Annotated in this window: 52 protein-coding genes; 19 read left to right on the forward strand and 33 right to left on the reverse strand. The window is 69.0% G+C overall.

Features of this window, described 5'->3' with window-relative positions; all coding sequences use genetic code 11:
* Positions 1–334: 334 nt before the first annotated feature.
* The 5 genes from tyrS to AC3EO7_RS35330 all read right to left on the reverse strand — a co-directional run bounded on the left by tyrS (position 335) and on the right by AC3EO7_RS35330 (position 5,374).
* Positions 335–1,624, reverse strand: a complete 1,290-nt coding sequence (tyrS, locus tag AC3EO7_RS35310) for a tyrosine--tRNA ligase (RefSeq protein WP_431970819.1) — start codon at positions 1,622–1,624, stop codon at positions 335–337.
* A gap of 285 nt (positions 1,625–1,909) precedes the next feature.
* Positions 1,910–2,332 carry a DoxX family protein gene (locus AC3EO7_RS35315; protein WP_435593571.1) on the reverse strand — a complete coding sequence of 141 codons (423 nt, stop codon included), beginning with the start codon at positions 2,330–2,332 and terminating at the stop codon, positions 1,910–1,912.
* A gap of 67 nt (positions 2,333–2,399) precedes the next feature.
* On the reverse strand, positions 2,400–3,077 hold the full coding sequence (locus AC3EO7_RS35320; RefSeq protein WP_435593572.1) for a DNA-3-methyladenine glycosylase: 678 nt from the start codon (positions 3,075–3,077) through the stop codon (positions 2,400–2,402).
* Positions 3,078–3,269: 192 nt separating this feature from the next.
* Complete coding sequence (locus tag AC3EO7_RS35325) at positions 3,270–4,157, reverse strand: RNA polymerase sigma-70 factor (RefSeq protein WP_431970815.1); 888 nt, start codon at positions 4,155–4,157, stop codon at positions 3,270–3,272.
* Positions 4,158–4,198: 41 nt separating this feature from the next.
* Positions 4,199–5,374, reverse strand: coding sequence for an NAD(P)/FAD-dependent oxidoreductase (locus AC3EO7_RS35330; RefSeq protein ID WP_435593573.1), 1,176 nt, complete (start codon positions 5,372–5,374; stop codon positions 4,199–4,201).
* A gap of 200 nt (positions 5,375–5,574) precedes the next feature.
* Here AC3EO7_RS35330 and AC3EO7_RS35335 point away from each other — a divergent pair, with 200 nt between their 5' ends.
* From AC3EO7_RS35335 to AC3EO7_RS35350, 4 genes are all read left to right on the forward strand, one after another.
* The gene (locus tag AC3EO7_RS35335; protein WP_435593574.1) at positions 5,575–7,098 is read left to right on the forward strand and encodes a multicopper oxidase family protein; all 1,524 of its coding nucleotides are present in this window, start codon (positions 5,575–5,577) and stop codon (positions 7,096–7,098) included.
* 82 nt (positions 7,099–7,180) lie between these two features.
* A complete protein-coding gene (locus AC3EO7_RS35340; protein WP_435593575.1) occupies positions 7,181–7,912 on the forward strand; it encodes an ABC transporter ATP-binding protein in 732 nt (243 codons plus the stop codon).
* On the forward strand, positions 7,909–8,703 hold the full coding sequence (locus AC3EO7_RS35345; protein WP_431970811.1) for an ABC transporter permease: 795 nt from the start codon (positions 7,909–7,911) through the stop codon (positions 8,701–8,703). Before AC3EO7_RS35340 ends, AC3EO7_RS35345 begins: the two co-directional genes overlap by 4 nt.
* Positions 8,700–9,374 (forward strand): TetR/AcrR family transcriptional regulator, encoded by a 675-nt coding sequence (locus tag AC3EO7_RS35350; RefSeq protein ID WP_431970810.1) that lies wholly within the window; start codon positions 8,700–8,702, stop codon positions 9,372–9,374. The genes AC3EO7_RS35345 and AC3EO7_RS35350 overlap by 4 nt, the downstream gene beginning before the upstream one ends.
* A gap of 39 nt (positions 9,375–9,413) precedes the next feature.
* On the opposite strand, the gene AC3EO7_RS35355 is transcribed toward AC3EO7_RS35350, so the two are convergent.
* The 3 genes from AC3EO7_RS35355 to AC3EO7_RS35365 all read right to left on the reverse strand — a co-directional run bounded on the left by AC3EO7_RS35355 (position 9,414) and on the right by AC3EO7_RS35365 (position 12,608).
* Positions 9,414–9,632, reverse strand: a complete 219-nt coding sequence (locus tag AC3EO7_RS35355; protein ID WP_357410849.1) for a Trm112 family protein — start codon at positions 9,630–9,632, stop codon at positions 9,414–9,416.
* A gap of 10 nt (positions 9,633–9,642) precedes the next feature.
* The gene (locus tag AC3EO7_RS35360; protein WP_431970809.1) at positions 9,643–10,131 is read right to left on the reverse strand and encodes a GtrA family protein; all 489 of its coding nucleotides are present in this window, start codon (positions 10,129–10,131) and stop codon (positions 9,643–9,645) included.
* Between the two features lie 182 nt (positions 10,132–10,313).
* On the reverse strand, positions 10,314–12,608 hold the full coding sequence (locus AC3EO7_RS35365) for a hypothetical protein (RefSeq protein WP_435593576.1): 2,295 nt from the start codon (positions 12,606–12,608) through the stop codon (positions 10,314–10,316).
* Positions 12,609–12,808: 200 nt separating this feature from the next.
* Between AC3EO7_RS35365 and AC3EO7_RS35370 the strand changes: the two genes are divergently transcribed.
* Positions 12,809–13,933, forward strand: a complete 1,125-nt coding sequence (locus AC3EO7_RS35370) for a glycosyltransferase family 2 protein (protein WP_431970807.1) — start codon at positions 12,809–12,811, stop codon at positions 13,931–13,933.
* Positions 13,923–15,062 carry a dTDP-4-amino-4,6-dideoxygalactose transaminase gene (rffA, locus tag AC3EO7_RS35375; protein ID WP_435593577.1) on the forward strand — a complete coding sequence of 380 codons (1,140 nt, stop codon included), beginning with the start codon at positions 13,923–13,925 and terminating at the stop codon, positions 15,060–15,062. The genes AC3EO7_RS35370 and rffA overlap by 11 nt, the downstream gene beginning before the upstream one ends.
* A gap of 55 nt (positions 15,063–15,117) precedes the next feature.
* On the opposite strand, the gene AC3EO7_RS35380 is transcribed toward rffA, so the two are convergent.
* The 3 genes from AC3EO7_RS35380 to AC3EO7_RS35390 all read right to left on the reverse strand — a co-directional run bounded on the left by AC3EO7_RS35380 (position 15,118) and on the right by AC3EO7_RS35390 (position 19,777).
* Positions 15,118–15,717, reverse strand: coding sequence for a class I SAM-dependent methyltransferase (locus tag AC3EO7_RS35380; protein ID WP_435593578.1), 600 nt, complete (start codon positions 15,715–15,717; stop codon positions 15,118–15,120).
* Between the two features lie 153 nt (positions 15,718–15,870).
* Complete coding sequence (locus AC3EO7_RS35385; protein ID WP_435593579.1) at positions 15,871–18,819, reverse strand: acyl-CoA synthetase; 2,949 nt, start codon at positions 18,817–18,819, stop codon at positions 15,871–15,873.
* 172 nt (positions 18,820–18,991) lie between these two features.
* Entirely contained in the window at positions 18,992–19,777 is a 786-nt protein-coding gene (locus AC3EO7_RS35390; RefSeq protein WP_431970803.1) for a bestrophin-like domain, read from the reverse strand.
* Between the two features lie 311 nt (positions 19,778–20,088).
* On the opposite strand from AC3EO7_RS35390, the gene AC3EO7_RS35395 reads away from it, so the two are divergent.
* The 4 genes from AC3EO7_RS35395 to idi are packed head-to-tail and all read left to right on the forward strand — an operon-like array spanning position 20,089 to position 24,696.
* Entirely contained in the window at positions 20,089–21,495 is a 1,407-nt protein-coding gene (locus tag AC3EO7_RS35395; RefSeq protein ID WP_431970802.1) for a family 2B encapsulin nanocompartment shell protein, read from the forward strand.
* 15 nt (positions 21,496–21,510) lie between these two features.
* A complete protein-coding gene (locus AC3EO7_RS35400) occupies positions 21,511–23,217 on the forward strand; it encodes a family 2 encapsulin nanocompartment cargo protein terpene cyclase (RefSeq protein WP_435593580.1) in 1,707 nt (568 codons plus the stop codon).
* A gap of 31 nt (positions 23,218–23,248) precedes the next feature.
* A complete protein-coding gene (locus AC3EO7_RS35405) occupies positions 23,249–24,121 on the forward strand; it encodes a geranyl diphosphate 2-C-methyltransferase (protein WP_431970800.1) in 873 nt (290 codons plus the stop codon).
* Positions 24,118–24,696 (forward strand): isopentenyl-diphosphate Delta-isomerase, encoded by a 579-nt coding sequence (gene idi / locus AC3EO7_RS35410; RefSeq protein WP_431970799.1) that lies wholly within the window; start codon positions 24,118–24,120, stop codon positions 24,694–24,696. The genes AC3EO7_RS35405 and idi overlap by 4 nt, the downstream gene beginning before the upstream one ends.
* A 56-nt stretch (positions 24,697–24,752) precedes the next feature.
* Here the strand turns inward: idi and AC3EO7_RS35415 are convergent, their stop codons facing one another.
* The 4 genes from AC3EO7_RS35415 to AC3EO7_RS35430 all read right to left on the reverse strand — a co-directional run bounded on the left by AC3EO7_RS35415 (position 24,753) and on the right by AC3EO7_RS35430 (position 26,492).
* Positions 24,753–25,187 carry a DoxX family membrane protein gene (locus tag AC3EO7_RS35415; protein ID WP_435593581.1) on the reverse strand — a complete coding sequence of 145 codons (435 nt, stop codon included), beginning with the start codon at positions 25,185–25,187 and terminating at the stop codon, positions 24,753–24,755.
* Positions 25,188–25,357: 170 nt separating this feature from the next.
* Positions 25,358–25,600 carry an anti-sigma factor gene (locus AC3EO7_RS35420; protein WP_431970796.1) on the reverse strand — a complete coding sequence of 81 codons (243 nt, stop codon included), beginning with the start codon at positions 25,598–25,600 and terminating at the stop codon, positions 25,358–25,360.
* Positions 25,597–26,244 (reverse strand): RNA polymerase sigma factor, encoded by a 648-nt coding sequence (locus AC3EO7_RS35425; protein WP_431970795.1) that lies wholly within the window; start codon positions 26,242–26,244, stop codon positions 25,597–25,599. Before AC3EO7_RS35425 ends, AC3EO7_RS35420 begins: the two co-directional genes overlap by 4 nt.
* A gap of 5 nt (positions 26,245–26,249) precedes the next feature.
* On the reverse strand, positions 26,250–26,492 hold the full coding sequence (locus AC3EO7_RS35430) for a hypothetical protein (RefSeq protein WP_431970794.1): 243 nt from the start codon (positions 26,490–26,492) through the stop codon (positions 26,250–26,252).
* Positions 26,493–26,773: 281 nt separating this feature from the next.
* Between AC3EO7_RS35430 and AC3EO7_RS35435 the strand changes: the two genes are divergently transcribed.
* From AC3EO7_RS35435 to ilvA, 3 genes are all read left to right on the forward strand, one after another.
* Positions 26,774–27,127, forward strand: coding sequence for a hypothetical protein (locus AC3EO7_RS35435; protein WP_431970793.1), 354 nt, complete (start codon positions 26,774–26,776; stop codon positions 27,125–27,127).
* A 94-nt stretch (positions 27,128–27,221) separates the two neighbouring features.
* Positions 27,222–28,400: a serine hydrolase domain-containing protein gene (locus tag AC3EO7_RS35440; RefSeq protein ID WP_431970792.1), complete on the forward strand. Its 1,179-nt coding sequence runs from the start codon at positions 27,222–27,224 to the stop codon at positions 28,398–28,400.
* Positions 28,401–28,469: 69 nt separating this feature from the next.
* Positions 28,470–29,690: a threonine ammonia-lyase gene (ilvA, locus tag AC3EO7_RS35445; RefSeq protein ID WP_435593582.1), complete on the forward strand. Its 1,221-nt coding sequence runs from the start codon at positions 28,470–28,472 to the stop codon at positions 29,688–29,690.
* A gap of 75 nt (positions 29,691–29,765) precedes the next feature.
* On the opposite strand, the gene AC3EO7_RS35450 is transcribed toward ilvA, so the two are convergent.
* Positions 29,766–30,089, reverse strand: coding sequence for a DMT family transporter (locus tag AC3EO7_RS35450; protein ID WP_431970790.1), 324 nt, complete (start codon positions 30,087–30,089; stop codon positions 29,766–29,768).
* A 63-nt stretch (positions 30,090–30,152) separates the two neighbouring features.
* Between AC3EO7_RS35450 and AC3EO7_RS35455 the strand changes: the two genes are divergently transcribed.
* The 3 genes from AC3EO7_RS35455 to AC3EO7_RS35465 all read left to right on the forward strand — a co-directional run bounded on the left by AC3EO7_RS35455 (position 30,153) and on the right by AC3EO7_RS35465 (position 32,909).
* Entirely contained in the window at positions 30,153–30,824 is a 672-nt protein-coding gene (locus tag AC3EO7_RS35455) for a hypothetical protein (RefSeq protein WP_435593583.1), read from the forward strand.
* A 520-nt stretch (positions 30,825–31,344) separates the two neighbouring features.
* Positions 31,345–32,106, forward strand: a complete 762-nt coding sequence (locus AC3EO7_RS35460) for a 2-phosphosulfolactate phosphatase (RefSeq protein ID WP_435593584.1) — start codon at positions 31,345–31,347, stop codon at positions 32,104–32,106.
* 248 nt (positions 32,107–32,354) lie between these two features.
* A complete protein-coding gene (locus AC3EO7_RS35465) occupies positions 32,355–32,909 on the forward strand; it encodes a Uma2 family endonuclease (protein ID WP_435593585.1) in 555 nt (184 codons plus the stop codon).
* A gap of 91 nt (positions 32,910–33,000) precedes the next feature.
* Here the strand turns inward: AC3EO7_RS35465 and argH are convergent, their stop codons facing one another.
* From argH to AC3EO7_RS35480, 3 genes are all read right to left on the reverse strand, one after another.
* Positions 33,001–34,422: an argininosuccinate lyase gene (gene argH / locus AC3EO7_RS35470; protein ID WP_431970786.1), complete on the reverse strand. Its 1,422-nt coding sequence runs from the start codon at positions 34,420–34,422 to the stop codon at positions 33,001–33,003.
* A 201-nt stretch (positions 34,423–34,623) separates the two neighbouring features.
* Complete coding sequence (locus tag AC3EO7_RS35475) at positions 34,624–35,826, reverse strand: argininosuccinate synthase (RefSeq protein ID WP_431970785.1); 1,203 nt, start codon at positions 35,824–35,826, stop codon at positions 34,624–34,626.
* Between the two features lie 277 nt (positions 35,827–36,103).
* Positions 36,104–37,378 carry a cation:proton antiporter gene (locus AC3EO7_RS35480; protein WP_431970784.1) on the reverse strand — a complete coding sequence of 425 codons (1,275 nt, stop codon included), beginning with the start codon at positions 37,376–37,378 and terminating at the stop codon, positions 36,104–36,106.
* 252 nt (positions 37,379–37,630) lie between these two features.
* On the opposite strand from AC3EO7_RS35480, the gene AC3EO7_RS35485 reads away from it, so the two are divergent.
* Positions 37,631–38,599: an HAD family hydrolase gene (locus tag AC3EO7_RS35485; RefSeq protein WP_435593586.1), complete on the forward strand. Its 969-nt coding sequence runs from the start codon at positions 37,631–37,633 to the stop codon at positions 38,597–38,599.
* 168 nt (positions 38,600–38,767) lie between these two features.
* Positions 38,768–41,125, forward strand: coding sequence for an arylsulfatase (locus AC3EO7_RS35490; protein WP_435593587.1), 2,358 nt, complete (start codon positions 38,768–38,770; stop codon positions 41,123–41,125).
* Positions 41,126–41,271: 146 nt separating this feature from the next.
* Here AC3EO7_RS35490 and AC3EO7_RS35495 read toward each other — a convergent pair whose 3' ends face one another.
* From AC3EO7_RS35495 to AC3EO7_RS35530, 8 genes are all read right to left on the reverse strand, one after another.
* The gene (locus AC3EO7_RS35495; RefSeq protein ID WP_435593588.1) at positions 41,272–41,691 is read right to left on the reverse strand and encodes a type II toxin-antitoxin system VapC family toxin; all 420 of its coding nucleotides are present in this window, start codon (positions 41,689–41,691) and stop codon (positions 41,272–41,274) included.
* Positions 41,688–41,930, reverse strand: coding sequence for a type II toxin-antitoxin system prevent-host-death family antitoxin (locus AC3EO7_RS35500; RefSeq protein WP_435593598.1), 243 nt, complete (start codon positions 41,928–41,930; stop codon positions 41,688–41,690). Before AC3EO7_RS35500 ends, AC3EO7_RS35495 begins: the two co-directional genes overlap by 4 nt.
* A 155-nt stretch (positions 41,931–42,085) precedes the next feature.
* On the reverse strand, positions 42,086–42,883 hold the full coding sequence (locus tag AC3EO7_RS35505) for an ESX secretion-associated protein EspG (RefSeq protein WP_435593589.1): 798 nt from the start codon (positions 42,881–42,883) through the stop codon (positions 42,086–42,088).
* A gap of 52 nt (positions 42,884–42,935) precedes the next feature.
* Complete coding sequence (locus tag AC3EO7_RS35510) at positions 42,936–44,228, reverse strand: hypothetical protein (protein WP_435593590.1); 1,293 nt, start codon at positions 44,226–44,228, stop codon at positions 42,936–42,938.
* Between the two features lie 3 nt (positions 44,229–44,231).
* Positions 44,232–44,618 carry a hypothetical protein gene (locus AC3EO7_RS35515; protein ID WP_435593591.1) on the reverse strand — a complete coding sequence of 129 codons (387 nt, stop codon included), beginning with the start codon at positions 44,616–44,618 and terminating at the stop codon, positions 44,232–44,234.
* Between the two features lie 17 nt (positions 44,619–44,635).
* A complete protein-coding gene (locus AC3EO7_RS35520) occupies positions 44,636–45,166 on the reverse strand; it encodes a DUF3558 domain-containing protein (protein ID WP_435593592.1) in 531 nt (176 codons plus the stop codon).
* A gap of 338 nt (positions 45,167–45,504) precedes the next feature.
* Positions 45,505–46,095: a Uma2 family endonuclease gene (locus AC3EO7_RS35525; protein WP_435593593.1), complete on the reverse strand. Its 591-nt coding sequence runs from the start codon at positions 46,093–46,095 to the stop codon at positions 45,505–45,507.
* A gap of 221 nt (positions 46,096–46,316) precedes the next feature.
* Positions 46,317–47,327, reverse strand: coding sequence for an acyl-CoA dehydrogenase family protein (locus AC3EO7_RS35530; protein WP_431970770.1), 1,011 nt, complete (start codon positions 47,325–47,327; stop codon positions 46,317–46,319).
* 254 nt (positions 47,328–47,581) lie between these two features.
* Between AC3EO7_RS35530 and AC3EO7_RS35535 the strand changes: the two genes are divergently transcribed.
* On the forward strand, positions 47,582–48,652 hold the full coding sequence (locus tag AC3EO7_RS35535; protein ID WP_435593594.1) for a YVTN family beta-propeller repeat protein: 1,071 nt from the start codon (positions 47,582–47,584) through the stop codon (positions 48,650–48,652).
* 170 nt (positions 48,653–48,822) lie between these two features.
* Here AC3EO7_RS35535 and AC3EO7_RS35540 read toward each other — a convergent pair whose 3' ends face one another.
* From AC3EO7_RS35540 to argC, 6 genes are all read right to left on the reverse strand, one after another.
* A complete protein-coding gene (locus tag AC3EO7_RS35540; RefSeq protein WP_431970768.1) occupies positions 48,823–49,335 on the reverse strand; it encodes an arginine repressor in 513 nt (170 codons plus the stop codon).
* A 114-nt stretch (positions 49,336–49,449) separates the two neighbouring features.
* Positions 49,450–50,391 carry an ornithine carbamoyltransferase gene (gene argF / locus AC3EO7_RS35545; RefSeq protein ID WP_431970767.1) on the reverse strand — a complete coding sequence of 314 codons (942 nt, stop codon included), beginning with the start codon at positions 50,389–50,391 and terminating at the stop codon, positions 49,450–49,452.
* Between the two features lie 76 nt (positions 50,392–50,467).
* Positions 50,468–51,667 (reverse strand): acetylornithine transaminase, encoded by a 1,200-nt coding sequence (locus AC3EO7_RS35550; protein ID WP_431970766.1) that lies wholly within the window; start codon positions 51,665–51,667, stop codon positions 50,468–50,470.
* A complete protein-coding gene (gene argB, locus AC3EO7_RS35555; protein WP_435593595.1) occupies positions 51,664–52,590 on the reverse strand; it encodes an acetylglutamate kinase in 927 nt (308 codons plus the stop codon). The genes AC3EO7_RS35550 and argB overlap by 4 nt, the downstream gene beginning before the upstream one ends.
* On the reverse strand, positions 52,587–53,819 hold the full coding sequence (argJ, locus tag AC3EO7_RS35560) for a bifunctional glutamate N-acetyltransferase/amino-acid acetyltransferase ArgJ (protein WP_435593596.1): 1,233 nt from the start codon (positions 53,817–53,819) through the stop codon (positions 52,587–52,589). The genes argB and argJ overlap by 4 nt, the downstream gene beginning before the upstream one ends.
* Positions 53,816–54,871, reverse strand: a complete 1,056-nt coding sequence (argC, locus tag AC3EO7_RS35565; protein ID WP_435593597.1) for an N-acetyl-gamma-glutamyl-phosphate reductase — start codon at positions 54,869–54,871, stop codon at positions 53,816–53,818. Before argC ends, argJ begins: the two co-directional genes overlap by 4 nt.
* Between the last annotated feature and the right edge of the window lie 586 nt (positions 54,872–55,457).

Raw genomic sequence — 55,457 nt, forward strand, 5'->3', positions numbered from 1 at the left:
CCGTCCGCGCCGGTCTTACCCGGTGCTTCTGAGAGGCAACTTTCCCAGCCTAACCGGCCTCCCTCGCAGAGTCAAGTCTGCTCGATCGTCCTGGTCCTTGCGGGCCGCCAGGCGCTCCTCGTCCTACCTCGTGTCCCGGTCCTCGCCCAGCCTCTCGGCTTGGCGTCTCGGCTCCGGGTCGGTGTCCGTGTCGCTCTGACGTTGAATAAGTTACGCGGCGGGGAACGCGGCGTCAAATCCGCACTACACGGATGTAATTCCGCAGGTCAGGAGCTTGCGATGGGGCCGAAAACGGGCTTGGGCCACACGAATGTGACCCAAGACACCAAGATCATCAAGCGGTCGCACGCCTGACGCCCGCGATATTGCGCTTGCCTCGGCGCACCACCAACCAGCGTCCGTGCAGGTAGTCGCCCTCGTCCGGGGTCCATTCGAGGTCGGAGATCTTCTGGTTGTTGACCGAAGCACCGCCCTCGTTCACCGCGCGACGGGCCGCGCCGCGGCTTTCGGACAGGCCGGTGGCGACCAGCAGATCGACGATGGTGTCCACCTGACCGGGCGCGACCTCGGCCACGGCGCCGTCGATCGCGGCTTCCTGCAGCGCGGCGGACAGCGTCGCCTCGTCCAGCTCGCGCAGTTCACCGCGACCGAAGAGGGCCTGGCTCGCCAGCTGGACGGCGCGGGTGTGTTCCTCCCCGTGCACCAGGTTGGTCATCTCGGCGGCCAGCCTGCGCTGGGCTTCCCGCGCATGCGGACGTTCCGCCGTCGCCTTTTCCAGCTCGGCCAGTTCCTCGCGGCCGAGGAAGGTGAACCACCGCAGGTACCGGACGACGTCGGCGTCGGCGGTGTTGACGAAGTACTGGTACCAGGCGTACGGGCTGGTCATCTCCGGATCGAGCCAGAGGCTGCCGCCGCCGGTGGACTTGCCGAACTTCTTGCCGTCGGCCGAGGTCACCAGCGGCACGGTGAGCGCGTGCACCGCCTCGCCGTCCACCCGCCGGTTCAGTTCGACGCCGGCGATGATGTTGCCCCACTGATCCGAGCCGCCGACCTGCAACCGGCACCCGTGGGTGCGCCGCAGCTGCAGGTAGTCGTTGGCCTGCAGCAGCATGTAGCTGAACTCGGTGTACGAGATGCCCTCGCCGTCCAGGCGGCGCTTGATGGTGTCGCGGGCCAGCATGACGTTGACCGAGAAGTGCTTGCCGATATCGCGCAGGAAGTCGACGGCGGTGAGCTGTCCGGTCCAGTCCATGTTGTTGGCGATGATCGCGCCGGTGGGCGAGTCGTCCAGGTCGACGAACCGCTCCAGCTGCGACCGGATCCGCTGCGCCCACTCGGCCACCGTGTCGGTCGAGTTCATGGCGCGTTCGCCGACGTCGCGCGGGTCGCCGATCAGGCCGGTCGCGCCGCCGGCCAGAACGATCGGCCGGTGTCCGGCGCGCTGGAAGCGCTTCAGCGCCAGCAGAGGGACCAGGTGTCCGGCGTGCAGGCTGGCCGCGGTCGGGTCGAAACCGGCATACAGCGTCAACGGCCCGTCGGCCAGCGCCGCGCGCAGGGCGTCGAGGTCGGTGGACTGCGCGATCAGTCCGCGCCAGGTCAGTTCGTCGATGATGTCGCCGCTCACGCCGTCCCATCTTTCCGCACCGCTGTCCTGCGCCGATGCGCAGGTACCGGGGGCGATTCTCCGCGCGGCGCCGCCGCAGAGCCAGGGAATTTCCGCCGCGCGGGTCCCGCACCGCCTGTTGGACCGAAATCAGCCCGCACGCCTGCGCTGCGGCGAGCTCGCGGACATGCTGAGCGGGCCAGAACCGCCACCGCCTTGCGCTCAGCGCTCCGGGGACGCCGCACACGCGACGACCCGGCGACCGGAAGGGCGCGCCTTCCGACCACCGGGTGGACGTCGAATCGTTCAGCGGGACAAGCGATCCCGCAGCGCGACGAGACCGTCACGGCGCTCCCACGCGAGCCAGGCGAACACCGCGGCCAGCACCAGCGGGAAGACGGCATAAGAGGGCGCGTCCAGGACGAAGGCCTGGGTGGCCGCGGCGAAGACCATGGTGATCGACAGTCCGGCCGCGGCGGCGCCTGCCAGCCGCCCGATCAGCAGGCCGAGGCCGCCCGCCACCTCGACGAGGCCGGTGAAGTACATGAACCAGTCGCCGAAGCCGATCGCGTCGAAGACCCGCACAGCGTCCGCCTGGGCGACGAACTTCGGGATTCCCGAGGCGATGACGAAGAACAGGCCGAGCAGGATTTGCAGGGTCCACAGCACGCGATTGCGGATCGTGCCCGGGCGGGTGGTGGTCGGGGCGGGGGCGGTGATGGCGGTCATATCCGTGTCCTTCGGTTCGGTCGCGCCGGGCGCGGCGCGTTCTCCCGATAAGACGGGGGACGCGCGCCTAATTCATCGCACCGCCGCGAGTGTTCCGCCGAACGCGTCCACCCGCTCCGGGGACGACAGCGGGGGCGGCGGCGAGTGGCGCGCGCGGACTCCGCCGGTACGCCGAGACCGCGGGCGAGGACGGCAACCAGAACCGCCACGGCCGATCGGCGGCCACGCTGACGCCGACGCGCGGGCCGCTGGCGATCTGGGCGGCGTCGATGGCGCCGTCCAGCTCCAGCCGGATCGGCGAGGCCGGATCGAACAGCGGCGTGCCGTAGTCGTCCAGGGTGATGCCGAGGACGGTCCCCAGGTTCCCCGGGCCCCGGCCGAGGTCGGTGTCGGAGCGGGCCGCGGGCCTACGCCCACGTGCGACCCCCAGGCCATCGATCACCTCACCGGCCCGCACCAGCACCGCACTGGCCGCGCCGTCGGGTCCACTGGTCACATTGATGCAGGTGTGCATGCCGTAGCTGAGATACACGTAGAGGAACCCCGCGGGACCGAACATCACCGCGTTGCGCGCGGTCCGTCCGCGCCCGGAGTGCGAGGCCGGGTCCGGCCACGGCCCGGCCGGGTCGCCGCCGTACGCCTCGACCTCGACGATCCGGACGGCCACCGGCCCCGACCGCAGCGTCGCGCCGAGCAGGCGACGGGCGGCGGCGGGCGGTTCGACCACGAGATCATCGACAGGCACGCGGCCATTCTCCCCGGCCGCGCCGTCAGCCGCTCGGCCGCCGCCCGTCGATCGGGCCCGGTGTTGATCGCCCCGGCGCTGAGTTACTCGTCGACTCAGCGCCTGCGCGCCCACGAAACGCAGCGCACCGCCGATCACCGACCCAACGACCCAGCATCCGGCGCTCATCGATCCAGCACACGGACGCGCCCATCAACCCAACGTCGACGCGCCCATGGACAGTCCCTTCAACTTCCCCGGGTTCACCTGGAAGCGCAGGTTCTCGATGCGGCCGTCCACCAGGTCGTAGGTGAACGCCGCGACCGGGACTTCGCCGATGCGGGCGAGCGCGCCGAGTTCGCCGTTGATGTGGGTGGGCTCGAGCACGATGCCCGCCGACTCGGGCTTGGCCAGCACACCGAGGATCCAGCGCGCGACGTGATCGGGGCCGTGCAGCGGACGGCGGGCCGCGGTGACCACGCCGCCGCCGTCGGACCAGCACGTCACCTCGGGGGCGAGCAGATCCATCAGCGCGTTCAGGTCGCCGCCCGCGCAGGCCGCCATGAACCGCTGGGTGACCTGCGCGCGTTCGGCGGTGTCGGTGTCGAAGCGCGGGCGGCGGGACTGCACGTGGGTGCGGGCGCGGTGCGCGATCTGCCGGATGGTGGCCTCGGGCCGGTCCAGGGTGTCGGCGATCTCTGCGTGGCTGTAGCCGAACACCTCGCGCAGCAGGAATACCGCGCGCTCGACCGGGGTGAGGGTTTCGAGCACCACCAGCATCGCGGTGGAGACGGTGTCGGCCAGCTCGGCATCCTCCGCGAAATCGGGTGTGGTGAGCAGTGGTTCGGGCAGCCAGGGTCCCACGTAGGTCTCGCGGGTGGCCCTGGCCGAGGTGAGCCGGTTCAGGGACAGATTCGTCACGGTGCGCACCAGGTAGGACTTGGGGTGACGCACCGCGGACCGATCGGCTTCGTTCCACTTCAGCCAGGCGTCCTGTAGGACGTCCTCCGCGTCGGTGACGGTGCCGAGCATCCGATAGGCGGTGGCGAACAGCAGCCGCCGATGTTCGATGAACGGATCGGGTTCCGGCGTCTCGGGCATCAGTCCATGCTCCTCGGTAAGGGACCGAGTCGGCAAACCGGTCAGTCTTTTACGCGGGTGGCGCGGCCGCCGTGCGAGAGCTGTACCGCGACGGTCATCTTCTTGCTGAGCCGGAAGGCCTTCGGAGGCGTGCTGCTGACGGTCTCCTTGTAGAGCGCCGCGGCGCGTCCAGTGAGGTGGAACCGCCCCGGGGTGTCGTCGGCACGGGTGAACTGGATGACCCCGTCGCGGCGGCCGAGGCTGACCGGCTGGTGGAAGTAGCCGAACCAGAACGGGCGAATTTTCTTGCCGCGCAACTTTTTCGCGATCGTGTCGGCAGTGTAGGCGGCCGTGGGCATGCCGCTCTGGCAGGTGCCGTGGATCACGCCCCAGAGTTGACGCACCGCCGCGGCGTCGCCGATGGCGCGAATAGTCGGATGCGATACCGACTTCAGCGTCCGATCGACGATGATCAGCCCGCGCTCGTCGGTCGCGATACCCGCCCGCGCGGCAAGTGGCGCGACGCGGACGCCCGCGGTCCACAGCGTCAGATCAGCGGGAACCAGTGTGCCGTCGGCCAATTCGACGGCGTCGGGCAGCACCTTGGTGACCGCCTGGCCGACGTTTCGGGTGACGCCGAGCCGGTCCAGCGCGCGGTGCAGATAGGCGCGGGCCCGCTCGCCCATCATCGCGCCGGGCTCGCCGGTGCTGATCAGGGTGACGCGCAGACCGGGGTGCTGATCGGCGATCTCGGCGGCGGCCTCGATACCGGTGAGCCCGCCACCGCAGACCGCGACCGCACCGCGCTGCGCGGCCACCTCCGCGAGACGTCCGGCGAAGCGATGCGCGACGCGCGGATCGTTCAGGGCCCAGGCGTGTTCGGCGACGCCGGGCACTCGCTCGGTGTCGGTGGCGCTGCCGAGGGCGTAGACGAGTTCGTCGTAGGGCAGCACGCGATCGTCGTCGACAGTGACCGATCGCGCCTCGGGGTCCACGGAAGTGGCCCAGCCCTGGACGAATTCGATGCCCGTGCCCGCGAGGATCTCGGGGATTCGGTAGTCGGCCAGCTCCTGCCCCGCGGCGACCTGGTGCATGCGCAGCCGCTCGGTGAACCGCGCGGACGGATTGACCAAGGTGATGCGCACGGGCAGGCGGCGGGTGCGCCGCGCCAGCCGCACGGCGGCCAGCATGCCCGTGTAGCCCGCGCCGAGGATGACGATGCGGTGTTCGGTGTTCATGGCGGTTGCTCCGATCGCTGGGTCGCTGGTGGGTGACGACCATGGGACAGACGACCTGCGCCGGACGTGACAGCCCTGGTTGTGAACTGAGTCACACGGCATGCGCACAGCGGCGCGTGGTCTTTTCCGGGGTCCATCCAGGGTCGAAATGGGGGCCGTCCCCGATGTCGCCGCCACCGCGAAATTCCTACCGTCGGTGCATGTCTTCGGTTTCCCGACCGCGCCGGTGGCGACGGCTCTTCCTGGTACTCGCATCGCTCGTCGCGGTGATACTCGCCGCGGTGAGCGGCTGCGTCGGCTGGGTCTACGTCGACGCGGAGGTCTCCACCGTCGGCCGCACCGAGTTTCGCAACGAGCTCGCCGTACCGCCGCTGGCCGAGTCCCGCCTCGAGCCCGACGGGACGCGCCTGTTCGAGCTCGACATGCGCACGGGCAGCCGGGAATTCCGGCCCGGACAGGTGACGCCGACCTGGGGTTTCAACGGCGATTACCTCGGGCCGACGCTGCGCGCCCGGCGCGGTGAACAGGTCAGGGTCCGCATCCGCAACGGGCTGCCCGAGGCGTCGACGGTGCACTGGCACGGCATGCATCTCCCGGCGGCCATGGACGGCGGCCCCCACCAGATGGTCGAGGCCGGCGCGACGTGGACGCCCGAGTGGACGGTGGACCAGCCGGCCGCGACGCTCTGGTACCACCCGCATCCGCACGGCGAGACGGAGGACCATGTGCGCCGCGGGCTGGCCGGGATGTTCCTCCTGGATGACGAGTCGACCGAAAGCCTGTCGCTACCAAGGAATTACGGCGTCGACGACCTGCCGGTCATCGTGCAGGACGTGACCTTCCGCGGCGCCGCTCTCGACGGCGCGCACAGCATGTTCCGCGATGTCGGTTTCCTCGGCGAGCAGACGATGGTCAACGGCACGCTGACCCCGTACCGCGAGGTCGGCGACGAACTGATCCGGCTGCGGCTGCTCAACGCCTCCACCGCGCGCGTCTACACCTTCGGCTTCGACGACGCACGCGCCTTCGCTCTCATCGGCACCGACGGCGGGCTGCTCGACCGCCCCGCCACCCTGCACCAGCTGCCGCTCTCGCCGGGCGAGCGCGCGGAGATCGTGGTGCGGATGCGCCCGGGCGAGCGAACCGTGTTGCGCAGCAACAAGTTGGACGCCGGTCTCGATTTCTGGACGCAGCGCTTCAGCGGCGGGGACGACACCTTCGACATCCTGCAACTGCGCGCGGCGACGACGCTGCGCCCCTCCCCCGCGCTGCCCGCCACGCTGGCGCCCGCGTCCACCCCGGACGGCGCCGACTCGGTGACGGAACGGCGCTTCGAACTCGACCTGAAGGGCATCAACGGCACGCCGATGGCGATGGACCGCATCGATTTCGCCGTCACCCGCGGCACCACCGAGACCTGGATCGTGCACAACCGCGACGGCATGCCGCACAACTTCCACATCCACGACGTGCAGTTCCGGGTGCTCGCGGTCGGCGAGAGCGCACCGCCGCCGCACCTGTCCGGCCCCAAGGACACCGTCTTCCTCGCGCCGAACGACACGGTGCGCCTCGCGGTGCGCTTCGACGGGCCCGCCGATCCGGACACGCCGTACATGTATCACTGCCACCTGCTCTGGCACGAGGACCTCGGCATGATGGGCCAGTTCGTCGTCGTGGAACCCGGAGGGACGGCCGGGCGTCCGACGCATCGCCACGGGCATTGACACGCCCCCTCTTGCTGCGGGCGGATACCGAGCGGTAAATTCATCGTACAGTGAATTCAACACTCGATGAATTGAGGCCGACATGTCTCATCCCCCGTCTTCCGCCGCGGTCGAGGTCAGGAACCTGACCGTCCAGCGCGGCAAACGCGAAGTCCTGCACGATATTTCGCTGACCATCCCGCGCGGCTCGATCACCGGGCTGCTCGGGCCGTCCGGCTGCGGCAAGACCACCCTGATGCGCAGCATCGTCGGCACCCAGATCGTGGCGTCCGGCGAGATCACCGCGCTCGGCCTGCCCGCGGGCGCGGCCGAGCTGCGCAGGCGCATCGGCTACGTCACCCAGGCGCCGAGCATCTACCCCGACCTCAGCGTGCGCGACAACGTCGCCTACTACGCCGCGCTGTACGGCCGCGACCGCGACGACACCGACATCGCCATCGCCGCCGTCGGCCTGCTCGACCACGCGGGCCAGCGCGGCGACGAGCTCTCCGGCGGGCAGCAGACCAGGGCGTCGCTGGCCTGCGCGCTGGTCGCCCAACCGGATCTGCTGGTCCTCGACGAACCGACCGTCGGGCTCGACCCGGTCCTGCGGGTCGACCTGTGGAAGCAGTTCCACGAACTGGCCGCCAACGGAACGACGCTGCTGGTCTCCAGCCACGTCATGGACGAGGCCGAGCACTGCGACCAGCTGCTGCTCATGCGCGAGGGCAAGGTGCTCGCCCAGCTCAGCCCCGACGAGCTGCGCGAACAGACCGGCGAACAGAACCTCGAGAAGGCCTTCCTCACCCTCATCACGATGGGACAAGCGGCATGACCACCACCGCCCTGCACCCGAGCGCACCCCGGTGGACGCTGCGCCCCTACGCCGCGACCACCACCCGCATCCTGCGCCAGCTGCGCAACGACCATCGCACCGTCGCCATGATCCTGGTGGTCCCCGCGCTGCTCATGACGCTGCTGTATTTCATCTATGCCGAGGCCCCGACCGCGCCGCACCAGCCGCTGACGTTGTTCGACCGGGTGGGCATCAGCATGCTCGGCATCCTGCCGTTCATCGTGATGTTCCTGATCACCGCGATCGCCATGCAGCGCGAACGCACCTCGGGCACCCTCGAACGGCTGCTGACCACGCCGCTGTCCAAACTGGATCTGCTCGGCGGCTACGGCACCGCCTTCTCGCTGGCCGCGGCCGCGCAAGCGACCGTCGCCTGCCTGGTGTCGTTCGGGCTGCTAGACCTCGAGGCGGCGGGCGATCCGGCATGGGTGGTGCTGATCGCGGTCGTCGACGCCATCTGCGGCGTCGCGCTCGGTCTGCTGGCAAGCGCCTTCGCCCGCACCGAGTTCCAGGCGGTGCAGTTCATGCCGGTGGTCGTCGCGCCACAGATCTTCCTGTGCGGCTTGCTCGTTCCGCGCGACCAGCTGCCCGGCTGGCTGCAACCGATCAGCGACCTGATGCCGCTGAGCTACGCGGTCGATGCGCTGCAACAGGTTTCGACCCATCCGGAGGCGACCGCGCAGATGTGGCGCGATATCGCCATCGTCGCCGCCTTCGCCATCGTGTCGCTGGCGCTCGGCGCGGCGACCCTACGGCGGCGGACCACATGAGCACGGGCGAACGCGCTTCGGCGAAACGCGGTGTCGCCGAACGGCAAGGGCGTTCGGGGCGGCGACCGGGCAGATCCGGCGCGCGGGAGGCGATCCTCGCCGCCGCCCGCGCCCGATTCGCCGAGGCCGGTTTCGACAAGACCTCGATCCGCGCCGTCGCGGCCGACGCGGGCGTCGACCCGGCGCTGGTGCACCACTATTTCGGCACCAAACAACAGTTGTTCGCGGCGGTGGTCGAGCTTCCGGTGGACCCGGAGGCGACCCTGCGCATTCTGGAGACCGCGCCGCTGGACCGGCTCGGCGCGACGATGCTCGCCGCGGTGGTCGGCGTCTGGGATTCCCCCGCCGGGCCCGGCATCGTCGCGATGGTGCGCAGCATGCTCACCGGCGGCGAACCGGCCCTGGCCCGGACATTCGTGCTGGAAGTCGTGCTCGAGCGGGTCCGTCAGCGGATCGCCACCCCGGAGGACGACGGCCGCGCCAGGGTCGCGCTGGCCGCCTCGCAGATGATGGGCGTGCTGGTGGCCCGCAAGATCATCGGCGTCGAACCGATGGCGTCGATGCCGATCCCGGAGCTCGTCGCCGCCGTCGGCCCGACCTTGCAGCGTTATCTGACCGGCGATATCGGCACGGCCGCAAGCGAATCCGGGGCGGTCCGCGCGGTGCGCTGACCTACCGCCAGCGCCCGGGCGCAGACCCGTTCCGTGCGCTCAGGCGGTGAACGCCTCGTGCTCGGCGTCGGTGACATCGCGCGCCTCATCGATCAGCAGCACCGGAATGCCGTTCTCGATCGGGTACGCGCGGCGCAGTCGCGGGTTGTAGAGCAGCGCGGCGCCCGCGGCGTCGCGGACCAGCAGCAGCGGGCCCTTGTCCTGCGGGCAGGCGAGCAGGCTCAGCAGCGTGGCGTCCAACGCGGTTTCCTCCGGCATGATCGTGAACCTACCCGACCGAGCCGTCGCCCTCGACGACCGGGCGACGGCGGAACGAGATGTGCCGGTGCCCGAAGTAACTCGCCACCGCGACCAGGCCCATCACGACCACCGCCGACAGCTGCGCGGGCAGGTGCAGCACCGTGACAGCCAGGTAGAGCAGCGCCGTGTTCAGCGCGAGACCACCCGAGTTCACCGCGACGAAGCCCGCGAAATCGCGCAGCACGTGGCCGCGCACCCGGAACACCAGGGTGCGATGCAGCACGAACGCGACGGTGATCCCGAGGGCGTAGGCCAGCGGCACCGCGGCGAGCGGCGCCCAGCCCGCGTCGGGCAGCACGGTCAGCCAGGCCACCGTCAGCGCCATGCCGAAGACCGTGTTGAACGCGCCGATCAGGGCGAAGGCGACCTCCTGCCTGCGCACCAGCCGCAGCAGCAGCCCCGACGCGGGCGGTTCGGCCGCCCCGGTGGCCGCGTTCGCACGCTGGTCCGTGCTCACGCCCCCACCTCGCCGCGCGCGCTCACGACTCCACCTCGCTGACGCTCGGCTCCGTCGTACGCGAGAGCGCACTGCGCCGATGGTTCACTCGCTGACGCTCGCTCACGACTCCACCTCGCTGACGCTCGGCTCCGTCGTACACGAGAGCGCACTGCGCCGATGGTTCACTCGCTGACGCTCGCTCACGAAACCACGTCCACGAGTTCCCGCTCCGGCTCGCCCGTCGGCCGCTCCTCGACGCCGGTGTCGTCGTCGCGCCGCCGGGACCGCACGTACATCCACTGCAACAGGCCGAGACCTGCGAGCCCGGCCACCGTGGTCGCGATGCCGATCTTCCAGCCCGGGGGACGCCAGGTCAGCACCAATTCGGCGTTCTGGGTGCCCGCGGGGACATCGACGGCGACGAAGGACTTGGCGACGGTGGTGATCGGAATCTGCTTACCGTCCAAGGTGACCCGGTACCCCGGCCAGCCGAGCCGGGCGAAGACGACGCGTCCGCCCTGCTCGGAGCTCACCCGCACGCGGCTGGTGGTGTCGGTCTCCGAGATCGACGTGGCGGTCACGTTCTTCGCGTCCGAGACCCGGCCGTTCACCGTGGAGACGGGCCCGTCGACGCGCTCCAGCACCGCGATGTAGCGCTCGTGGCCCGGGTAGTCCACCCACTTCCAGCCTTCGGGCGCGGCCTGCTCGCGTGCGTCGGGGAACAGCGCGCGCTGCAACACCACCCTGTCGAGCTTCATCAGGTCGACCAGCGGGCGTCCGGTGCTCTGCTCCGGCGCGAACATCCTGCGGTAGGCGTCCGGGCAGACGCTGCTGTCCCAGCGCATGCACAGCACCTCACCGAAGTAGAAGTGGCCGGTGGGCGTGTAGCCGTTGACGTACTTCAGCTCCAGCGTCCTGGCGTAGTTGCCGAAGACCAGCGAACCGTAGGCGGCGTCGATGTCCCGGTCGGCGGGTTGCAGCAGGCCGCGCTCGCCGAGCTGGAGGGTGGTGCCGGTGAAATCGGGGAACTTCGCCATCGCTTCGGCGCGGTCGGCGGGCAGGTTCCACGGCATCGGCGTCGGCTGCGCGGCACTCACCTGGAAGTAGGCGATCGGGAACATGGCAACGATGGTCAGCGCAGCCGCGGCGGCGATGCCGCGGTCGCGGGCGAGCCACACCACCCCGGCGCCCACCGCCGCGATGCCGAGCGCCGCGACCACGTGCCAGAGCGCGTGATGCGGGTCGGCGGAGAAGGACCGCACCCACAGCGCGAGGATCAGCACACCGGCCGCGATGCCCCGGTTCTTCCAGTTCTGGAAGGTGCCGTAGCGGCCGAGCAGCACGCACACCAGCACCAGCAGGCCGATGGCGAGCATCGGCAGCACCCGCACCGGCCAGCGCAGCGGACCGATCGAGCCGGGCCCGGCGGTCCACATCAGCATGATGAGGGCGAACAGCGCGACGGCGCTCAGCTCGCGCCACGACTCCCGCGCCCGCTTCCAGTCGATGAACGCCAGCGCGGGGATCAGGAACCATGCGATGTAGGTCAGCGGCATCGGCTGCACGTAGCCCCACCAGGAGGTGAAGGCGGGCAGCGAACTGGGCAGGCTGGCGTTGAGCGACTCCGACCACGGCACGGTCAGGAACTGATCGTTGTTGATCTGCGCGGTGCCACGCCAGGTCACCTTGGCCGAGAGCATGCTGGGCAGGAAGGTCAGCAGACCGGCCAGGCCCGCGCACGCGGAGACGGCCGTCAGCCGCGCGACGGGCTGCCACTTGCGTTGGCACACAAGCTCGCCGACCGCCACCGCGAGCAGCATCAGCGCGGCCTCGACGGCCGGGAAGATGTACTGGGTGGAGATCGTCAGGTACAGGAAGACGAAGACCGGGATCGGCCCGCCCGCGATGCGGCGGCGACGCGAGCCGGGCTCGTCGCTCGCGCCCGGCCCTCGGGTGTAGTGCACCGCCGACGCCCACGCGTGCACCATCCACGCGGTGCCGGTGAGCGCCGTCATCCAGCTGGCCTGATCGAAGAACAGGAAGAAGCCCGAGAGCGGGAACGCCACACCCGCCACCGCCGACCAGGCCGGGCGGGCGCCGTAGACGAGGCAGATCCGGTAGACGCCCGTCGCAGCGATGATGGAGAAGATCAGCTTGACGACGGTCGCGTACAGCGCCACGTTGTCCACCGAGGGCGCGATCAGATCGATCAGCAGCTGCGGCGGATTGAACAGGCCCGCGTCGTCCATCGTGTTGTTGCCCGACATCCACTGCTCGGGCACCATCACCGGGAACTGACCGTCGCGCAACGCCCGGCCCAGGCCGATCCACAGCGCGGTGTACTGCGATTCGGTGTCGTCGGTGAAGTAGTGGCGGACGTTGGCCAGCAGGACCGCCGCGTACCCCGCGATCACCCCGATCACGGTGATAGCGCCCCACCGGTATACGTCCCGTCGCGAGTGCGGCCGCGAGTCGAGTACTGCACTGTCGGTCACGAGTTCCAAACCCTACAGCCCACCGCAGCGCTTGGCATCGGCCGCCGAGGTGTTGATGATGGTCCGATGAACGAAGCGCCGTCTGGCATGAGCAGCACCGGAAGGCCCCGGACGCGTCGTGCTAGAGTTCACCGCGGCTCGGGCTCCGCTGTCCAGCGGGCAGTACCGGCACGCACCGTCATCGAAAGTTGATCCAGCTGATGCCGATTCCCTCCCCTCGCCCGCTCCGCTCCGACATCGTCGCGAACGGACGTCCCGGCGTCGACCGGCCGCACGGCATTTCCGTTGTGGTGCCGGTGTATCGGGGCGAGAACACCATCGGCGCACTGTCCGCCGAGTTGCACGCGCTCACCGCGGGCTCCCAGACGCCCGGCGGCATCGCGTTCGTGGTCGAGGAAATCATTCTGGTGCACGACAACGGGCCCGATCGCTCCGATGTCGTCCTTCAGGAGCTGGAGCGGACCTATCCCGCGGTGCGCACCGTCTGGCTGAGCCGCAATTTCGGTCAGGACGCCGCCACCATCGCCGGAATGTCGGCCGCGCGAGGCGACTGGATCGTCACCATGGACGAGGACGGTCAGCACGATCCGCGCTTCATCGGCGCGTTCCTCGACGCCGCGCTGACCAAGCGCGCGGACCTGGTCTATTCCAAGCCGACCAACACCCGCCCGCACGGTTTCCTGCGCAACCTCACCTCGCGCGGAGCCAAGATCGTGCTCGCGACCCTGTTCGCCTTCCCCGACTCGACCCGGTTCGAGAGCTACCGTCTGATCCGCGGCGACATCGGCCGCCAGCTCGCCGAGGTCGCCTCCAACGGCGTGTACCTCGACGTGGCTCTCACCTGGGTGGTCGGCACGGTCGCGCAGGAGCCGGTGGTGCTGCGCGCCGAGGGCCGCGAGGAATCCGGCTACAACTACCGCAGGCTGTTCTCGCTGTTCTGGAAGATGGTGCTGTGCAGCGGAACCCGCGGCCTGCGCCTGGTCAGCATGCTCGGCGTGACGCTGGCGCTGGCCGGCGTGGTGATGGCCGCTGTCGTCGTGTACGAGGCGCTGACCATGGACGGCTGGGCGCCGGAGGGCTGGGCCTCCACCATCGTGGTGCTGCTGCTGTGTTCCGGAGCGATCCTGTTCTCGCTCGGCCTCATCGCCGAATATCTCGGGGTCGCCCTGCACATCCTGGTGGGCAAGCCGCTGTACCTCACCGTCGACTCACCGACGCCGCGCCCGGCGCAACCGACGATCGCGGAGGACGTGACCGCGCCTGCGCCCGAGGCACGGGAACTGACCACGACCACGAGCAGGGGGACCGACCGGGTTGAGCACTGACCGCGTCATCTTCAGCCGCCCGTTCCGGGCGCGCCGGGAACTGGCCAACCTCGAGGCCGTGCTGGCCTCCGACCACAGCCATGGCGACGGGCAGTTCACCGCGTCGGCCACCGCGAAGCTGAAGACCATCACCGGGGCGCCGCACGCGCTGCTGACCACCTCCTGCACCTCCGCGCTGGAGATGGCCGGTCTGCTGCTCGAACTCGGCCCCCAGGACGAGGTGATCGTCCCGAGCTTCGCTTTCACCTCGACGGCCACCTCGATGGCGTTGCGCGGCGCGACCTGCGTCTTCGCCGACATCGACCCGGAGAGCGGCAACCTGGACCCGGAATCGGTGGCCGCCGCGGTCACCGAGCGCACCAAGGCCGTGGTGGTCATCCACTACGGCGGTGTGGCCGCGGACATGGACGGGCTGCTCGCGCTCGCCGCGCAGCACGGGTTCGCCGTCGTCGAGGACAACGCGCACGGGCTCGGCGGCAGCTATCGCGGACGCCCACTCGGCACGATCGGCACGCTGGGCACGCTCAGCTTCCACGACACCAAGAATGTGCACTGCGGCGAGGGCGGCGCGCTGCTGCTCACCGACGAGATCCTGATGGCCCGCGCGGAGATCATCCGGGAGAAGGGCACCGACCGCGCCCGGTTCCTGCGTGGCGCGGTGGACAAGTACTCCTGGCAGGACATCGGCTCCAGCTACCTGCCCAGCGAGCTCAACGCCGCGGTGCTCGACGCGCAGCTCGACGAGTTCGACACGATCCAATCCGGCAGGCACCGGGTGTGGGACGCCTACGCCGCGGGACTGGCCGACTGGGCGGCGCGCAACGACGTCCAGCTCATGACGGTGCCCGACGATCGCGCGCACACCGCGCACCTGTACTACCTGCGCACGCCCACCGAGCAGCGCCGCGACGACCTGATCGGCCATCTCGCCGGGCTCGGCATCTCGGCCCCGTTCCACTATGTGCCGCTGGACTCCAGTCCCGCGGGCCTGAAGCTCGGCCGCACGCCGCAGCCGTGCGTGCGCAGCGCCGAGTTCTCCGGAACCGTTGTGCGTCTTCCGCTGTGGCCGGATCTGCGCGACGACCAGGTGGGCAGGGTGATCGAGGCGGTCACCGCCTTCACCGTCTGACCCGCCGCGCGACGCGGGCCGAGTGTCACCTCGGCCCGACGCGATGCCGGGACACTCAGGCGGACAGCACGTACAGTTTCTCGCGGCCGCCCGCGATCAGCGCTCGCTGCGCGACGCGCGGCTCGTAGCGGCGGAAGAACTCGTCGAGGGTGGCCTCGGTGAAGCGATGCGCCTGACGGCCGTCGCCCGCGTTGGTGAAGCGGCGGCCGACGGTGGACAGGACCCGGTTGCGGCTGGTCGCCAGGTTGCGGATCGGTTCGGCGACGATGACCGACTTGCGCGCCGCCGCGAGCATCCGGTCCAGCACCGGGCCCGGCTCGGGTAGGAAGTGGTAGAGACTGGCCTGCATCACCACGTAATCCGCCTCCGGCAGCGGCGCGTCCGAACGCATGTTCCAGACCAGTCCGCGGCCGCCGGCGCGGGAGACACCGGCGACGAAACGCTCGTTCAAATCCAGCCCGGTGTAGGCGACCGATTTGGCGCGCAGGTAGCGGGTGTACAGCGTCGCCGGACCGCAGCACACATCGACCACCTCGGCCCCGTCGGGCACCAGCCCGGCGATCGCGCCGTACCTGGCCGCGTAGTGGCGGCCGTACAGTCCGCGCATCAGCAGCTCGTACACGGCGCGATTGCGATAGATGAGGCTCTCACTCACCAAATACCCCTGAACGGTTGTCGGACGTCGGGTGCGGCCTCCGGCGCCGCGCGGGCTGACCCCGGCACAAACTATGCCAGCCGACGCCCGTGCGCGAATTGTCCGGGTGCGCGTGCCGGGGGCCAATCCGACGGATCTACAACGCGTTCCGGCTCAGTGGCCGAGGAGGTCGGCGGCCTCGGTCTCGGTGAGCACCTCGTAGTTCTCGGTTTTCCGGTCGTACCACCAGGTGAGCGGCCCCGGCTCCGGCCGCCCTGCCGCCTGCACCGCGCGGGTCGACGGGCGGTAGCTGGCGCTGCGCGGGATCTCGTCGACCACGTACACCAGGTCCGGTCGCTGATCGGGATCGAGAGCGCGCACCGCCTCGGTGACGTCCTTCAGCTCGAGGGTGAAGCCCTTCCGCACCGACACCGCCGCCACCGCGAGGCAGTGGTCGCCGACCGGCAGACCGTAGGCCACCTCCATGTCGACCGCGGTGATGTCGTTGAGCACGTCCACGATCGGCTGGCCGAACACCGGGCCGCGCGCGGTCTGGATCACCGTGTCCTTGCGGTCGACCAGCCAGAAGTCGCCGTCGCTGTCGCGGCGGAACAGATTCTCGGTCGGCATCCACGAGTCGCTCGCGCCGAACACGCCGCGCAGGCCGCCCGCGGAGATGTCGACGCCCTCCGAGGCCCTGCCGATCATCAGGCCGACCTCGTTGTCCGCGCAGCGGCGGGCGAACCCGGATTCGTCGACCAGGATGCGGCCCGCGATCGGGTCGTAGGCCACCAGTTCGACTTTGGCGGTGCCCGGCACCGGGCGGCCCTTGCAGCCCGCCTTCGCACCGGTCACATTGGCCAGCACCACGTCGCCCTCGATGGAGGCGTAGAACTCCAGCACCCGCGCGGGCTCGAACTGTTCGGTGGTGCGCCGCCACAGTCCGGCGGGCATACCGGAGCCGATGAACAGCCGGATCGGATGCCGGTGCCCGGCCGGGAACACGCCGGCGTCGAGGATGTCGCGCAGCATCGTCCAGGTGTAGGTCACCACCGTGACGCCGTAGCGATGCACCTCCTCGGCGAACTGGGCCGGGTCCAGCGACCTGGCCAGCGCGATGCGGCTGCCGCCCGCGATGGCGCCGCCGAGGCTGACCAGCAGACCCGACGAATGGTGCAGCGGCGCGAGGCAGTACACGGTGTCTTTGCGGTCCAGGTCGGCGCTGGTCGCGGTGCCGAAGGCCGACAGCGCCCAGCGGTGGTTGGTGATGTACTTGGTCTCCAGCCGATCGCCGGTGCCGGTCACCAGCACGAAGGCGAGTTCACGCGCCAGGCCGGGATCCGGGCGGTACCAGGCGGGCACCTGTACCTGAGTGGGATCGATCTGCTCCAGGTCGATCACATTGCCGCTCACCGGGATATCCAGTCCGCGCGCGTCGCCGCCGCCGAGCACCAGCACCCGCGCGCCGGTCGCCGCCGCGATGCGCAGGTTCTCCGGGTCCGCGATCACCGTCTCGGCGCCGGTCAGCTCGATCGCCCTGCCCAGCTCGCTGCCTGGTGCGAGCAGCACGGCCACCGCGCCGAGACGCGACAGCGCCGCCACCGTCACCAGGGCGCTCGGACGGGTCTCCATCACCACGCCGACCCGGGTCGCGGGCCGGATGCCTACCGAGATGAGGCCGCGCACCACGTTGTCGATGCGGACGTGCACCGCGGCGTTGGTGTGCACGCGATCGTCGAAGAGGAAGCACTCGCGCAGCGGCGCCCGCTTGGCCTGCTCGGCGAGCAGCTTGCCGAGCGAGATGCGGGTGTTGGGCTGGATCATCCCCAGCCGGGTCAGCCGGGGCAGCGCCCGCGCCGCCTCGCCTGCCAGCTCGATCGAGCCGCGCACGGTGTTGTTCGCGATGCCTTCCAGCGCCTTGCCGACCCCGGCGCCCGCCTCCGCCAGCGTCCCCGCCGTGTGCACCACGCGGGTGGCCGCCGAGCGCGGCCGGTTGGTCGGCACGTGCTCGGTCATCCGGAAGATCTCCGCGGGCAGCGGCTTGCCGCCGTCCATCCACTCCACCCACTGCCGTACCAGCGGCCAGGTGTGTTTGGTGGCCATGCTGCCCGCCACCAGACCGAAGTGGCCCGCGACCAGGCTGGCCTCGAACACTTCCGCGTTCGGCGCCGCGCGCACGATGCCGCGCACCGCGGCGGGCTGGCCGATGTCGTCCACCTCGCCGACGAAGGCGAGAATGGGGCACTTCAGCTCGGCCAGCGAGATCGGCTGGTCGCGAATCACGAACCCGCCAAGCATCATCCGGTTGTGCGCGACGAACTGCTTGAGCAGATCGGCGGCCGCGGGCCCGGCGTAGGCGACCCAGCCGTCGCTGTTCAGGAAGCGGCGCTGGCGCTCCTTGGGCAGCAGCGCCTCGCGGTCGTGCAGCTGGCGCAGGAAGTCGACCCTGGACTTCGCGGTCTTGACCGGGTCGAGCATCTGGAAGCCGAGACGCACCATCGAGTCGGTGATGGGCAGCCGGGTGACCACGTGGTCGGCCAGGAAGTCGGCCACATCCGAGACCAGCCCGTACGGCAGGCCGAACGGGATCCCCGCGACGATGTCGACCGGGCTGCCGAAGGTCACGATGCTCGCCACGCCCTTGCCGTAGCGGTAGGCGGTGGTCTGATAGGCGAACATGCCGCCCTGCGAGTAGCCCATCAGGTGCACACTGGCGCCGGTCGCCTCGCACACCGTGTCGATGGCGCTGCTCACCGCGAGGACATGGTCGGCGAGGTCACGCTCCCAGCCGCCCTCCTCGCTCGCCGGAGAACCGAAATCGACCACCCAGCAATCTATTCCGCCGCGGTGCAGGATGCCCACGGCGCCGCCTTCCGCGTTCACGTCCCAGATGTCGGCGTTGACCATGAGCGGCGGCACCAGCACCGCGACGGGACGGCCCGGCGTCGCGTCGTCGAGGAAGTAATGCCGCAGGCGATACATCCTGCGGCGCTCGACCACCTCGTAGGGCGACGACTCGACATCATGGGTGAGACCGCCGAAGCGGATCACCTCCAGGCCGTTCTGCGCGGTCGCCATCAACCGCTGCACCGAACCCACCAATTCCTTACCGAAGTTCACCATCGCTCCTGGCCCTACCCTGCAATGTGGCACACGACCTCCGCGCACTCGCTCGGCGCGAAGAGACACCCTTCCGGCCCCCGAGAAGCATGCCGTCTATGCGTATAGACGAGCTTCCCACATCGGGTGTCCCCCATGTGTCGGCTGTGACAGGTTCCATGTCGGATGAGGGCGGTCACCGGCCCATGACGTTGATGTACATGCTCTCGAACGGGTCGGGACTGATACTGAGATCACCGCGGAACGGATAGTCCATGGCGGCGATCAGGAAGATCATCGCGCCGAGGAAGAAGGCGAACAGTCCGCCCAGTAGCAGGTGCGCGTCGCGGTTCAGGCTGAACATGCACAGCAGCACCACGTTGATCGCGCCGCCGACCAGGATGACCCACCACAGCACGTCGGGCAGGCCGCCCGCGGTGGCGTTGATCCGGTGCCTTCGATCGGAGTCGAAGCGCGCGAACTGTTCGATGGTGGCGGCATGCACGATCTCCTGCGCGGTGGTCTTCGGCTCGAAGGCGAGCAGGTTCACCTGGAACCGGGTCACCAGCGCCGTGCCGCCCATAGGCTCGCGACCCTCGCGCAGCGCTGGCCACGCCTCGGTCAGCACGTTGTCGGCGTAGTCGACCAGATCCTTCTGGAGCAGACTGCGCTGCGGTTCGGGATACGCGCTCACCTCGCGGTAGAGCGTGCCCAGCGACGCGGCCTCGTCGGCGACCAGGCTCTGCGCCGTGTCATAGGACTCGTAGGTCGCGGCCGCGATCAGGCCTAGTAGCAGTCCGTAGAAGACGCCGCCGACGGTGAGCACCATCGTGACGGTGTCGTTCTTGCCGGGCTCGGGCCCGAAGATCCGGAGGACGTAGTTGCGCGATACGAGGATGCCCGCGGCCGTCAACAGCACTGCGCTGCCGGTGATGATGAGGAATGTCAGCCAGATAGGCAACCCGTAGACCCAGGTGAACATGGGACAACAAGATAGCCAGCCACCGGCGAGAGTTCGGCGAATCCGCGATTCATCCCGAGACGTTACCTGCCGTTATCCGGATCGAACGCATGTCGTAACCATCCGAATCCGATATGGGGCGATTCTGCGAATTCTGCTGCGCCGCAACACTTCCGCCACCTAGCATCTATGCCGTCTGGAACGCATTGTCGCGTAACTCTTTTCCACCCCGATCGACTCGTTTTCTCGCAGGCCTTTCCGGTCTGCTGATCCGTCGTGCCCAAGAAACACCATCGACCTGTCCCGGTGACCCCTCGAGGTGAGGACCACGCATGACCATAGAAATGCCAGTCCAAGCGGAAACCAACGGTCGCAAGACCCTGAGCACGGGCGCCGCCCATCAGCTGGCGCACACCACCAAATCCGAACCGCAGATGCAGGGCATCAGCTCGCGCTGGCTCACCCGCACGCTGCCCTGGGTGCAGGTCAACGGCGGTATCTACCGGGTGAACCGGCGCCTGACCCACACCGTCGGCAACGGTGAGGTCGAATTCGTCGTCGACGGCGGCCAGGCCAGGGTGATTCCACTGGAGCTGCAAGAACTTCCGCAATTGCGCGGATTCGACAACGAGGAAACGCTGGCCGCGCTCGCGCAGCGCTTCGAACAGCGCGACCTCGAACCAGGCACAGTCGTCGCGGAATTCGGCAATCCGATGAATCAGGTCATCCTGATCGTGCACGGCAAGCTGGCCAAGATCGGTGCGGGCGAATTCGGCGAGCAAACCAAGGTCGGCATGCTCGGCGCCGGTGACTATTTCGGTTCCGAAACCCTGATCGATTCCTCCGCGATCTGGCCGGTGACGGTCAAGACGGTCACCAAGACGACCATACTGATACTCCCCCGGCAAACTCTCGACGAAATGGTCGAGAACGCACCGGCATTGCGCGAGCAACTCGAACGCGTCGCCGCGGCGCCCGCTCATCGGCAGAATTCCAAGGGCGAGGCCGACATCGAGATCTCCTCGGGTCATGCCGGCGAGCCGTTGCTGGAAGGCACCTTCGTCGACTACGACGCCTCCCCGCGCGAATACGAGCTCAGCCTGGCGCAGAGCGTGCTGCGGGTGCATTCCCGCGTCGCCGATCTGTTCAACGATCCGATGAATCAGGTCGAACAGCAGCTGCGCTTGACCGTCGAGGCGCTCTACGAACGCCGGGAACACGATCTGGTGAACAATCCCGATTTCGGGCTGCTGCACAACTGCGATCTCAAGCAGCGCATCTACACCGAGTCCGGCCCGCCGACCCCGGACGACATGGACGAGCTGCTGAGCATGCGCCGCAGCACGAAAATGTTTCTGGCGCACCCGAAAGCGATCGCCGCGTTCGGCCGCGAATGCACCAAGCGCGGGATCTACCCCGACCCGGTGGACGTCGACGGACATCGGGTGCCCGCGTGGCGCGGCGTGCCGATCTACCCGTGCGGCAAGATCCCCGTCAGCGAGAACGGGACCACCTCGATCCTCGCCATGCGCCTCGGCGAAAAGGACCAGGGCGTGATCGGACTGCACCAGACCGGGATTCCGGACGAATTCGAGCCGAGTCTGAACGTGCGCTTCAAGGGCATCGACGACCAGTCGATCATCTCGTACCTGGTCAGCTGCTACTACTCGGCCGCCGTGCTGGTCCCGGACGCCCTCGGGGTGCTCGACAATGTCCTGGTCGCACGGCAGGCGGACTAGCCGGGGTGATGACCGATGTCGGTGCTCTCCCGCGCCGCCGCGCCCGCCGCCACGCACGAGCTGGCGGCCGACATCGCGGCGCTGCTCACCAACCCGGACAGCCCGGCGCCCGCCGACCTGTTCACCGATGCGGCAACGGAAGCTCCCGCGCCGCCCAATGATTCGAGTCCGCCCTCACGAGCGGCCGGCCCGACGCCGGTCCGGCTGCTCGGCCCGCGGGGCTTGGGGGCCGCCGCACTGCGGCTGCCCGCGCCTGCCGATCACGCCGCCGAACCGACCACGCCGTATCTGGCGCCGGAGGCCGTGACGATCGGCCCGTCCCAACCCGGCGCCGCTCCGGTCACGGACGGCGTCGTCGAGCCCCCGGCAAGCCCGCCGGAGGGGAACGTCGCGACCTCCGTCGGCCCGGCGCAGGGGGCCGGTCCGGCGGAGTCGCGACGCCCGCCGATTCCGTCCGGCCCGCCGATTCCGTCCGGCCCGCCGATTCCGTCCGGCCCGGCGGTGCCGTCCGGCCCGGCGGTGCCGGTCGCCGACCGGGTCGCCGCACCGGAGAGCAACGGGGATGTCACTCTCGCCGAAGCGGAGGCCGCGACGGGGTCGCTGCGCACCCGAATTCCCTCGGGGCCCACCGGATTGGGTACAGCGTCCACGGCGGTACGGCCCGCCGCGGACGCGCCGAGCGCGCCACCGGGCCCGTCCGGGCTCGGCACCGCCTCGACACAGGTAGGCAGCGGATCACGCATTCCGCCGCTGTACTGTCCGCCGCCGCTGCGCGACGATCCCGCGCTGGCGGAGGCGGTGAACGAGGGCCTGCTGGCGTGGGCCGAGGACATCGGGCTCTACGAGGGCAGGCTCGACGAGTTGCGCAAGGCCGACTTCGGACGGCTCATCATGCTCGCCCACCCCGACTGTTCCAACGCCGACCAGCTGCTGGCCGCGGCCAAATGCGCGGTCTCGGAATGGTCAGTGGACGACTACTACTGTGAGCCGGACGCCGACGACCGCGCACCGGACGGCACCCCGTCCAGTCCGGAAGCCGAGCTGGGCCCGCGGCTCGAACTCTGCATGGCCGTCATGGATCCCGCTCATCTGCCCGCGCGCTACGCCCCGCAATTGGAGCGGGCGTTGCAGGCCGATCCGATCCTGCGGGCCTTCCGCACCTCGTTCGAGCACCTGGCCCAGTACTCCACCCCGGCGCAACTGGCCAGGCTGCGCACCGAGATCGGCGGCTGGTTCATCGCGCTGGGTGCCGAGGCGGGCTGGCGAGGCGCGGGCCGGATGCCACCGGTCTGGGAATACCTCACCAACCGCCAGCCACACAGCTTCCTGCCGTGCATGGCGCCCATCGACACACTCGGCGGTTACGAGGTCCCCGCTGCGGAATACACCCATCCCGCCGTGCGGCGCGTCACGACAACCGCGGCGCTGGCCGCCCAGATGGTCAACGATCTGTATTCGATGGCACGCGAAGACCTTTCCAACGGAAGGGAATTCAACCTCCCCACGGTGCTCGCCGCCGAGGAGCGATGTTCCCGCAGGGAGGCGGTGCTGCACACCGCGGCGGTCCACGACGAACTCGTGCACCGCTTCGAACGCGAGGCCGCGCCGCTGGCCGCCGGCGGTTCGCCGGAACTGCGCCGCTTCCTCGTCGGTCTGTGGGCGTGGATGGGCGGCAATCGCGCCTGGCATGCCGACAGCCGTCGCTACAAAGATGCCGAATAGCCAGTACCGCAACGAGAGAGGATGATCACGCATGACCATGCTCAACCCCCAGGCCGAGGCCGTGCTGCGCACCAACTATCAGAAATCCGTTGCGGCGTACTGGAACAACAACCCCAACGACGACCGGGTCAACACCGTGCTCGGCGAGGTCGACGGGCTCTACCACCACCACTACGGCATCGGCGATCCCGATCTCTCGGTACTGGAGGGCCCCGAGAACACCCGTCAGGAACGGATCGTCGAGGAACTGCACCGGCTCGAGACCGCGCAGGCCGACCTGCTGCTCGACCACCTCGGCGACGTCCGCCCCGGCGACCGGCTGATGGACGGCGGATCCGGCCGCGGCGGCACCAGTTTCATGGCCAACCAGCGCTTCGGCTGCCAGGTGGACGGCGTGACCATCTCCGAATACCAGGTCGGCTTCGCCAACGACCAGGCGCAGCACCGCGGCGTCGCGGACAAGGTGCGGTTCCATTTCCGCAACATGCTCGACACCGGCTTCGACAGCGGCGTGATGCGCGGGATCTGGACCAACGAGACGACCATGTACGTCGACCTGTTCGATCTGTTCCGCGAGTTCTCCCGGTTGCTGGAGCCCGGCGGGCGCTACGTCTGCATCACCGGCTGCTCCAACGACGTGACCGGAGGGCGCTCCTCCTCGGTCAGCTGGATCGACGCGCACTACGGCTGCATGATCCATCCGCGCAGCGAGTACTTCCGCGCGATGGCCGAGAACGGCCTGGTGCCGATCGACGTGGTCGACCTCACGGCGGCCACCATCCCGTACTGGGATCTGCGCACGAAGTCCGAGCTCGCGACGGGTGTGGAGAAGCCGTTCCTCACCGCCTACCGGGAGGGCAGCTTCCAATACCTGCTCATCGCCGCCGATAAGGTGGGGAGGTGACCGAGACCCTCGCCCAGCCGCTGACCGACCGCGAGGCCCTGCCCGTCGAGCTCGTGGACGAGGCGGGCCGCGCGGTCGGCGCGTGCCCGGTCTCGGAGGCGCACCAAGCGCCCGGGCGACTCCATCGCGCGTTCTCCGTGTTGCTCTTCGACTCGGCGGGCCGGGTCCTGCTCCAGCAGCGGGCCGCCGTGAAGACCCGCTTTCCCCTGCTGTGGGCCAATACCTGCTGCGGGCATCCCGCGCCTGGCGAACCGGTGCTGGCCGCGGCCGCGGTCCGGCTCGCCGAGGAGCTGGGGCTGGCCACTACGCTCACCGAGGTCGGCGTCTTCCGCTATCAGGCCCAGGACAGCGTCACCGGCCGCGTCGAGCACGAGTGGGATCACGTGATCGTCGGCCTGCTGGACGCGGGCATGCCACGGCCCGATCCCGCCGAGGTGGCCGCGTACGCCTGGATCCAGCCGGAGGAACTGCGCGCCGCGCTGACGGACGATCCGGCGAGTTACACGCCGTGGTTGGCGGACGTGCTGGAGATCGCCGACGCGGCACACCACGCGGGGCGTCGGTCCGCGCACTGATTCACGTCTCGGCCCAGCCCGGCGATTCCGCGGGCTGGGCCTTTTCGTCGTGGGTTTCAGGGTTGCCGCGTGGGCAGTCCGTTCGGGTAGGCCCATGCCAGGCGGGTCAGGACGAGTGCGGCGGCCATCAGCCCGAAGTCGCGCAGGGCGATGTCGCCGTACCCTCCGACGAGCAGCAGGTCGACGATGATGAGGCCCAGCCATGCCGCGACCAGCGGCGCACCCAGGCGCGGGAGTACGAGGACGGCGATGCCCGCGACGATCTCGACGACGCCGACGAGGTTCATCGCCGTGTGCGCATCGCCGGGCACGAGCTTGTCGAAGAACTCGGCGAGGTAGCGGGTCCAGTCGTCGGTGAGGATGTTGGCGAACTTGTCGAGCCCGAACAAGATGGGCAGGACGCCGAAACCGAGACGCAGCGCCCAGAACGCCTGGTAGCCGGGATCGGTGAGGGCGGGCGCGGGCCGGGTGCGATCGGTGTGCACAGTCATCTTTTCTCCTTGGAAGGTGATGCGGGAGCCGATGAATCCGGTTGGTCGGGGCCCTGATGCGGGTGCACCGAGCTGCTTGCCGACCTGAACCGGTCCACATCTGTTAGTGGCCGCGGCTGCCAAGGTCTTACCGGCGGAGGAAAAGATTTCGCCTCGCGGTGTTCGTGCTGCTACTCCGACGAGTCGGGGTACTGGTCGAGCAATTCGCGCAGGGCTTGTGCCTCTTCGGCGCAGGCGCCGCACCCGGCCAGGTGCACCTGCATGGCGAGATCCTCGTAGCGAGGGTCGGCGAGGCGGCGCTCGACGTACTCGTCGAGCATCGCGAAGCAGTCGTCGCAGGACAGGTACGGGCTGGTGTCGGCCAACAAGCCGGCGATCGTTTCGGCGCTCGAAGCCGGTTTCGGGTCGGTCATGAGATGCTCCGGTCGGGGCTGATATCGAGATGTCCGCTGGCGATGAGCGCGGATCGCAGCCGACGGCGGGCATCGTGCAACGTTTTGTAGAGGGCATTGCGGGTGCTGCCCAAACGGTCGGCCAGCACATCGATCGGCACCTGCTCGACCACCAGCGCCAGCAGGATGCGCCGCTGGTGCGGGGTGAGGTCCCGGGCGATCGCGGCCTCGACGGCGCGGGCGAGCTCGGTGGCGCCCACCACGGTTTCCGGGGTCGGTGACCTGTCGGCGAGCGAGGTCAGCGCGTCCGGCAGCAGGATTTCCCGGTGCCGCCATGCCTGGCGGCGAACCGCCACACCGGCGTGATGCACCCCGAACTTGTAGACCCACGTGGTGAAACGACTGCGCCCCTCGAACGTCGGGAGCCGGCGAAGAACGGAGACCACGGCGTCGTTGGCACACTGCTGCGCCAAGTCCTCCAGATCGCCTGCTCCAACCCCTGGCAGCAGATCACGCAGCCGCCACACCTGATGCCGGGTGGCCCGCAGCAACACCTCGCGCAGCCGCGCCACCGCATGACGACCGGCGGGGCCGTTGTCGGTCAGATCAGCCAGCCACTGCTCGTCGTCCTGTCTGCGCGCCACGCCGGAGGTCGTGGGGTTCACGGTGCTCACAGTAGCGTCTCCTGCTCGGGCATCGGTGCCAGAATGCGCACCGCCAGCTCGGGCGGGCAGCCCAGGTCGACAAGCTGTAGCAACGCGTGCATATCGAACCCAGGATCGGAGCTCACTGCCTCGGCCAACCGTGCCGGGAAGCCGGACGCCACGAGCCAGCGTCTACGCCAATCCCGGACATCGGCCGACAACCCGTGTGCTCCCGCGGGTGTGGTCCGCTGCCGCAAATGAACGATCATGCCCAGTTAGTGTCGCTCGACGAGGGTTTCTTACCCGGCATCGAGCGCGATTCGGCTGCGGGCCTCCTCCCGGTCCTTGCCGGTTTTCGAGCGCCGGACAGGTACCGGTCTCCGCCTCGAATATCGCGCATCCATGTATTAATGCGCATATCTATGTAGCGGCATCTCACTAGCCCGTCCGGAAGCTTGGGGAAATCACAGGATCGGCACAGCCTCAGTCCAGGGGCGGACTCCATGCTGGGGAATGTACGAAAGTCCGGGGGGCGATTGCGAGGTGCGCGATGGTGGAGATCGAGGTCACGGGAACGACGGTGACGGTCCGGGTGCAGGGCGGGCACAAACTGCTGGCACTGCGCGACCAGCTCACCTTCGACCTGCGCGACGTCATCGAAGTCGCCCCGGCGGAGGTCGACCTGCGGCCGCCGTGGGTGCGGGCGCCGGGCACCTTCTTCCCCGGCGTGATCGCGGCGGGCACCTTCCGGGGCAAGGGCCGCAAGGAGTTCTGGGACACCCGCTTCGACGGCAGCGGCGTGCGCGTCGAGCTCAGGGGCTCCGAGTTCACCCGGCTCGTCATCGATGTCGCCGAACCCGCCCACACCCTCCGCGCGCTGCGCACCGCCGCCCTGGCGGCCTGACGTTCCCCTCTCCCCCGCCGGTTCCCGAGGCCGGGAACCGGCGGGGTCGAATCTGTCCGCCTCTAGTCTGAGAGGGACAGAAAAGGAACCTTCGATGCCGACACCTCCGACAACGCAGTTCGTGGATCGTCGCTTCGTCGGCCTGGTCGCCGAATTCGACCGGCTCTTCCGTAGTCCGAGCGACGGCGGTGGCGCGCTGACGGTCTACCTGCACGGCGAGCCGGTGGTCGACGTCTGGGCCGGGTTCGCGCGACCGGGTCTGCCGTGGCAGCACGACACCCTGGCCGTGGCGTACTCCACCGGCAAGGGCGTCGCCGCCACGCTGCTGCATCGTCTCGCCGAACGCGGACTGCTCGACTACGACCACGCCGTCGCCGAGTACTGGCCCGAATTCGCCGCGGCGGGCAAGGAACACATCACCGTGCGCGCGCTGCTGAGTCACCGCGCAGGCCTGCACCGGCTGCGCAATCTGCTGCCCGGCCCGCCGGAGCGCTTCTTCGACGACGCCGCGGTCACCGCGGCGCTCGCCGCCGCCACGCCCGATCCCCGGCACCGCACGACCAGCGGTTATCACGGCATCAGCTTCGGTCACCTGGTCGCCGAGCTGGTCCAGCGTGTCGCGGGTGCGGATTTCACCGACCTGCTGCGCACCGAGATCGCCGAACCGCTCGGCGCCGAGGAACTGTGGTTCCGCGTACCGGAATCCGAGCGGACGCGCATCGCCGTCAACTTCCCGAAACTGACGGTCGCCGGGATGAGCTGGGAGCTCGGCGCGCGGATCATGGGGCGCAGCCGCCGCCTCGCCGCCGCCGTGGACACGACGCCGAGCGGTTTCGCCGAGCTGATGGAGGATCCGCGGCTGCACGATTCGGTGATGCCGGGCGTGAACGGGGTCTTCTCGGCGCGGGCGCTGGCCAGGCTGTACGGCGCGCTGGCGATCGGCGGCAGCCTCGACGGCTACCGGCTGCTCGGCGCGGAGACCATCGATCAGATGCGGGAGCGTCAAGTCTTCACGCCCGACTACGTGCTCGCCTTCCGCATCCCGTGGGGTCTCGGTTTCCACGGCGTGCCGATGATGCCCTCCAAAGCCGCGCCGATCTCGGCGTTCGGCCATTTCGGGCTCGGCGGTTCGGGTGCCTTCGCGGACCCGTCCACCGGAATGTCGCTCGGGTTCGTCACCAACCGGCTCGGCGGCAAGCTCACCCCGCTCGGCGACGCACGCCTGGCCCGGCTCGGCGCACTGGCCCACAATCTCGCGAAGAAAGCTAACTGAGCGCGCCTCGGCTGCCCGATACCGTGCGAAGTCGTGGGACGTATCCGCCCGTGATGGCAGCATGAGCCCATGGATCTGATCGGGCTGGAGCGGGTCGAATCGGCCGCGGCGCTGCTGGCGCCGGTGATCCGGCGCACGCCGGTGGTGGCCTCGCGGGTGCTGTCCGAGCGTGCGGGCGCGGATGTCTGGCTGAAATGCGAGAACCTCCAGCGGACAGGCTCGTTCAAGCCGCGGGGCGCCTACAACCGGATCGCGAACCTGCCGTCGGCGGACCGGGCCCGCGGTGTCGTCGCGGCCAGTGCGGGCAATCACGCGCAGGGCGTCGCTTGGGCGGCCGCCACACTCGGCATCGAGAGCACGGTGTTCATGCCGATCGGCGCTTCGCTGCCGAAACTGGCCGCCACCAAGGCCTATGGCGCGCAGGTGCGGCAGGTCGGCGAGACCATCGACGAATCACTGGACGCCGCACTGGATTTCGCTGCGCGGACCGGGGCGACGCTGATCCATCCTTTCGACCACCCGGATATCGTGGCCGGACAGGCGACGGTGGGACTGGAGATTCTGGAGCAACTCCCGCGGGTGGGCACGGTGCTCGTGCCGACCGGCGGCGGCGGACTGCTCGCCGGGATCACGATAGCCCTGCACCGGCTGGCGCCGGAGGTGCGGGTGATCGGCGTGCAGGCGGCCGAGGCCGCGGCATGGCCGGATTCGCTGGCGGCGGGCAAACCGGTACGGGCGGAGCGGATGTCGACCATGGCCGACGGCATCGCGGTGGGCCTGCCGGGTGAGGTGCCGTTCGCGCACGTCGCCGCGTACGCGCCGCGCATCGTCACCGTCGACGAGGAGTCGCTGTCCGAGGCGCTGCTGCTCTGCCTGGAACGTGCGAAGCTGATCGTGGAACCGGCGGGCGCGGCCGCCGTCGCCGCGCTGATGAGTTACGCCCCAACCGAACTCGACCTGCGCGGACCGGTCTGCGCGGTGCTCTCCGGCGGCAACATCGATCCGCTGCTGCTGACCCGGATCGTCAACCACGGTCTGAGCGCCGCCGGCCGCTATCTCGCGCTGCGCGTGACGATCTCGGATCGCCCCGGCGGACTCTCCCGGCTGCTCACCGTGATCGGCGAAACAGGCGCGAGCGTGGTCGACGTGGTGCACTCCCGCACCGGTACCTGGCTCGCCGTCGACGAAGTCGAAGTCGCGCTCACCCTCGAGACCCGCGGCCCGGCCCACCGCAACGCCGTCCTCGGCGCCCTCACCGACGCGGGTTACACAGTGCGCGTTCAGGACTGACCCGCCCGGTCGCAGAGCGTTCGCACACTCCGCAGCGGGGGTAGGCGCTGCGAAGCGTCGGCGAGTACTGCGAGGTCAGTGGGCGCCGCCGAGTTCGAGGGCCAGGACGCCGAGGATGACGAGGGCGATGCCGCCGATTTGGGTGAGGGTGAGTCGTTCGTTCAGGAAGAGGACGCCGATGACGGCGATGGCGGCGACGCCGACCGCGGACCAGATGCCGTAGGCGACGCCGATGGGCATGCCACGCTTCAGCGCCTGGGAGAGGAAGAAGAACGCCGCGCCGTACCCGATGACGACCACGATGGAGGGGACGAGCTTGGTGAATCCCTCGGAGAACTTCAGGGAGACGGTCGCGGTCACCTCGGACGCGATCGCCAGGGCGAGCAACAGCAAGGTCATGGCGGCAGCCTAGTGATTCGGCGGACAATGGGGAGATCCGTCGTCCGAGGGATGTGATGACCTGTGGTGGAAGCGTTCCGGATCGGTCTCATCGTGTTCGTCGCCGTGCTGCTGACGGCGGGTTTCGGGGTATTGCTGCCGCTGCGCGCGCGTACCAGGCGGGCTGCTGGTCAGAAGTTCGATCAGTGGGCGACGCGGCACGGGTGGCGGTTCGCGCACTCTCCGCACGAGTCGTGGACGGCGCGGCTGCCCGGCCACGATCCCGAAGGGCTCGGCGTGACGCTCACCGGTGAGCTCGGCGGGCGCCAGGTCACGGTCGCCGACTACTGCTTCCAGACCAACGCCTGGACCGGCGAGATCGTCTCCACCACCACCCACCGGTACGTCGTGGTGGCGATGCTGCTGGAACGCCCCTATCCTCCGGTCGCCGTCGTCGATGTCGCGGCGCTCTCCCAGCCCGGAAGCGCGCTGTTCTGCGACGCGCCCATCACGACCGGCCACCGCGAATTCGACGATCGCTTCCGGGTGATGGCCGTCGACGCGAACTATGCTCGCCTGCTCGTCGGCCCCCCGGTCATCGCCGCCCACCTCGCGGGCGTCATTCCCCGCTGGAGCCTCGCGGGGCACGAGCTGCTCACCTACCGAACCGGTTGGCTCGAGGATCCCGACGCGATCTCCGACCTGGCCGCTCCCTTGCTGCACCTCGCCTCCCTGATCGAGAGCCGAGCCTGCTGAGCGACAGCGCAGCCGCACGACGCGCCGGATGGACGACCAACTGTGGGCACGAACTGCTCACCTACCGAACCGGTCGGCTCGACGATCTCGACGCGATTCCCGATCTAGCCGCTCCCCTGCCGCACCTCGCTTCCCTGATCGAGAGCCGAGCCCACTGAGCGACGGCGCGGCCGCCGGCACGCCAGGTGGATCTCCGAGTGCGGGGCACGAACTACTCACCTACCAAGCCGGTCGGCTCCGCGGTCCCGATGCGATTCCCGGTCTGGCCGCTCAGCTGCTGCGCCTCGTCTCGCTGATCGCGAGCCGGGCCCGGCGAGACTGCGCCTTTCCGGACGCACGGCACGCCAGGTTGACCCCAGATTGCGGGGCCCGCACGATCGATCCGCGCCGTCGAGCGACCAGTCGGTCGCGGGCTTCGCACGATCGGGGCGATCAGCCGGGCCTCCGTTCAGTTCAGCCAGGTGCGGACAGCTGCGGCCGTACGGTGCCCACCGTGGATCTCTGATATGAACGTTCGGTGGTGGGAGAGGAATGGTTCGGGCAGCAGTGCTTCGGTGTGCGCTGCGAATGGGGTGAGGCGGGGGCGGTCGCGCTGGCGCCGAGGAGTGCGTGTGTGGTGGTCGTCGACGTGCTGTCGTTCACCACGTCGGTCAGCGTCGCGGTCGACGCGGGCACTCGGGTCTATCCGTTTCGCCGGCGCGACGAGCGCGCGGCGGCCTTCGCCGCAGCCCATGACGCGGTGCTCGCCGTCGGCCGCCGCGCAGTCACCGAGCAGCGGCCGTGGTCACTATCGCCCACGGCGCTGCGCCTCGCCCCACCGGTGCCGCGACTGGTCCTCCCTTCTCCCAACGGTTCGGCCATTTCCGCCGCCGTCACCGGGATTCCAGTGCTCGCCGCATCGCTGCGCAACGCGTCCGCGGTCGCCCGATGGATCCGCCGACAGGGTTGGGGCACAGTGGATCAGCCGGTCGCCGTGATAGCCGCAGGTGAACGGTGGCCTGGACGCGGCACGTTGCGACCGAGCATCGAAGACCTACTGGGGGCCGGAGCCGTCATCTCCGCGTTGGAGGCCGCAGGCGCGGGACCGCTGTCACCCGAATCGGCCATCGCCAGAGCAGCTTTCGAAGCCACCAGTGATATCGCCGCCGCCCTGGCGGAGTGCTCGTCCGGTCGCGAACTCCGCGATGGAGGCTTCGCCGAAGACGTCACCATCGCCGGTGAGGTGGACGCCGGCGAAGCCGTTCCGCTCCGCGTCGACGGCGCATTCGCCCCCGCCGACTGAACCGCTCCGACACGAAACCTTCGAGGCTGGCAGACAACGTACTGGCGGCATGATCACACGGGCGTCGTCGCCGAACACGACCTCTTCGTGAGAACACTCCGCGTGTCGTGCAGGTGGCGGGAACCCGCCGACCGCGCGCCTCGTCCAACTCCGAGACAGAACAATCCCCATCGAGAGGAGTCCCCGTGGCGACCATCGCCGGGCACGAGTCGCGCTCCGACCGCCCACCACCCCGTTACCCTGGGCTCATGGGTATCCAGGACGCCGACGTGAGCCTCGCGGAGTTCGAGGTACTGGAGCGTGCATCGTCGGAGGAGGTGTCGGTCGAACTGATCAACGGAAGGATCTACGCGGTACCCGTTCCCGACGGCGAGCACGACGAGTTCGCCGCGACGATTCGCAACCAGATCGTCGGTTCGACCGGACTCGAGTTCTTTCACGAGCGTGGCCTGCGCATCCCCGCGTACCGCGAGGGCCGCGCCCGAGTCGACGGAGCGGTTGCGCCATGCGGCTATTTCCGTGCCGAGCCGCCATGGGCGGATGCGTCCGGTGTCGTGCTGATCCTCGCGATCACGTCCGGCCGCGATCGCGATGCCGAGGTCGACCGTGTCGAGAAGCGCGATGCCTACGCACAGGCGGCGATTCCGGTGTACCTCTTGGTCGACCGCCATCACGGCGAGGTAACTGTCTTCTTGGCACCCGAACGGGGCCAGTACACCCAACAGGCCGTCGCCAAATTCGGTGCGCCGCTACACCTTCCGGCCCCGTTCGATTTCGAGCTCGACACAGCCGATTTCCTCTGAACAGCGATGGCGGCGGCCCGCTCAGGATGCCCGCCGCTATCGCGGACCGGCGGCCGGTCGGCCGCGTGCCGATCGACCGCCGGTCGCAAGCTCAGTTCAGCCAGGTGCGGGCTGTCGCCGCCGACGCGCGAATCTCGTCGAGCTGCACGGCGACCTGGGTGCCCGCCGTGCCGCCGCGGGCGTTGCGGGAGGCGATGGAGCCCTGGACCGTGAGGACCTCGCGGACCTGGGGGGTGAGCGCCGGGTCGATGGCGGCGAATTCCTCGTCGGTGAGTTCGTCGAGACCGACGCCGCGGCTTTCCGCGGCGCGGACGCAGGCGCCCGCCGCCTCGTGCGCGACGCGGAACGGAACACCCTGGCGCACCAGCCATTCCGCGATGTCGGTGGCGAGGGTGAAACCGGCGGGGGCGAGTTCGGCCATCCGGTCGGTGTGGAAGGTGAGGGTGGAGACCAGGCCCGCGATGGCGGGCAGCAGCAGCTCGAGCTGGGCCACCGAATCGAACAGCGGCTCCTTGTCCTCTTGCAGGTCGCGGTTGTAGGCCAGCGGCTGGGCCTTCAAGGTGGCGAGCAGACCCGTGAGGTTGCCGATCAGGCGCCCCGCCTTACCGCGGGTGAGCTCGGAGACGTCCGGGTTCTTCTTCTGCGGCATGATCGACGAGCCGGTCGACCACGCGTCGGCGAGCGTGATGTAGCCGAATTCCGGTGTGCTCCAGATGATCACCTCTTCGGCCATGCGGCTCAGGTCGACGCCGATCATGGCGAGCACGAAGGCGGCCTCTGCGGCGAAATCGCGCGCGGAGGTGGCGTCGATCGAATTGGCCGCGGCCGCAGCGAAATCCAGCTCGGCGGCGATCGCCTCGGGGTCGAGGCCGAGCGAGGAACCGGCCAGCGCGCCGGACCCGTACGGCGACACCGCGGCCCGGCGATCGAAGTCGCGGAGCCGGTCGATGTCGCGCAGCAGCGGATGCGCGTGCGCGAGCAGGTGGTGCGCGAGCAGCACCGGTTGCGCGGCCTGCAAGTGGGTCTTGCCCGGCATCACCGCGTCCGGGTGGGCGGCGGCCTGCGCGACGAGCGCGTCGACCACGTCGAGCACGCCCGCCGCGATCCGGCGCACGCCGTCGCGCAGCCACATCCGGAACAGCGTCGCCACCTGGTCGTTGCGCGAGCGCCCCGCGCGCAGCCGCCCGCCGAGTTCGGCGCCGACGCGCTCGATCAGCCCGCGTTCGAGCGCGCCGTGCACGTCCTCGTCGGATTCCGCGGGGCCGAAGGCGCCGGACGCGACGTCGGCGGCCAGCTGGTCGAGCCCGGTCAGCATCCCGGCGAGGTCGGTCTCCGACAGCAGTCCCGCCTTGTGCAGCACCCGGGCGTGCGCCTTGGACGCGCGGATGTCGTAGGGAGCCAGCGCCCAGTCGAAGTGGGTCGACTTGCTCAGCGCCGCCATCGCCTCCGCCGGTCCGGACGCGAAACGTCCGCCCCAGAGGGCCCCGGTGTTCGTGCTGCCGCCCTGTGTCATGGTGTGCTGCCGCCCTCTGTCATCGGTGTGCCGTCTCCTCGGTCGAAAGTGCGTGGGTGTGCTCGCGAGCCGCGCTTGCCGACAGGACGCGCGGCAGGTTCCGCCGATGACTACCGTAACCACGGCCGGCGGCGCGATAGGTACGGGCACACGCCGAATCCCGGATCGGTGCGGGCACCGACCCGGGACCGGGCCCGATTCCTACTTCTGGTTCAGGTCGCGCCGCGCGGCGACCTTCGACGACAGGCCGTGGATCTGCACGAAGCCCTTGGCCAGCGACTGGTCGAAGGTGTCGCCCTCGTCGTAGGTCGCCAGGTTGAAGTCGTAGAGCGACTGCTCGGAGCGGCGGCCGTTGACCACGGCGGAGCCGCCGTGCAGGACCATCCGGATCTCGCCGGAGACGTGCTGCTGGGTGTCCTGCACGAAGGCATCCAGCGCGCGCTTGAGCGGGGAGAACCAGAGGCCGTCGTAGGCCAGCTCGCCCCAGCGCTGCTCCACCTGGCGCTTGTAGCGGCCCAGCTCGCGCTCGATGGTGACGTTCTCCAGCGCCTGGTGCGCGGTGATCAGCGCGAGGGCGCCGGGCGCCTCGTAGATCTCGCGGCTCTTGATGCCGACGAGGCGGTCCTCGACCATGTCCAGGCGGCCGACGCCCTGGCGGCCCGCACGGTGGTTCAGCTCGACGATCGCCTCGAGCACGCTCACCGGGCGGCCGTCGATGGCCACCGGAACACCCTTGTCGAAGGTGACGATCAGTTCGTCCGGCGCCTCGAAGTTGACGGTCGGGTCCGCGGTGTAGTCGTAGACATCCTTGGTCGGCGCGTTCCACAGGTCCTCGAGGAAGCCGGTCTCGACGGCGCGGCCCCACACGTTCTGGTCGATGGAGAACGGCGACTTCTTGGTGACGTTGATCGGGAGGCTGTTCTCCTCGGCGAAGGCGATGGCCTTCTCGCGGGTCCACGCGTAGTCGCGGACCGGGGCGATCACGTTCAGGTCGGGGGCGAGCGCGCCGATGCCGACCTCGAAACGCACCTGGTCGTTGCCCTTGCCGGTGCAACCGTGCGCGACGGTGGTGGCGCCGTGGAACTTGGCCGCCTCCACCAGGTGCTTGACGATCAGCGGCCGGCTGATGGCGGAAACGAGCGGGTACTGACCCATGTACAGGGCGTTGGCCTGGATGGTGGGCAGGCAGTACTCGTCGGCGAACTCGTCGCGGGCGTCGACCACGATCGCCTCGACGGCGCCACAGTCCAGCGCGCGCTGACGCACCACGTTCATGTCCTCGCCGCCCTGGCCCAGGTCGATGGCGACGGCCACGACCTCGGCGCCGGTCTCCTTGCCGATCCAGCTGATCGCGACGGAGGTGTCAAGCCCACCGGAATAGGCGAGTACGACGCGCTCGGACATGTCTGTGTGCTCCTCGGTTTCGTGCGGATGTGTCTCGGGCCGCCGCGTTCGGCGGCCCCGGCCGGTCGCGCCGGCGCGCAGGTCAGGCGACCCGCGCCCGTCTGCAAATGATTATGCACGACGATGCAATCCCATTCAGAATCGGGGTCCCCTGGTCGGATCCCGCGGCAGGGCGTGGCGGGTGCGCATCCGGCTGGGCCGCCGCCCGAATCCCACAGACCACCTCGGTGCGCGTGCGCCACACTGAAAAACGGTACTCAGCCGACCCGGCGTGTGCCTATCGTGCCGCTCGGCGGGGTGTTCGCCAGCGGTGCGACGCGGCAGGCACGCTCTCCATACGTGGTTGCCGTTCGTCGGGATGGGATCGGTACCACTGGACGTAGCGGTTGGTCAGCGGGGTGGCTGTCAGGCCGTGGGCGTAGACGGACACGCCGATGGTGGTGACGGCGGCGAGCAGCAGCGTCTGCTCGTTCAGCAGGTCCGCTTCTTGGATCAGCAGCACGCCGAAGACGATGGTGGCCAAGCCGCGCGGGCCGAACCACCCGACGAACAGCGTCGTCTGCCGCCGCGCTCCGGTTCCGAGCAGGGACAGCGCCACCGGCAGCATGCGTACGACGGTCAGACTCAGTACCGCGTACAGCGCGAGCCGCCAGGTCAGCTGGTCCAGGACGGGGCCGAGGATCGCGGCGCCGAAGACGAGGAAGGTGACGGCGTCGAGAAATTCGCCGCTTTGATCGACCAGATCGGTGACCGGCCCGCCGACGTCGCCGCGGAGCGTGCCGAAGAGCAGGCCGCCGACGAATGCGGCGATGAACATGCTGCCGTGCAGAGTGACGGCGATGCCTGCGCTCAGCAGCGCGGTGGCGACGGTGAGGATCTGCAACCAGTACGGCTCGATCCAGCCGCGTTTCGAGCCGATCCGCAGTGTGTACGCACCGAGCACTCCCGCGACGACGCCACCGGCGATCCCGTAGCCGATCTCCTCGAGGATCATCTGGACCGCGCCGTGCGCGGTGAGCGCGCCCTCTTCTGCCTGAGCCAATCCGAGGGCGATGAAGAACAGTGGCACGCACAGTCCGTCGTTGAGCCCGCTCTCGACATTGAGTCCCTGCCGGATCCGGGACGGTAGTCGCTCGTCGGTCACCACGGCTTGCCCGAGTGCCGCGTCGGTGCACGCGACCATGACCGCGAGCACGAGCGCTTCGGCAACGCCTACGCCCGGCAGCACCGCGAACCCGGTGAGTGTGCCCGCGGCGATGGTCAGCGGCAGGCCGACCGCCAGCAATCGCATCGGCACGGTGTGCTCGCCGCGCAGCCGGGGCAGCGAGATCCGGGACGCGTCGGAGAACAGCACCAGCGTCAAGGTGACCTCGACGAGCAGCTTCAGCGTCGAGGAACCGACGTCGAGCTCGATGAGTCCGAAGACGGGTCCTGCGATCAGTCCGGCGGTGGTGAAGAAGATGGCGGGTGTGATGAAGACGGAGAGTCTGCGGGAGGCCATCGCGAAGGCGAGCAGCAAGACCGCGATGGTCGAGAGGTCCACGGAATCCACGCGACCTCCTTCGTGTGTGCAGCGGTTGCCGATTCGTGAGCTTGTCGCCACGGTATGGCTCGACGAGGGTCTCCGGCCTCTGCTCGGAGTCTGACCTCCGCGGCGGCGCAATTCCTCATCCGGCAAGGGTGAGAGCGCAGGTGATCATTCGCGCTTTCGCCGGGCGCCTCGCCCGCTGCGGGTGATGTGCCCGCCACACGATCGAGGGAGGGTCGCGGGCAGAGCCGTCGGACGGAGGGAAGGAGTCGGTGCATGGCAGCGCACCGGAAAGATGTCGCGCACGCCTCGGGACACCGCGAGACCCCGGTCTCGGCCGCCGACCCTCTCCCAAGCTGGCGTGACGGTGACGTCAAACAGGCCATCCTGGATTTCGTCGGCCGGGTGACGGGCGGGCCCGACGCGGTACCGCCCGAGGACCGGATCGCGGTCTTCGACAACGACGGCACGCTGTGGTGCGAGAAGCCGATGCCCATCCAGCTCGATTTCATCCTGCGCCGCTTGGTCGCCATGGCCGATCAGGACCCGGCATTGCGCACGCGTCAGCCGTGGCAGGCGGCCTACACACAGAACTACGACTGGCTGGGCGGCGTGATCACCAGGCACTATCACGGCGATGACAGCGAGGTGGGCGTACTCGCTTCCGGTGTGCTTGCCGCGTTCAGCGGTGTGACAGTGGAGGAGTTCGAATCCCTGGCCGATCGGTTCCTGCGTACGGCCCGGCACCCCACCCTCGGCCGCGCTTACCTGGCATGCGGCTATGCACCGATGATCGAGCTGCTCGGCTTCTTGGCGGCCAAGGGGTTCGCCAACTACATCGCCTCGGGCGGGGGCCGCGACTTCATGCGACCGATCAGCCGGGAGGTCTACGGCATTCCCCGCGAGCGTGTCATCGGCAGCAGCGTCTCGTTGGCCTGGGAAGCCGGCGCGGTCGTCCGCAAAGCCGAGCTGGATGTCCTGGACGATGGCCCGCAGAAGCCGGTGCGGATCTGGAGCCGGATCGGTCGGCGCCCGCTGCTGGCGGCTGGGAACACCAACGGGGACATCCCGATGCTGCAATTCACCGGTCAGCCGGACCGGCCGTCGCTACGGATGCTGGTGGGCCACGACGACCCCGACCGCGAGTTCGACTATGTGGCGGGAGCCGAACAGGCACTCGAGCTGGCCGACGCGAACGGCTGGCCTGTAGTCAGTATCAGAGACGACTGGGCGACGGTGTTCTGAAGAGTCGCACAGGAAGTCGCCTCGGTCTCGATACCGGAGGGTGGCGTCGACCGGACACCGGATGCGCCGTCTCGGTGAGGCCCGCGCCTATCACCCGTCGCGGGTGAGGCGATCGAATTCGCGACTCCCTAGGTTCTGAGCCGGGGGGCTACCTATGAGGAGAACACCATGGCGAATCCCTTCCGCGGTGTGATCAACCTCGACATCCGCGACTCGATCCCGGATTGGGGCCCCTACGAACAGCCCAAGGCCCCACCCGGTTCACCGAACGTGCTGTACATCGTGCTCGATGACGTGGGTTTCGGCGCGATGGGCTGTTACGGCGGACCGATCGAGACACCGAACATCGACCGGATCGCCGCGAAGGGGCTGCGCTACAGCCAGTGGCACACCACCGCGCTGTGCTCACCGACCCGCTCCTGCCTGCTCACCGGCCGCAACCACACCACCAACGGCATGGCTTGCATCAGCGAGGCCGCGGTCGGCTTCCCCGGCGGCAATGGCCATATCCCGCCGGAGTGCGCCACCCTCGCCGAGATCCTCGTCGAGCGGGGCTTCAGCACGGCAATGGTCGGCAAGTGGCATCTGACCGCCGAGGACGAGATGAACTTGGCGTCCACCAAACAAAACTGGCCGGTCGGCCGCGGTTTCGAGCGCTTCTACGGCTTCCTCGGCGCGGAGACCAACCAGTGGTATCCGGACCTGGTGCACGACAATCACCCCGCCGAGCAGCCTGCCACGCCCGAGCAGGGCTACCACTTCAGCGTCGACATCACCGATCGGGCCATCCAATACATCGATGACGTCAAGGCGATCGCCCCCGAGCGTCCCGTCTTCCTCTACTACGCGCCGGGCTGCGCGCACGCCCCGCACCACGTCCCACGCGAATGGATCGAGCGCTACCGCGGCCGGTTCGACGCGGGCTACGAGGTGATGCGCGAGCAGACCCTGGCAAAGCAGAAGGAGATGGGGCTGGTCCCACAGAACACCGAGCTGCCGCCGCTCAACCCGATCGGCACCCCAGAGACCCGCAGCGGACCCGACGGTCAGCCGTTCCCGCCGCTGGACTACACCCGCCCCTGGAACAGCCTCTCCGGCGACGAGAAGCGCCTGTTCACCCGTATGGCCGAGGTGTACGCGGGCTTCCTCTCCCACTGCGATGACCAGATCGGCCGCCTGCTCGCCTACCTGGAGAGCACCGAGCAGCTGGACAACACCATCATCGTCGTGGTCTCCGACAACGGGGCCAGCGGCGAGGGCGGCCCGGACGGCTCGGTCAACGAGAACAAGATGGCCAACAGCATCCCGGACGACCTCACGGAGAACTTGGCCAAACTGGACGATCTGGGCAGCCCCAAGACCTACAACCACTACCCGAACGGGTGGGCGATGGCCTTCAACACCCCGTTCAAGATGTGGAAGCGATACTCGTTCAACGGTGGTACCTGCGACCCGTGCCTCATCTCCTGGCCCGCTGGGATCAAGGCGCATGGCGAGACCCGCGACCAATACCACCACGCCGTCGACCTGGTGCCGACCTTGCTGGACTGCCTCGGTGTGGATCTCCCGGAAACGGTGAAGGGCCACACCCAGACGCCGATTCAAGGGGTGAGCATGCGCTACAGCTTCGACGCGGCCACCATCCCGACCGCCAAACACACCCAGTTCTATTCGATGCTCGGCGGCCGAGGCATCTGGCACGACGGCTGGAAAGCGGTCACCACCCACCCGACCCTCAGCGGGTGGAGCCACTTCCCCGATGACACCTGGGAGCTCTATCACACCGACCGGGACCGCGCCGAGCTGCACGACCTCGCCGCCGAGGAACCCGGCAAGCTCGCCGAACTCATCGGCCTGTGGTTCTACGAGGCGGGCGCCAACCAGGCGTTCCCGCTCGACGACCGCTCCGGCGTCGAGATCCTCACCACCCAGCGCCCCCAGCTCGCGCCGCCGCGCAACCGCTACGTCTACCGTCCCGGTGGCGCCGAGGTACCCGAGTCGGTCGCGGTCAACATCCGCAACCGCTCGTACTCGATCGGCGCGCTCGTCGACCTGCCCGGCCCCGGTGCGGCCGGGGTGCTGTTCTCTCACGGTGGCCGGTTCGGCGGACATGCCATGTACGTCAAGGACAACCGGCTGCATTACGTCTACAACTTCCTCGGCAGCAATGAGCAGCGGATCAGCGCCGGCGAGGACCTGCCGACCGGTGAGAACCTCATCCTCGCCGCCTCCTTCGACAAGGAGAGCGAGGATCCGCCCGGCACCGCGCAGGGCACCGTCAGCCTCTACTACGGCGACCGCAAGGTCGGCTCGGGTCGGATCAGGACCCAGCCCGGCAAGTTCAGCATCGCGGGGGAGGGCCTCCAAGCGGGCCGTGACAGCGCGTCGGCCGTCACCGACGACTACCCCGGAACCTTCCCCTGGGCGTTCACCGGCGGCACCCTGCACCGAGTGGCCGTCGATGTCAGCGGCGAACCGTACGTCGACCTCGAACGCGAGGCCGTCGCCATGCTCTCACGCGAGTAACAGCGGGAGACCGGCGCCTGTCCAGGTCATCCCGACCCGCCGCTTGCGCGCCGGGCCCGCCCAGCTGGTGTTCGCTGCCGCCGGGCGGGCCTGAGCCCGGCGGCGCCGGGCATCGACCGCGGACCGCCGTTCGCGCGAAGTCCTACTCACCCATTCCATGGGTCGATTACCGGCACGCCCATCGGGCCGAAGTCCTTGACGTTTCGCGTGACAACCGTCATGCCGTGTTCGCTGGCCGTCGCGGCAATCATGGCGTCGCGTTCGGGGCGAGGGTCCGGCACGTGCAGCCGCGCGGCGCGGCGGGCGGTTGCCAGGTCCAGGTCGAGAATCCGGCCCGTGAATGCGTCGAGCACCTTGTCCTCCAGCCACATTCGCAGACGCTTTCCCTGGGTCGAGTCACGTCGTTCGACCCGGCCGATGCCGACCTCGATTTCCATCACGGTGATGACGCTCAAATACAGCTCCGATGGCCTTCGCCCCGCGACCCAGGCCCGAACCGACCGATCCGCCAGCTGCGACGATTTCCGCAGCTCACTGAGGACGTTCGTGTCGAGCAGGAACGTCACAGCGTCGGCGCCTTCAGCTCGATACGCAGCGGAGCCGGATCGAAGTCGATATCGTCGTCCTCCATGCTCAACCGTGTCACCAGGTCCTGACTGTCTGCCCGCAACCTCCGATACTCCTCGATCGAGAGCAGCACGAAGGCATCTTCGCCGCGGTCGGTGATCATGACAGGACCATGGGACGCAGCGCGCTTGGCCGCACTGACGTCGCGGTTGAACTCACGCGCACTCATCGTGGTCATCGACACCATCCCCTAGGTAGGTACATACCTACATTAGGGGATATCCCTTCGATACGCCAGATCGTCATCCGCATGACAGCGCTACCCGATCGAGCGGAGCGGAACGCGACACCCAGGTAGCGCTGTGACTATTCCGAACGCAGCGCGCCGGGAGATCAGCGGGGCGGGTGGTCGCCCGCGCGGACTTCTTCGACGGTGCGGCCGATCATCTCGTGCACCGTCGCCGTCATGCGTTCGCGGGTGGTGGGTTTGGCGATGACCATGCGCGAGCCGAAAGTGACGTAGCGGCCGTCGCCTTCGAAGTCCGTGATCTGGAAGTCTTTGCGGCCCTTGATGTGCCGGTTGTCGGCGCTGCCCCACGGGTAGACGCCGACGTGGACTGTCGCGCGGACGGGGCGGGCGAAGAAATTCTCGAACTCCTCACGCGGCGTCGGCCGCCACGCGTCGCGCACCGCAGGAAGCGGACCCTCCAGTTCTTCGATCGGGATCGTCATCGGTTCGCGCTGTCCCGCAGGGTATTCCGGCAGCACATCGACGACCGCGCGGGCCACCCGGGCGGCGGGCAAGAAGGTCAGTGTCACGTCGCCGTGCCCGTCGCCGCTGTGTTCCTGCACGGCCAGCGCGCCGTGCTCGTCGTGCACGCCGGCGTGGGCTCGCAGCTCACGGTCCCGCCGGACGCCGAGGTACCCCGCCAGCTCGATGCGTGCTTCAGGCGCGAACAGCACGTGCACCGCCCGCACCAGGTCGTCGTCGAGCTGCGGCCGCACCGCCAGCGCGGCCGCCTGCCGCAACCGCAGGCTGTCCGAGCGGTATTGGGTGGTGAAATGGTGGCGCAACGGATAAGGCAGCACGTCGCGGCCCGTGGATTCCCACAGCGTCCGGAATTCGAGCGCGGTGAACCGCCACCGCCGCACGGTATTCATGATCTCGCCCCATTCCGACGCGTCGTCCATGACTGTGCGGCCTGTCGAAAAACGCTCGTGCACAGGCGAACAGCGATTCGTCTCACTCCCCGATCACCGGGGGCACCACCTTGGGCAGATCCTTCAGCCCGGTCAGTTCCTCACCGTGTTCCCTGCTGATCAGGTAGTCGGGTATGCCCTTGCTCGACTCCTCCTCGGATCGCCCGCCGCGCGCGCCGGGAGCTCCGAGACCGCCCAAACCACTCATCGCCGCGCGAGTCGCTGGACTCGCCGCCGAGGCCGGAGCGCCGGTGGTGGCCGTGACCGGCACCCCGCGGATGGAGCTACCGGGCGAGGGCACACCGGGCGTCCCGCCCGGACCTGGCGGACCCGGGGTTCCCGGGCCCGGCCCGGGGCGATCGGGCAAGCCGGTCGGGTTCGTCGTGGGCGTGGACGCCGGAGTGGTCGACGCCGGATTCGTGGACGCCGGATCGGTCGAGGTCGGATCGGTTCCGCTCGGGATCGTCTGATTCGAGTCCGGGTCCTCGGTGGGGGTGTCCGGTTCGGGTTCCGGTTGCGTGCCGCCCGGGCCGGGGCCACCGGGTCCTGGACCAGGGCCGCCTGGGCCGGGACCGGGACCGGTTAGCGGCGGTTTATCACCGGGTTGCACCGGGTTGTACGGCTGCGGAAGCACCGGCACATTCGTATCGGATTCCCGGACGACCGGAGCGAAGACCGTTGTCAGCACTCGCAGCGCCTCGGCCTTCGCGGTGTCCTGCGCTTCGGAGTTGCTGCGCCAGCCGCGACCGGCGATCCACGAACGCGCGTTGTCGGTGAAGGACCGGTCGTCGGGCGGGTACGGGACCAGCAGCCTTGTCGGCTCCAATCCCGTTTTGAGTTCGGCGAGTTTGTTGCTGGTGAGTGCCGCCGCGTTCGGCAGTTGCGCACCATGGGTGGCGTAGTCGCGCACACCCGCGACGGCGGCGTCGCTCGACGCGCCGCGCCACACCCCCTCCTCGGTCAAACGGGTGATAGCGCCGGTGAACGTCTCGAGCGATTCGCGCGCACGCTCGCCGACCGCCTGCCACGCGGTGATCAGGTTGCCGACCGCCGTCAGATCGATCGCGTCGGCCTTCGTGCGCAGAGTGGCGACATCATGGTCCTCGAACTCGTCCTCTTCCAGCACTTCCCGCGGATGGAAAGCGCCATCGAAACCGACATCGTCGGCTTTGCCTCGGACATCATCGCGCTGCCGGTTGAATCGCCCCTGAATATCTCCCGGACTGATGCCCGGTTTCCGCTCTTCCCCCGCGATCCAATCGGTCAGGCTTTCCAGCATGGCGGAGCCCATATCCCCTGCGCTCCAACTGAACATGCCGCCGTTCATGCCCGTCACGATCTACTCCCCCACGGAATCGATGATCGCGGTGATCGCCGCTGAATTCGTGTAGTCCTGGTTGTTGAGACGCGCGATGGAGATTGCCATGATGTCGCGCATGTCCTGCACTACTTCGATGTCTTTCGTGATGATGACATCTATCGAGTTGGGAGTGCCTATCGCCTGCTTACGGAACTTCCCGGCCAGCACGTCCGCCATATCGAAATCGCCGAAGCCAGATACGTTCTCACATCGGGTGGCAAGAATTCGGAGCTGATCGAGGTCGTCGAGGCGACGTTTACAGGCAGCTATCACTTGACGTGCCGCTGCCTCGTCGTCGAGGTACAACTCCCCCGCCCGGGCCTGCTCAGCGAACGACCGCCACAGCGCCACATTTTGCTCACTCATCCCTGCCCCCTCCCTGATCAGGCCGGAAGAACCGGAACGATCAATTCACCGACTCTATACAGCACCGTGCACGGATCCTCCCGGTCATCGAGTGAAGCCCTGTTACCGATCTGCAACTGCAGGACTCCCCCCTGCGACGCAGGGAACAGGACGCTACAGTCCAGATCCTTCGAAGCCCCTTCGACCTTGAACTGCCGCCCCTTGCGTCCCGCAACCGTGACGTCCCGGAAATCGACATTGCCTGGCTTCTTCTCGAACTCCGCCACGGTGCGCCACGTCGAATACACCGTGATCGCATACTTTTTCCCGATCCACCCGCAGATCTCCCACCCGTGCTGATGCACCCCCGCGATCCCGCTCTCCTCCGTCGCCGGATCAACCCCAGCCGACCGCAACACATCATCGGGAATCCCGGTGCACGGGTTGAACAACGGCGCCTCCGCGGCGCTGGTACTGGTCGACGGCGACCCCTCGGTCGTCCCACCGCAAGCTGCGACAACAGATACGACCGCCGCTGCCAGAACGCTCCCCACGATCCTGCGCGCCATACCCTCCCCTTCGATCGCCGACACCCGACTCTAGCAGCCGACCAGCCCCCAACCCCGGTGGGATGAACCTCGCCTCCGCGTATTCTGCCGCGAGTCGGATACTCCGGACCGCTGTCGGCGTTGGATCAAGCGCGCACCGCAGAACTCGGGATCAGCGCGCTGGCACACGAGGATCGCCGCGCGAGCGACGATCGGTTTCGCCGAGTTCACGACGCCGAATCCGCAACGGCCGACCCGAAACACGCCAGGTGGTGACACGAGGTCCTGACTGTTCGCCCGCCATTTCGGTGACCGCGTGCACGCTGACGGCCACCTGCCAGTTGCCGACCGGCTGGTCGCTACGGTTGTTCCAATACATCGAATGGAATGGTCGCCTCGACCGGGTCGTCGAGGAGCAATACACGTCGGTGGACCGCGTGGGCAGCGTAGCGGCGACCGGACCAGTCGAGACGGTATTCCTCGATCTCTTCGATGCGTTCTTCCTTCTGGTCCAGCCGGACGATCAGATACCGAGGAATGCCTGCGGTTGCGTATTGAATTCGCTTGTCGTTGATATCGGCATCAATGGTCGATTCGGAGGTGACCTCGACCACCAGCAGGATGTGCTCACGCACGGTGTCGACATCGTAGGGTTCGCAGTCCCGGATCCAGATATCGGGGTAGCGGATGTTCAACCGCCGATCCGCTGTTGCGGATTCCGCGTCGGCGAATCGTGCGGCAACGTCGGAGTCCACCACCATGCATGGCCCGCCGTCACGCCGGGCTGCTTCTAGCATCCCTGCCAGTCGCCGGACCACGCGGCTGTGCGCCGGGCTCTGAGCCACCAGCCGGACCACGCGCCCGTCGACGATCTCGATGTCACTGAGCTCGGCGGTCGCCCCTTCGGCGAACTCCTCGGCCGTCACGCGCAGCTCGTCGGGAGCGCTCATACCGGACATCATTACAGTTCGAACCGGGCTCGACCACGGACCCGGCTTTCGTGGTGGTCCCGCCTGTGCTGATTGGCATCCGGCCTCCCCGGTGCTGCGCTATCCGAGCTGTCTCGGTCGACATGCTCGACACCGGGCTCGATGTGCCCGCGGTCGCGAACTCGGTGTTCGCGGAAGCGGTGCCCACCAGCACGAAGTACTGACAGATGATCGGTCGCGGCTCAACCGAGGTCGGCCGGTCGCAGGCGGTCCAGCAGCGCGTCCTTGATCGGTTCGCGGGTGGTGCAGACGAGTGCGAAGCTCGCCTGCCGCATCAGTCGCTCGGCGGTGGTGTGGGCGAGGGTGGCGCGGCTGCCTGTCGCGACGACGCCCGCGGCCGCGGCGAGCACCGCCGCTTGCGCGATGTCGGCGCGCAAGGCGTAGGTCGCTTCGGCATCGCCCATCACGGTGGCGAATCGCTCGCGCAGCGCGGCGTATCGGTCGTCGTGGGCATCGATTCCGAGTCCCTTCAGCTCGCGCACACAGCGCGACAGCACGCCGAGGGCGAGTGCGCCGTTGATCCAGTCGGTGAGGCTGCCACGGCCGGAATGGAACTCGTCGAGCGATTTCACCCCGAGGACGTTCTCGTCGGGCACGAACGCCCGCTCGAAGGTGATCCGCACGGTGGCGCTGGCATCCGCGGCGATCAGCGGGATTCGCTCGACCGCGACGCCCTCCAGGTCCCGCGTCGGAACCAGCACCGTCGCAACGGATTCCGAGCCGTTTCCGGTGGTGCGCACCGACACGACCACCGCGTCGACGTACTCCCATCCGGTGACGAACGGCGCGGTGCCGCTGATCGCCATGCCGCCGTCGACGGCTTCGGCGAACAGCGTCGGCGCCGACCGAGCGCCCGCGTACGACACACCGCACCGGTACGTCCCTGCCGTCATTCGCGCCAGATAGCGCTCGCGCAGGGCGGCATTGTCGGCGACCGCGACCGCGCGCAACGCGCCCAGATGCTGCGCCCACACGAAACCCGTTGCCAGACAACCGCCGATGAGGGTCGCGGCAGTGTCGATCAGCGTGCCGGGCGTCATCCCCGCCGAGAGCGGGAACCCATAGAACCCGCCTTCCGCGAGCGCGTCGAAATGGCTCGCCGGAATCACCCCGCTGCGATCCACCTCCCCGGCGGCGCGATCGAGGACTTCCTCGACCAACAACTCCGCTGCACGCACCCAGTTCTCGACCATTCGCCCACTTTCCGGTCACGCCATTGATCAAGGCGCCCAACGATCTTCGCGACGCCCCGATGCTACGTGCCCGCGGCGAATGCGGCCGGGCGGCGACAACCCGCCGACCGTCAGGCGAGTTGCCCCATTCTCGATTCCGCACAACCGCCGCGGTGATCGGACGGCAGAATGGCCCCGATCGAGCCTGGCAGACCGCGGTGCACGGAGAGCGCGGCGGGCGATCACTTCGGCTCGGCGGTGCTAGATTTTTGTGAATGCGTTTCAGGACAAGGCTAATCGGGGGTGTAGGCCTTGTAGCCGTTGGGATTTTCGCCAGCGGCTGCGCCTCTCCCCGGCACGCGACGACGTTCCCGACCACCTCGACCACGACTCCGACCACGACCGACCCCGCCACGAACCCGTATGCCGACGTCGGCCCCGGTTCGTATCGAATTCTGGCGAGCCTGGAGACCATCGACGATCCGCAGAGCGTCGCGATCGATTCCGGGCTCGGGCATGCCTACATCACCAGCAGCGCGGACGAGTCGGTGTACATCGTCGATACGGCCACCCAGAGGGTTACCGGCACCGTAGAGATCGGGGTGCCCACGACAAGCCTCCAGCCGATGGCGATCGACCCGGCCACTCATCTGGTCTACCTGATCCTGAACGGCTCGGATCGTGAGTTGGTGATCATCGATCCGAATACCCGGTCCGTCATCGACAAGATCGAGGCGGGCGGCGACCACAGCGCCGTCACCATCGACCCCGAGCGCCACATCGTGTACGTCGCCAACCGCTACCACCGGACCGTGACCGCGATCGATACCGGTACCCGGGCCATCGTCGCGACCATCCCGGTCGGCGGCGAGCCGACCGCAGTGGCGGTCGACCCGAACTCCCACCAGCTCTGGGTCGTCACCAAGAACGGCGTCACCGTCGTCGACCCCGGCACCTACACCGTGAGTGCGACGATCCCGGTGGATGGTTCACCGCAGGGCATCGCCATCGCCGCGGCCTCGCGCACCGCCTACGTCACCCGCATGGAAGGGCACTCGGTGACGCTCATCGATACCGAAAAACGCACTGCCGCAGGCAAGATCGAGCTGGGAATGGACGTTTCCCTCGGCGTGGCGATCGATCCCACCGAGCACACCGTGTACGTCACCTCCGGTGCGTTCGAAAGTGTCACGATGATCGACACCATTGTCCGCAAAGTCACCGCCTCGCGCCGCTTGGCAAAGTCCCCCTCCTGCACGGAGGGCATCGCTGTGGACACGACAACTCATCACGTCTATGTCACTTGCGAATCGGACCGAACCGTGCGGGTCCTCGCACCCGAGTGAGTAGTCCTGGTCGGTCACGCCACCGGTCACCGTCGGTCACGAGCTGCGACGCCGGACGCAATCGTTCGACAACAGGAGAAGTACGTGGCGGCGGACCGGTACGGCTCGCCGACCCCGGGAGGTCCGGGTGCTGACCATCGAGACCTGCCCGGCGAGTCGAGCGACCCCGCTTACGCGAGTTGTTCTATGCGGGTGGCCAGTTCGGCCCCGGTGAGGGGTTCGCGGGCGATGACGGCGATGGTGTCGTCGCCCGCGATGGTGCCCACGACGTAAGGCAGGGCAGCACGGTCGAGGGCGCTGGCCAGGTAGTGCGCGGCGCCCGGCGGGGTGCGCAGGACGGCGATGTTGCCGCTGGCGTCGGTGGAGACGAGCAGGTCGCCGAGCAGCTTCGAGAGGCGGTCGGTGCCGCCGGTCACGCCGCGGACGGGGCTGCCGTCCTCGGGCACCACGTAGACGCCCGCGCCGCCGTCGGCCGCGCGCAGCTTCACCGCGCCCAGCTCGTCGAGGTCACGCGACAGGGTCGCCTGAGTGGTCTCGATGCCTTCGGCGGACAGCAGCGCGGCCAGTTCGGTCTGGCTGCGCACCGAGTGCGCGGACAGCAGTTCGACGATGCGCGACTGCCGTCCGGCGCGGGTTCGGGCGATCGCGGGACCTTTGCCAGGCACCGTCGCGTCGACACTCATGCCTGCACCTCGCTGACGCCCGGTTCCAGCATGCGTGTCGCACGCTGGCACATGATTCGCTCACTGCGTTCGCTCATCGTCGCCCCTCCCGCACCGGCACGGTACGTCGCCCGATCACGCCGCACCGCCGCGTCTGGCCAGCAGCCACACCAGCAGCGCCTTCTGCGCGTGCAGGCGGTTCTCCGCCTCGTCCCAGACCACGCTGTGCGGTCCGTCGAGCACCTCGTCGGTGATCTCCTCGCCGCGATGCGCCGGAAGGCAGTGCAGCACGACGACGTCCGGCTTGGCATTGGCCAGCAGCGCGTCGTCTAGCCGGAACGGGCGGAACGGGCCCACCCGGTCCAGTCCGTCGTTCTCCTGGCCCATGGAGGTCCAGGTGTCGGTGACCAGCGCGTCCGCGCCCGCCGCGGCGGCCACCGGGTCGCCGGTGACGGTGATCGTCGCCCCGGTCTCGGCGGCTCGCTTGCGCGCGTCCTCCAGAATCCACGGCAGCGGCTCGAAACCCGCAGGCGCGGCGATGGTCACGTTCAACCCGGCGGTGACGCCGCCGAGCAGCAGCGAGTGCGCCATGTTGTTCGCGCCGTCGCCGAAGTAGGCGAGGTTGCGCCCGGTCAGATCGCCCTTGCGTTCCCGCAGGGTGAGCAGGTCGGCGAGCACCTGGCAGGGGTGGAACTCGTTGGACAGCGCGTTCACCACCGGAACCGTTGCCGCCGAGGCCATTTCGTCCAAGCGGACCTGCTCGAAGGTGCGCCAGACGATGGCGTCGACATAGCGGGAGAGCACCCGGCCGGTGTCGGCGAGGGTCTCCTCGCGCCCGAGCTGGGTGTCGCGGCCGTCCACCACCACGGCGTGTCCGCCGAGCTGGGCGATGCCCATCTCGAAGGAGAAGCGGGTGCGGGTGGAGTTCTTCTCGAAGATCACCCCGACTCCCCGCGGGCCCTCCAGGGGGCGGTGCGCGAACGGGTTCTTCTTGAGCTCCGCCGCCAGCGTGAGGATTTCGGCCTGCTCGGCGGGCGAGACGTCGTCGTCGCGCAGGAAGTGCCGCAGCTCGCTCATGCCTGCGCCTCGCTGCCGCTCGGCTCCGGCATGCGCGGGGCGCGCTGGCACATGATTCGCTCACTTCGTTCGCTCATTACCGGGCCTCCTTCGCGTCCGCCGCGGCGCCGTCCAGTATCTCCGGCAGGTCGGCGACGAAATTGTCCGACTGGGTCTCGGTGAGCACCAGCGGGGGCGCCAGCCGGATGACATTCGGCTTGGGCGCGTTCACCAAGTACCCCGCTTCCCGCGCCCGCGCCTCGACCTGTGCCGAAACGTCCTGGGTGAGCACGACTCCCAGCAGCAGGCCGGCGCCGCGCACGTGATCGATCAGCGGGTGCTCGAGCAGTTCGATGCCGTCGCTGAGCCGCTTGCCGACCGACTCGACGTGGGCGAGCAGATCGGTCTCGTCGATGGTGCGCAGCACCGCGAGCGCCGCCGCGGCGCACACCGGGTTGCCGCCGAACGTGGTGCCGTGCAGGCCGGGCGTGAGCAGCTCGGCCGCCCGGCCGTTGGCCAGCACCGCGCCGATCGGCAGACCACCGCCGAGCCCCTTGGCCAGCGTGATCACGTCGGGCACGATGCCGACGGCCTGGTGCGCGTAGAACTTTCCGGTGCGGCCGATGCCGGTCTGCACCTCGTCGAGCACCAGCAGCGCGCCGTGCCGCGCGGTGATCTCGCGCGCCTTGACCAGGTAGTCGATCGGCGGGACCACCACGCCGCTCTCCCCCATCATGGGTTCGAGGAACACCGCGGCGGTCTCGTCGTCGACCGCCGCCTCCAGCGCGGCCGCGTCGCCGTAGGGCACGTGCACCACGCCGGGCGGCATGGGCTCGAACGGCGCCCGCTTGGACGGCTGGCCGGTGAGCGCCAGCGCGCCCATGGTGCGGCCGTGGAACGCCTCCTCGCAGGCGACGATCTTGTGCCGCCCGGTCAGCCGGGCGATCTTGAACGCCGCCTCGTTGGCCTCGGTGCCCGAGTTGCAGAAGAACGCCTTGCCCTCGCCGTCGCCGAAGTGCGCGAGCAGCCGCTCGGCCAGTTCGACGACCGGTTCGCTGACATACAGATTCGAGACGTGACCGAGGGTGCCCAGCTGCTGGGTGACCGCGGCGAGGATCGCCGGGTGGGCGTGGCCGAGGCTGTTGACCGCGATACCGCCGAGGAAATCGACGTAGCGCTTGCCGTCCGCGTCGTAGACCACGGCGCCCGCGCCGCGCACCAGCGCGACCCTCGGCGTGCCGTAGTTGTTCATCATCGCGGCGGACCACCGCTGCTGCAATTCGTCGACAGTACTCATGATTTCGTTCCGTTCGGTGCGCCGGTCCCAGCCGGGACGGGCGTCACCATCGTTCCGATTCCTTCTCCGGTGAACAGCTCGAGCAGGACCGAGTGCGGGACCCGTCCGTCGATCACGTGCGCGGTCGGCACACCGCCGAGCACGGCGCGCAAGCAGGCTTCCATCTTGGGCACCATGCCCGCATCCAGGCTCGGCAGCAAGGCGGCCAGCTCGTGGGCGTCGATGTGGCTGGTCAGCGAGGACCGGTCGGGCCAGTCGGTGTACAGGCCCTCCACGTCGGTGAGCACCACGAGTTTCTCCGCGCCGATGCCCTCGGCGAGCGCGGCCGCCGCGGTGTCGGCGTTGATGTTGTGCACCACGCCGTCGACGTCGGGGGCGATGGTGGAGACCACCGGGATGCGTCCGGCTCCGATCAGATCGAGCACCGCCTCCGGGTTGACCTCGGTGACGTCGCCGACCAGGCCGATGTCGGTCGCCTCGCCGTCCACGTCGACGGTGCGCCGCGTCGCGGTGAACAGTCCGGCGTCCTCGCCGGAGATGCCGACCGCGTACGGCCCGTGCGCGTTGATCAGCCCGACCAGCTCGCGGCCGACCTGACCGAACAGCACCATCCGCACCACGTCCATCACCTCGGGCGTGGTGACGCGGAAGCCGCCGCGGAATTCCCCTTGCAGGCCAAGCCTTTTCAGCATCGCGCTGATCTGCGGGCCGCCGCCGTGCACCACCACGGGATGCACGCCGACGGTGCGCAGGAACGCCATGTCCGCGGCGAAGGCGCGCTTGAGCTCGTCGTCGATCATGGCGTTGCCGCCGTACTTCACCACGACGATCTTGTCGCGGAACTTCTGCAACCAGGGCAGTGCGTCGGCCAGGACGTGCGCCTTGTCCAGCGCCGAGAGTTCGTGAATCGCCGGACTCGTCATGAGCTGTAGGCCGAATTCTCTTCGACGTAACCGTGCGACAGGTCGGTGGTGCGGACCACGGCCGTGCCGTCACCGACGTTCAGCTCGACGAGCACGGCGATGTCCGCGCCGGACAGGTCCACCTGGCGCGCGCCCGGCGCGCCGACGCTGTCGACGCAGACCGGATTCCCGTTGAACGACACCGAGATCCGGTTCGGGTCCAGCGTGATCGGCGCGATGCCGACCGCGGCGAGCACCCGGCCCCAGTTCGGGTCCGAGCCGAACAGCGCGGTCTTGACCAGGCTGTCGCGGGCCACCGCGCGCGCCGCGATCAGCGCCTGCTCCTCGTCGACCGCGCCGGTGACGGTGATCGTCACCCGCTTGGTGACGCCCTCGGCGTCGGCCATCAGCTGGGCGGCCAGGTCGTCGCAGACCGCGAGCACCGCGGCGTCGAGCTCCTCCTGCGACGGGGTGACCTCACTGGCGCCGTTGGCCAGCAACAGCACGGTGTCGTTGGTGGAACAGGAGCCGTCCACGTCGAGCCGGTCGAAGGTGAGCCGGGTGGCGTTGCGCAGCGCCTTGTCGAGCTGTTCGGCGCTCACCGCGGCGTCGGTGGTCAGCACGACCAGCATGGTGGCCAGCGAGGGCGCGAGCATGCCCGCGCCCTTGGCCATGCCGCCCACGTTCCACTTGTCGCGGTGGTGGAAGGCGGCCTCCTTGGGCACGGTGTCGGTGGTCATGATGGCGTAAGCCGCGTCGGCGCCACCGGACATGCCGCCGCCCATCTCGTGCACGATCGCGGTGATACCGGGCAGCAGCTTGTCCATCGGCAGCCGGTCGCCGATCAAACCCGTCGAGCAGACGGCGATTTCGCCCGCGCCGGTCTCGGTGCCCCAGTTGCTCAGCGCCTCGGCGAGCTTCTCGGCGGTCTGGTGGGTGTCCTGGAAGCCGCCGGGACCGGTGCAGGCGTTGGCCCCGCCGGAATTGAGGATCACGGCGCGCAGCCTGCCGGACTTCAACACCTGCTGGGACCACAGCACCGGCGCGGCCTTGACCTGGTTGCGGGTGAACACCCCGGCCGCGGCGTATTCTGGGCCCTCGTTGAAGACCAGCGCCAGATCGGGTTTGCCGCTCGCCTTGATACCCGCCGCGATGCCCGCGGCGCGGAAGCCGAGCGGCGCGGTCACGCCCTGGCTGCGGACGAGTTTGCCGTTCGCGCTCTCGGTCGAGGTCCCAGCGGTTGTCGTCACGGTGCCACTCCTACGGTGGTGAGGCCCTCGGTCTCGTCGAATCCGACGGCCAGGTTCATGGATTGGACCGCGGCGCCCGCGGTGCCCTTGGTCAGGTTGTCGATCGCGCCGATCACCACGAGCTGTCCCGCGTCGGCGTCCACCGCGACCTGCAGGGTGACGGCGTTGGAGCCGAGCACCGAACCGGTCTGCGGGAGCACGCCTTCGGGCAGCAGATGCACGAAAGGCTCGTCGGCGTAGGCCTTCTCGTAGACGGCGCGGGCCTGTGCGGCGTCCACCGCGGTCGGCGCGGTGCAGGTGGCGAGGATGCCGCGCGGCATCGGGGCGAGGACCGGGGTGAACGACACCGCGACGTCCACGCCGCCCGCGGCCTTCAGGTTCTGCGCGATCTCCGGGGTGTGCCGGTGCGCGCCCGCGATGTTGTAGGCGCGGGCCGAACCCATCACCTCCGAGCCGAGCAGGCCGACGTCCAGTTTGCGGCCCGCGCCCGAGGTGCCGCTCACCGCGACCACCGTCACCTGAGGCTCGATGATCCCGGCGGCCACGGCGGGCGCCATGGCCAGGCTCGCGACGGTCGGGTAGCAGCCGGGCACCGCGATCCTCGTCGCGCCGCGCAGCGCGTCCCGCCCGCCGGGCAGTTCCGGCAGGCCGTAGGGCCAGCTGCCCGCGTGCGCGCTGCCGTAGTACTTCTCCCAGGCGGCGGCGTCGCGGAGACGGTAGTCCGCGCCGCAGTCGATGATCACGGTGGATTCGGGCAACGCCTGCGCGATGGCGGCGGACTGACCGTGCGGCAGGCCGAGGAAGACCACGTCGTGGCCTGCCAGTTCGTCCGTGGTGGTCGGGGCGAGCACCCGGTCGGCCAGCGGCAGCAGATGCGGCTGGTGCTCGCCGAGGGTGGTTCCGGCGTTCGAACCCGCGGTCAGCGCCCCGACCTCGAGGCGCCCGGCTCGGTAGCGTGGATGCCCGAGCAGCAGGCGCAGCACCTCGCCGCCCGCGTACCCGCTCGCACCGGCAACAGCAACCCGCAACGGGGGCGCATCCGAATCAGCCATGAAATGATTATGCACGACTATGCAATCCCATTCATGGACGGGGTGCGACAAGCGTTCGAACTCGCGGTGCCGAGCGCCCCACCGACGGGGCGGGCAGCGGGCCGACCGGCACCCTCGCCACCGCGATGAACAGCCCGAACGACACCCACAGCACTGTGTTACCCAGCACGGCCGAAAATCGACCCGATTCTGGAAACCCGACGAAGATCGGATCGAGAACGCCGGAGCCGATGGTCTCCAGCCTGGAGTGGGCCTCGGGGTGGCCGCTGGTGCGGCTGCGAGCGCCGGCTGCGCTAGTGAGCGGGCGGAGTCCGGGACCACGATACCGGCGTCTCCCAGATGGTGCACCCGGCCTGAGCAGCAGCGCGAGACGAAACGAAGCAGCGCGAGACGACGCGGGCCGGGGCAGCGCAAGACAACGCAGGACCGGGCAGCGCGAGACGACGCGGGCAGCGCGAGACGACGCGGGCAGCGCAGGACGGGGCGGGCAGCGCAGGACGGGGCGGGCAGCGCAGGACGGGGCGGGCAGCGCAGGACGGGGCGGGCAGCGCAGGACGGGGCGGGGGGGGGGGGGGGGGGGGGGGGG

This window comes from Nocardia sp. bgisy118, from assembly GCF_057708605.1.

Bases quoted from the DNA above. Each gene is read 5' to 3' on its own strand.
- AC3EO7_RS35315 (WP_435593571.1), bottom strand. From the start codon at position 2,332: ATGACCGCCATCACCGCCCCCGCCCCGACCACCACCCGCCCGGGCACG.
- AC3EO7_RS35325 (WP_431970815.1), bottom strand. From the start codon at position 4,157: ATGCCCGAGACGCCGGAACCCGATCCGTTCATCGAACATCGGCGGCTG.
- AC3EO7_RS35330 (WP_435593573.1), bottom strand. From the start codon at position 5,374: ATGAACACCGAACACCGCATCGTCATCCTCGGCGCGGGCTACACGGGC.
- AC3EO7_RS35335 (WP_435593574.1), top strand. From the start codon at position 5,575: ATGTCTTCGGTTTCCCGACCGCGCCGGTGGCGACGGCTCTTCCTGGTA.
- AC3EO7_RS35340 (WP_435593575.1), top strand. From the start codon at position 7,181: ATGTCTCATCCCCCGTCTTCCGCCGCGGTCGAGGTCAGGAACCTGACC.
- AC3EO7_RS35345 (WP_431970811.1), top strand. From the start codon at position 7,909: ATGACCACCACCGCCCTGCACCCGAGCGCACCCCGGTGGACGCTGCGC.
- AC3EO7_RS35350 (WP_431970810.1), top strand. From the start codon at position 8,700: ATGAGCACGGGCGAACGCGCTTCGGCGAAACGCGGTGTCGCCGAACGG.
- AC3EO7_RS35355 (WP_357410849.1), bottom strand. From the start codon at position 9,632: ATGCCGGAGGAAACCGCGTTGGACGCCACGCTGCTGAGCCTGCTCGCC.
- AC3EO7_RS35370 (WP_431970807.1), top strand. From the start codon at position 12,809: ATGCCGATTCCCTCCCCTCGCCCGCTCCGCTCCGACATCGTCGCGAAC.
- AC3EO7_RS35385 (WP_435593579.1), bottom strand. From the start codon at position 18,819: ATGGTGAACTTCGGTAAGGAATTGGTGGGTTCGGTGCAGCGGTTGATG.
- AC3EO7_RS35390 (WP_431970803.1), bottom strand. From the start codon at position 19,777: ATGTTCACCTGGGTCTACGGGTTGCCTATCTGGCTGACATTCCTCATC.
- AC3EO7_RS35395 (WP_431970802.1), top strand. From the start codon at position 20,089: ATGACCATAGAAATGCCAGTCCAAGCGGAAACCAACGGTCGCAAGACC.
- AC3EO7_RS35400 (WP_435593580.1), top strand. From the start codon at position 21,511: ATGTCGGTGCTCTCCCGCGCCGCCGCGCCCGCCGCCACGCACGAGCTG.
- AC3EO7_RS35405 (WP_431970800.1), top strand. From the start codon at position 23,249: ATGACCATGCTCAACCCCCAGGCCGAGGCCGTGCTGCGCACCAACTAT.
- AC3EO7_RS35415 (WP_435593581.1), bottom strand. From the start codon at position 25,187: ATGACTGTGCACACCGATCGCACCCGGCCCGCGCCCGCCCTCACCGAT.
- AC3EO7_RS35420 (WP_431970796.1), bottom strand. From the start codon at position 25,600: ATGACCGACCCGAAACCGGCTTCGAGCGCCGAAACGATCGCCGGCTTG.
- AC3EO7_RS35430 (WP_431970794.1), bottom strand. From the start codon at position 26,492: ATGATCGTTCATTTGCGGCAGCGGACCACACCCGCGGGAGCACACGGG.
- AC3EO7_RS35435 (WP_431970793.1), top strand. From the start codon at position 26,774: ATGGTGGAGATCGAGGTCACGGGAACGACGGTGACGGTCCGGGTGCAG.
- AC3EO7_RS35440 (WP_431970792.1), top strand. From the start codon at position 27,222: ATGCCGACACCTCCGACAACGCAGTTCGTGGATCGTCGCTTCGTCGGC.
- ilvA (WP_435593582.1), top strand. From the start codon at position 28,470: ATGGATCTGATCGGGCTGGAGCGGGTCGAATCGGCCGCGGCGCTGCTG.
- AC3EO7_RS35450 (WP_431970790.1), bottom strand. From the start codon at position 30,089: ATGACCTTGCTGTTGCTCGCCCTGGCGATCGCGTCCGAGGTGACCGCG.
- AC3EO7_RS35465 (WP_435593585.1), top strand. From the start codon at position 32,355: ATGGGTATCCAGGACGCCGACGTGAGCCTCGCGGAGTTCGAGGTACTG.
- argH (WP_431970786.1), bottom strand. From the start codon at position 34,422: ATGACACAGGGCGGCAGCACGAACACCGGGGCCCTCTGGGGCGGACGT.
- AC3EO7_RS35475 (WP_431970785.1), bottom strand. From the start codon at position 35,826: ATGTCCGAGCGCGTCGTACTCGCCTATTCCGGTGGGCTTGACACCTCC.
- AC3EO7_RS35485 (WP_435593586.1), top strand. From the start codon at position 37,631: ATGGCAGCGCACCGGAAAGATGTCGCGCACGCCTCGGGACACCGCGAG.
- AC3EO7_RS35490 (WP_435593587.1), top strand. From the start codon at position 38,768: ATGGCGAATCCCTTCCGCGGTGTGATCAACCTCGACATCCGCGACTCG.
- AC3EO7_RS35500 (WP_435593598.1), bottom strand. From the start codon at position 41,930: ATGACCACGATGAGTGCGCGTGAGTTCAACCGCGACGTCAGTGCGGCC.
- AC3EO7_RS35505 (WP_435593589.1), bottom strand. From the start codon at position 42,883: ATGGACGACGCGTCGGAATGGGGCGAGATCATGAATACCGTGCGGCGG.
- AC3EO7_RS35515 (WP_435593591.1), bottom strand. From the start codon at position 44,618: ATGAGTGAGCAAAATGTGGCGCTGTGGCGGTCGTTCGCTGAGCAGGCC.
- AC3EO7_RS35520 (WP_435593592.1), bottom strand. From the start codon at position 45,166: ATGGCGCGCAGGATCGTGGGGAGCGTTCTGGCAGCGGCGGTCGTATCT.
- AC3EO7_RS35525 (WP_435593593.1), bottom strand. From the start codon at position 46,095: ATGAGCGCTCCCGACGAGCTGCGCGTGACGGCCGAGGAGTTCGCCGAA.
- AC3EO7_RS35530 (WP_431970770.1), bottom strand. From the start codon at position 47,327: ATGGTCGAGAACTGGGTGCGTGCAGCGGAGTTGTTGGTCGAGGAAGTC.
- AC3EO7_RS35535 (WP_435593594.1), top strand. From the start codon at position 47,582: ATGCGTTTCAGGACAAGGCTAATCGGGGGTGTAGGCCTTGTAGCCGTT.
- AC3EO7_RS35540 (WP_431970768.1), bottom strand. From the start codon at position 49,335: ATGAGTGTCGACGCGACGGTGCCTGGCAAAGGTCCCGCGATCGCCCGA.
- argF (WP_431970767.1), bottom strand. From the start codon at position 50,391: ATGAGCGAGCTGCGGCACTTCCTGCGCGACGACGACGTCTCGCCCGCC.
- AC3EO7_RS35550 (WP_431970766.1), bottom strand. From the start codon at position 51,667: ATGAGTACTGTCGACGAATTGCAGCAGCGGTGGTCCGCCGCGATGATG.
- argB (WP_435593595.1), bottom strand. From the start codon at position 52,590: ATGACGAGTCCGGCGATTCACGAACTCTCGGCGCTGGACAAGGCGCAC.
- argC (WP_435593597.1), bottom strand. From the start codon at position 54,871: ATGGCTGATTCGGATGCGCCCCCGTTGCGGGTTGCTGTTGCCGGTGCG.